This is a genomic window from Alkalibacterium thalassium, assembly GCF_900101165.1.
Classification (GTDB): Bacteria; Bacillota; Bacilli; order Lactobacillales; family Carnobacteriaceae_A; genus Alkalibacterium; species Alkalibacterium indicireducens.
In genome coordinates this window covers 1-57,671 of the sequence record NZ_FNFK01000001.1, presented here as the reverse complement: position 1 = coordinate 57,671, position 57,671 = coordinate 1, and the positions used below count along the sequence as shown (strand labels likewise).

49 protein-coding genes (1 of these 49 running past the window's edge) are annotated in these 57,671 nt (G+C 42.4%); 8 read left to right on the top strand and 41 right to left on the bottom strand.

Features of this window, described 5'->3' with window-relative positions; all coding sequences use genetic code 11:
- Positions 1-1,681 carry the 3' portion of an NFACT RNA binding domain-containing protein gene (locus BLR76_RS00245; RefSeq protein WP_091264022.1) on the top strand. The gene continues 11 nt to the left of window position 1, outside the view, so only the last 1,681 of its 1,692 coding nucleotides appear in the window; its start codon lies beyond the left edge, outside the window; the stop codon is at positions 1,679-1,681.
- 65 nt (positions 1,682-1,746) lie between these two features.
- Here the strand turns inward: BLR76_RS00245 and pyrR are convergent, their stop codons facing one another.
- From pyrR to lspA, 3 genes are read right to left on the bottom strand one after another with little or no spacing between them, the layout of a single operon-like run.
- Complete coding sequence (gene pyrR / locus BLR76_RS00240; RefSeq protein ID WP_091264020.1) at positions 1,747-2,292, bottom strand: bifunctional pyr operon transcriptional regulator/uracil phosphoribosyltransferase PyrR; 546 nt, start codon at positions 2,290-2,292, stop codon at positions 1,747-1,749.
- Positions 2,293-2,308: 16 nt separating this feature from the next.
- Positions 2,309-3,214, bottom strand: a complete 906-nt coding sequence (locus BLR76_RS00235) for an RluA family pseudouridine synthase (RefSeq protein ID WP_091264017.1) — start codon at positions 3,212-3,214, stop codon at positions 2,309-2,311.
- A 1-nt stretch (position 3,215) separates the two neighbouring features.
- Positions 3,216-3,686 (bottom strand): signal peptidase II, encoded by a 471-nt coding sequence (gene lspA / locus BLR76_RS00230; protein WP_091264015.1) that lies wholly within the window; start codon positions 3,684-3,686, stop codon positions 3,216-3,218.
- A gap of 208 nt (positions 3,687-3,894) precedes the next feature.
- On the opposite strand from lspA, the gene BLR76_RS00225 reads away from it, so the two are divergent.
- The 3 genes from BLR76_RS00225 to BLR76_RS00215 are packed head-to-tail and all read left to right on the top strand — an operon-like array spanning position 3,895 to position 6,684.
- Entirely contained in the window at positions 3,895-4,542 is a 648-nt protein-coding gene (locus tag BLR76_RS00225) for a YkyA family protein (protein WP_091264011.1), read from the top strand.
- A gap of 13 nt (positions 4,543-4,555) precedes the next feature.
- The gene (locus BLR76_RS00220; protein WP_091264008.1) at positions 4,556-5,443 is read left to right on the top strand and encodes a polysaccharide deacetylase family protein; all 888 of its coding nucleotides are present in this window, start codon (positions 4,556-4,558) and stop codon (positions 5,441-5,443) included.
- Positions 5,443-6,684: a putative glycoside hydrolase gene (locus BLR76_RS00215; protein WP_091264006.1), complete on the top strand. Its 1,242-nt coding sequence runs from the start codon at positions 5,443-5,445 to the stop codon at positions 6,682-6,684. The genes BLR76_RS00220 and BLR76_RS00215 overlap by 1 nt, the downstream gene beginning before the upstream one ends.
- 481 nt (positions 6,685-7,165) lie before the next feature.
- On the opposite strand, the gene addA is transcribed toward BLR76_RS00215, so the two are convergent.
- From addA to BLR76_RS00105, 22 genes are all read right to left on the bottom strand, one after another.
- On the bottom strand, positions 7,166-10,948 hold the full coding sequence (gene addA, locus BLR76_RS00210) for a helicase-exonuclease AddAB subunit AddA (protein WP_091264003.1): 3,783 nt from the start codon (positions 10,946-10,948) through the stop codon (positions 7,166-7,168).
- Positions 10,948-14,580: a PD-(D/E)XK nuclease family protein gene (locus tag BLR76_RS00205; protein WP_091264001.1), complete on the bottom strand. Its 3,633-nt coding sequence runs from the start codon at positions 14,578-14,580 to the stop codon at positions 10,948-10,950. The genes addA and BLR76_RS00205 overlap by 1 nt, the downstream gene beginning before the upstream one ends.
- Before the next feature lie 85 nt (positions 14,581-14,665).
- Positions 14,666-15,895, bottom strand: coding sequence for a peptidase T (gene pepT / locus BLR76_RS00200; protein ID WP_091264000.1), 1,230 nt, complete (start codon positions 15,893-15,895; stop codon positions 14,666-14,668).
- A 15-nt stretch (positions 15,896-15,910) separates the two neighbouring features.
- Positions 15,911-17,041: a Nif3-like dinuclear metal center hexameric protein gene (locus tag BLR76_RS00195; protein WP_091263998.1), complete on the bottom strand. Its 1,131-nt coding sequence runs from the start codon at positions 17,039-17,041 to the stop codon at positions 15,911-15,913.
- Entirely contained in the window at positions 17,038-17,739 is a 702-nt protein-coding gene (locus BLR76_RS00190; RefSeq protein WP_091263996.1) for a tRNA (adenine(22)-N(1))-methyltransferase, read from the bottom strand. Before BLR76_RS00190 ends, BLR76_RS00195 begins: the two co-directional genes overlap by 4 nt.
- A gap of 565 nt (positions 17,740-18,304) precedes the next feature.
- Positions 18,305-18,925 carry a 50S ribosomal protein L25 gene (locus tag BLR76_RS00185; RefSeq protein WP_091263994.1) on the bottom strand — a complete coding sequence of 207 codons (621 nt, stop codon included), beginning with the start codon at positions 18,923-18,925 and terminating at the stop codon, positions 18,305-18,307.
- Between the two features lie 166 nt (positions 18,926-19,091).
- On the bottom strand, positions 19,092-20,225 hold the full coding sequence (gene rpoD / locus BLR76_RS00180; protein WP_091263992.1) for an RNA polymerase sigma factor RpoD: 1,134 nt from the start codon (positions 20,223-20,225) through the stop codon (positions 19,092-19,094).
- Positions 20,226-20,251: 26 nt separating this feature from the next.
- A complete protein-coding gene (gene dnaG / locus BLR76_RS00175) occupies positions 20,252-22,117 on the bottom strand; it encodes a DNA primase (protein ID WP_091263988.1) in 1,866 nt (621 codons plus the stop codon).
- Between the two features lie 382 nt (positions 22,118-22,499).
- Positions 22,500-23,069 carry a hypothetical protein gene (locus BLR76_RS00170; RefSeq protein ID WP_091263985.1) on the bottom strand — a complete coding sequence of 190 codons (570 nt, stop codon included), beginning with the start codon at positions 23,067-23,069 and terminating at the stop codon, positions 22,500-22,502.
- A 75-nt stretch (positions 23,070-23,144) separates the two neighbouring features.
- Positions 23,145-23,657, bottom strand: a complete 513-nt coding sequence (locus tag BLR76_RS00165) for a transcription repressor NadR (RefSeq protein WP_091263983.1) — start codon at positions 23,655-23,657, stop codon at positions 23,145-23,147.
- A 25-nt stretch (positions 23,658-23,682) separates the two neighbouring features.
- On the bottom strand, positions 23,683-25,395 hold the full coding sequence (locus tag BLR76_RS00160) for an ABC transporter ATP-binding protein (RefSeq protein ID WP_091263982.1): 1,713 nt from the start codon (positions 25,393-25,395) through the stop codon (positions 23,683-23,685).
- A gap of 80 nt (positions 25,396-25,475) precedes the next feature.
- Positions 25,476-27,560 carry a glycine--tRNA ligase subunit beta gene (gene glyS / locus BLR76_RS00155; protein ID WP_091263980.1) on the bottom strand — a complete coding sequence of 695 codons (2,085 nt, stop codon included), beginning with the start codon at positions 27,558-27,560 and terminating at the stop codon, positions 25,476-25,478.
- Positions 27,561-28,490, bottom strand: a complete 930-nt coding sequence (gene glyQ / locus BLR76_RS00150) for a glycine--tRNA ligase subunit alpha (protein ID WP_091263977.1) — start codon at positions 28,488-28,490, stop codon at positions 27,561-27,563.
- Between the two features lie 456 nt (positions 28,491-28,946).
- On the bottom strand, positions 28,947-29,723 hold the full coding sequence (gene recO, locus BLR76_RS00145) for a DNA repair protein RecO (RefSeq protein ID WP_091263975.1): 777 nt from the start codon (positions 29,721-29,723) through the stop codon (positions 28,947-28,949).
- Between the two features lie 25 nt (positions 29,724-29,748).
- Entirely contained in the window at positions 29,749-30,663 is a 915-nt protein-coding gene (gene era / locus BLR76_RS00140) for a GTPase Era (protein WP_091263974.1), read from the bottom strand.
- Positions 30,660-31,064: a cytidine deaminase gene (locus BLR76_RS00135; protein ID WP_091263971.1), complete on the bottom strand. Its 405-nt coding sequence runs from the start codon at positions 31,062-31,064 to the stop codon at positions 30,660-30,662. The genes era and BLR76_RS00135 overlap by 4 nt, the downstream gene beginning before the upstream one ends.
- Positions 31,065-31,077: 13 nt before the next feature.
- The gene (locus tag BLR76_RS00130; RefSeq protein WP_091263969.1) at positions 31,078-31,476 is read right to left on the bottom strand and encodes a diacylglycerol kinase family protein; all 399 of its coding nucleotides are present in this window, start codon (positions 31,474-31,476) and stop codon (positions 31,078-31,080) included.
- Positions 31,460-31,942: an rRNA maturation RNase YbeY gene (gene ybeY / locus BLR76_RS00125; RefSeq protein WP_091263967.1), complete on the bottom strand. Its 483-nt coding sequence runs from the start codon at positions 31,940-31,942 to the stop codon at positions 31,460-31,462. Before ybeY ends, BLR76_RS00130 begins: the two co-directional genes overlap by 17 nt.
- The gene (locus BLR76_RS00120; RefSeq protein WP_091263965.1) at positions 31,920-32,912 is read right to left on the bottom strand and encodes a PhoH family protein; all 993 of its coding nucleotides are present in this window, start codon (positions 32,910-32,912) and stop codon (positions 31,920-31,922) included. Before BLR76_RS00120 ends, ybeY begins: the two co-directional genes overlap by 23 nt.
- A gap of 561 nt (positions 32,913-33,473) precedes the next feature.
- Positions 33,474-33,923 (bottom strand): GatB/YqeY domain-containing protein, encoded by a 450-nt coding sequence (locus BLR76_RS00115; RefSeq protein WP_091263962.1) that lies wholly within the window; start codon positions 33,921-33,923, stop codon positions 33,474-33,476.
- Positions 33,924-33,972: 49 nt separating this feature from the next.
- Complete coding sequence (gene rpsU, locus BLR76_RS00110) at positions 33,973-34,146, bottom strand: 30S ribosomal protein S21 (protein WP_091263960.1); 174 nt, start codon at positions 34,144-34,146, stop codon at positions 33,973-33,975.
- A gap of 227 nt (positions 34,147-34,373) precedes the next feature.
- Positions 34,374-34,796: a Fur family transcriptional regulator gene (locus tag BLR76_RS00105; RefSeq protein WP_091263958.1), complete on the bottom strand. Its 423-nt coding sequence runs from the start codon at positions 34,794-34,796 to the stop codon at positions 34,374-34,376.
- 136 nt (positions 34,797-34,932) lie between these two features.
- Between BLR76_RS00105 and BLR76_RS00100 the strand changes: the two genes are divergently transcribed.
- Positions 34,933-35,742 (top strand): pyruvate, water dikinase regulatory protein, encoded by an 810-nt coding sequence (locus tag BLR76_RS00100; protein ID WP_091264244.1) that lies wholly within the window; start codon positions 34,933-34,935, stop codon positions 35,740-35,742.
- 64 nt (positions 35,743-35,806) lie between these two features.
- Here BLR76_RS00100 and BLR76_RS00095 read toward each other — a convergent pair whose 3' ends face one another.
- From BLR76_RS00095 to BLR76_RS00055, 9 genes are all read right to left on the bottom strand, one after another.
- Complete coding sequence (locus BLR76_RS00095) at positions 35,807-37,324, bottom strand: MDR family MFS transporter (protein WP_176759556.1); 1,518 nt, start codon at positions 37,322-37,324, stop codon at positions 35,807-35,809.
- Positions 37,325-37,433: 109 nt separating this feature from the next.
- Positions 37,434-37,838 (bottom strand): rhodanese-like domain-containing protein, encoded by a 405-nt coding sequence (locus tag BLR76_RS00090; protein ID WP_091263954.1) that lies wholly within the window; start codon positions 37,836-37,838, stop codon positions 37,434-37,436.
- 73 nt (positions 37,839-37,911) lie between these two features.
- Complete coding sequence (locus BLR76_RS00085) at positions 37,912-39,018, bottom strand: YqgU-like beta propeller domain-containing protein (RefSeq protein ID WP_091263951.1); 1,107 nt, start codon at positions 39,016-39,018, stop codon at positions 37,912-37,914.
- A gap of 57 nt (positions 39,019-39,075) precedes the next feature.
- Positions 39,076-40,062 (bottom strand): ROK family glucokinase, encoded by a 987-nt coding sequence (locus tag BLR76_RS00080; RefSeq protein WP_091263948.1) that lies wholly within the window; start codon positions 40,060-40,062, stop codon positions 39,076-39,078.
- Between the two features lie 18 nt (positions 40,063-40,080).
- Positions 40,081-40,791, bottom strand: a complete 711-nt coding sequence (locus BLR76_RS00075; protein WP_245682982.1) for a rhomboid family intramembrane serine protease — start codon at positions 40,789-40,791, stop codon at positions 40,081-40,083.
- A gap of 132 nt (positions 40,792-40,923) precedes the next feature.
- Entirely contained in the window at positions 40,924-41,235 is a 312-nt protein-coding gene (locus BLR76_RS00070; protein WP_091263946.1) for a hypothetical protein, read from the bottom strand.
- Positions 41,236-41,296: 61 nt separating this feature from the next.
- On the bottom strand, positions 41,297-41,860 hold the full coding sequence (locus tag BLR76_RS00065; RefSeq protein ID WP_091263944.1) for an MltG/YceG/YrrL family protein: 564 nt from the start codon (positions 41,858-41,860) through the stop codon (positions 41,297-41,299).
- A gap of 18 nt (positions 41,861-41,878) precedes the next feature.
- Positions 41,879-42,238, bottom strand: coding sequence for a helix-turn-helix domain containing protein (locus BLR76_RS00060; protein WP_091263941.1), 360 nt, complete (start codon positions 42,236-42,238; stop codon positions 41,879-41,881).
- A gap of 156 nt (positions 42,239-42,394) precedes the next feature.
- A complete protein-coding gene (locus tag BLR76_RS00055; protein WP_245682981.1) occupies positions 42,395-44,335 on the bottom strand; it encodes a BCCT family transporter in 1,941 nt (646 codons plus the stop codon).
- A 413-nt stretch (positions 44,336-44,748) separates the two neighbouring features.
- On the opposite strand from BLR76_RS00055, the gene rpmG reads away from it, so the two are divergent.
- Positions 44,749-44,898, top strand: coding sequence for a 50S ribosomal protein L33 (gene rpmG / locus BLR76_RS00050; RefSeq protein ID WP_091263938.1), 150 nt, complete (start codon positions 44,749-44,751; stop codon positions 44,896-44,898).
- A gap of 561 nt (positions 44,899-45,459) precedes the next feature.
- On the opposite strand, the gene BLR76_RS00045 is transcribed toward rpmG, so the two are convergent.
- Together BLR76_RS00045 and BLR76_RS00040 are read right to left on the bottom strand one after the other, a co-directional pair.
- Positions 45,460-47,613, bottom strand: a complete 2,154-nt coding sequence (locus tag BLR76_RS00045) for a peptidoglycan D,D-transpeptidase FtsI family protein (RefSeq protein ID WP_091263935.1) — start codon at positions 47,611-47,613, stop codon at positions 45,460-45,462.
- A gap of 251 nt (positions 47,614-47,864) precedes the next feature.
- On the bottom strand, positions 47,865-48,473 hold the full coding sequence (locus BLR76_RS00040) for a superoxide dismutase (RefSeq protein WP_091263932.1): 609 nt from the start codon (positions 48,471-48,473) through the stop codon (positions 47,865-47,867).
- A 244-nt stretch (positions 48,474-48,717) separates the two neighbouring features.
- Here BLR76_RS00040 and BLR76_RS00035 point away from each other — a divergent pair, with 244 nt between their 5' ends.
- On the top strand, positions 48,718-49,509 hold the full coding sequence (locus BLR76_RS00035) for a DUF1189 domain-containing protein (RefSeq protein WP_091263930.1): 792 nt from the start codon (positions 48,718-48,720) through the stop codon (positions 49,507-49,509).
- A 617-nt stretch (positions 49,510-50,126) separates the two neighbouring features.
- Here the strand turns inward: BLR76_RS00035 and BLR76_RS00030 are convergent.
- Entirely contained in the window at positions 50,127-51,452 is a 1,326-nt protein-coding gene (locus tag BLR76_RS00030; RefSeq protein WP_091263928.1) for a DEAD/DEAH box helicase, read from the bottom strand.
- A gap of 253 nt (positions 51,453-51,705) precedes the next feature.
- Positions 51,706-52,050, bottom strand: a complete 345-nt coding sequence (locus BLR76_RS00025; RefSeq protein WP_281241325.1) for an aldehyde dehydrogenase family protein — start codon at positions 52,048-52,050, stop codon at positions 51,706-51,708.
- A 208-nt stretch (positions 52,051-52,258) separates the two neighbouring features.
- On the opposite strand from BLR76_RS00025, the gene zwf reads away from it, so the two are divergent.
- Positions 52,259-53,713 carry a glucose-6-phosphate dehydrogenase gene (gene zwf, locus BLR76_RS00020; protein ID WP_091263924.1) on the top strand — a complete coding sequence of 485 codons (1,455 nt, stop codon included), beginning with the start codon at positions 52,259-52,261 and terminating at the stop codon, positions 53,711-53,713.
- 59 nt (positions 53,714-53,772) lie between these two features.
- On the opposite strand, the gene BLR76_RS00015 is transcribed toward zwf, so the two are convergent.
- The 3 genes from BLR76_RS00015 to BLR76_RS00005 form a co-directional block, all read right to left on the bottom strand.
- Positions 53,773-55,290: a phosphohexomutase domain-containing protein gene (locus BLR76_RS00015; RefSeq protein ID WP_091263921.1), complete on the bottom strand. Its 1,518-nt coding sequence runs from the start codon at positions 55,288-55,290 to the stop codon at positions 53,773-53,775.
- A 184-nt stretch (positions 55,291-55,474) separates the two neighbouring features.
- Entirely contained in the window at positions 55,475-55,936 is a 462-nt protein-coding gene (gene argR / locus BLR76_RS00010; RefSeq protein WP_091263919.1) for an arginine repressor, read from the bottom strand.
- A 219-nt stretch (positions 55,937-56,155) separates the two neighbouring features.
- Entirely contained in the window at positions 56,156-57,565 is a 1,410-nt protein-coding gene (locus BLR76_RS00005) for an ISLre2 family transposase (RefSeq protein WP_091263916.1), read from the bottom strand.
- Between the last annotated feature and the right edge of the window lie 106 nt (positions 57,566-57,671).

The window sequence follows — 57,671 nt, the reverse complement described above, 5'->3', positions numbered from 1 at the left end:
CGGGTTATTTGTCCATGCCCTCACGGATGAACTGAAAGAAATATGTGAGGGAGGCCGTATTTCTAAAATACAGCAGCCATATGAAAATGAAGTTATTCTAAAAATTAGAGCAAACCGAAAAAACGTGTCCCTTCTATTGTCGGCCCATCCGCAGTATGCCCGTGTTCAGCTGACAACGATTCCTTTTGAGAATCCTGACAGCCCTCCTCACTATTGCATGATTTTAAGGAAATACCTAGATGGTGCAGTTATCGAATCAATTACTCAGAAAGAAAATGATCGTCAGCTAGTCTTCTCATTCAAGAGCAGAAATGAACTTGGGGATATGGAACACCTTTCTCTTATTGTTGAAATAATGGGGCGTCACAGTAACATCCTGCTGGTCAATACACCGGATAACAAGCTGATTGACGCAATCAGACATGTACCGGCCAGCCAGAATACTTACCGGACTCTGCTGCCTGGCGCTGAGTACCGACCGGCACCCGATCAGCAAAAGTATAACCCCTTTAATTATGATGGTCCCTTCCCTGTATCAGATTTGAATACTAAAGATAAGATCAAATGGGTCCAGTCAACCTTGCAAGGATTCGGTAAAGATTCGGCAGTAGAACTTGTCCACCGTATAGAAACTCAAACAGAAGATTCTCCTGAAACAGTTTATCAGCAGTTCATGCAGATGTTCAGTCCTGAACGTATTCAACCGACATTGATTAAGAATGGCAATAAGGAGACCTTCACCCCTTTTGACTACCATTCAATTGAAGGAGAGCGTATTAGTTATGATTCCCTGAGTAGCTTGATGGACCGTTATTTCCAGGATAAGAGTGAGCGGGACAGGGTCAATCAGCAGGCTAATGACCTGACTCAACTCGTCAGTACATTTTATCAAAAGAACGAGAAAAAACTGAAAAAACTTGAAAAAGAGTTAAAGGAAACTGAAAAAGCTGATCAACTACGTGTTAAAGGTGAAGTGCTGACTGCCTATCTTCACGAGGTGAAAAAGGGGCAGGAGAAGATCGATTTGCCTAATTTTTATGAAGAAAATCAGATGATCTCGATTCAGCTGGATCCTCAGAAGACACCAGCAGAAAACGCACAGAAATATTTCTCTAAATATCAGAAGTTAAAGAATGCCAAGGTTCACCTGGCTCAACAGATTGCTTCCACGAAAGCAGAAATGGCTTATTTTGATACACTGCTCACCCAGCTGTCTATTGCTTCTATTTCTGACTTGGATGACATCAGACAGGAACTGCGTGATGGTGGGTATTTGAAGAAACGCAGCAGTAAGAAGATGAAACCGAAGAAGTCAAAACCTGAAGCTTTCATGTCTTCCGATGGGACATCAATTCTTGTTGGAAAGAATAATACACAGAATGATGAACTGACACTGAAAAAAGCGAAAAAATCTTATTGGTGGGCTCATGCTAAAGACATCCCAGGTTCTCATGTCATTATTGAAGACAGTGAACCTAGTGAAAAGACCATTGAAGAAGCTTGTATGTTGGCCGCTTATTACAGTAAGTATCGTCTGTCTTCTTCTGTTCCAGTAGATGTCGTTCAGGTTCGCCAGATAAAAAAACCGAATGGTGCTAAACCAGGTTACGTCATTTATGAGGGTCAGAGCACGTATTTTGTCACACCAAGTGCAGAAGCTGTACGCTCACTAAAAGCATAGGAAAGACCGAGTGACTACTTGATGTGATCACTCGGTCTTTAATGTTTATTGTACAACCCTCTTTTTTAATTAGGTTTGATAATTTCTACGGCATCTTTGCCGTCGATCTCCTTCATTGATACTTTAACCTGCTCTGATTTAGATGTGGGAATATTCTTTCCAATATAATCAGCTTTGATCGGAATTTCTCTGTGTCCTCTGTCCGTCAGAGAAGCGACCATAATTTTTTCGGGACGGCCCAGGTCGATCACAGCATCCATTGCCGCTCGAATCGTTCGACCGGTATAAATGACATCGTCGACCAGGATCACTACTTTTCCTTTAACAGAAACGGGAAAAATCTGTCCTTTTACTTCAGGATCTTCCACTTCTTCTGGAAAATGTCGATCATCACGGTAAAGGGTGATATCCAGTTCGCCAACTGGAATATCCTGTCCTTCAATCTCGGAGATTTTAGAGGCGATTCTTTTTGCGATATATACTCCTCTTGTTTTTATACCTGCTAGAATAACGTTGTCTATCCCTTTGTTTCGCTCGATGATCTCGTAGGAAATTCGTGTAAGTGCCCTGTTCAAGGCCACTTCATCTAAAATTGATACGACTTTTGACATGAATAGTCTCCTTTCCCTACAGTCTTCTGATGTGATCTAGTGTTTTTTCAAATGATTCTGGCAGTGGAGCTGAAAACGATAGTCTTTCTCCTGTAGTCGGATGGACAAACTGCAAAGAGGCGGCGTGCAGGAACTGTCCTGGTCCTTCAAGCGTTTTTCTTGGTCCGTAAAGTGGATCGCCAGCCATGCGATAGCCGATATATTCCAGATGTACGCGAATCTGGTGCGTACGACCAGTTTCCAGGTTCAGTTTTAAAAGAGTAAAGTCGTTGAACCGTTCAATCACTTCGAAATGAGTTACAGATGGTTTTCCATTTTCGACAACTTTATATTTTTTACGATTTTTAGGGTCGCGTCCGATCGGAGCATCGATCGTTCCACGGTCATTTTGAATGACCCCGTGGACGAGCCCGATGTATTCACGTCCGGCAGTCTTCTCTTGAAGCTGTTCAGCCAGTTTTTCGTGAGCCACATCATTTTTAGCGACCATCAGAAGGCCAGATGTATCTTTGTCGATTCGGTGGACAATACCGGGTCTAATCTTTCCATTGATTCCTGATAAGTCTTTAATATGATAAAGCAATGCATTGACCAGAGTACCACCTTCATGCCCCAGAGATGGATGAACCACCATTCCCTGAGGTTTGTTGATAACAACGACATCTTTATCCTCATACACGATATCGATCGCTATGTCTTCTGGCTGTGCATCGATCTCTACAGGTTCAGGAATGGATAGTGCAATAACATCGTCCTGCTGCAATTTATAATTTGCTTTTGACGGTTCACTGTTCACGGTAACCTGTTCATCCTTGATCCATCCTTGGATTTGAGATCTTGAATGATCCGGCAGCTGATCAGCCAGAAACTTATCCAGTCGTCCTGATTCATTTTTAATAGTAAAGGTGTAGCTTTCTGTCATTCTATTGTCCAACTTTCTTCTTGTGATTTCTAATCTCGTCTATAACAAGGTAAACGATCATCAGTCCAACTCCTACTGATAAAGCAATATCTGCTATATTAAAGATCGGAAAATTGATGAAGTCAAGTTTGATCATATCAACAACATACTGTTGAATCAGTCGGTCGATGAAGTTTCCAATTGCGCCTCCAAGTATCATACTTAGCGATAAGCCGATAAGTATATCTTGCTTGCCTAACGTATGCAGATAATAAATGACGACACCTACAACGACAACCGTAACGATGTAAAAGAACAGCATCTGGCCCTCAAGTATACCCCAGGCTGCTCCCGTATTGCGATGATGAGTAAGCGACAGGACATTTGGTATCCATTCTACTGTTTCTCTAAATGGAATAGTTGAAACAGTCAAATACTTGGTCAGTTGGTCCAGTCCGATGATCAGAACTGCCAAAGTGTAATAAAGTATCATAAAAATCCTCTTTTCTTTAGTAGACTTTCTCATATTGTACAATATTTTTGCGATGAAACCTACCTTTACTGAAAGATTCTCTCAATCCCTTACTTCATCAAAGAAACAGTATAACTCGATTACACCCATTACAGTTTAATTAGATAAAGAAGTCTGATATACTCGAAAAGTAATCGTATATATTTAAAACAATAAAGGAGATCACTAAATGATTCGAAAGCGATGGACATACTTAGCAGTCAGCTCAACGGCCTTACTTTTAGCTGGGTGCGATGATGGAGAGAACTTAGAAGATATGCAGGAGGCCACACAGGAACTGGACCGATTAAGAACAGAGACTGCGGATGAACTGAATCATTTATATGATCTGGAAACTGATCTGCAGAATAGTTTCAGTGAAACACTTGAATCGGATGATGAGTTGACTACTTTAGGTGATGGCTCTTCCCCGGTATTCGAAAATATTGAATCCAGAGAAGCTGTGCTGGAAAACATAGCAGCACATGAAGAAGAAATGAGCGAACACCAGTCAACGCTCGATACTTATGAAGGCGAACTGCTGGATCAATCAGAAATCGATGCAGTTATGTCTGACGTCTATACTTTTACTGATCAGCTCAGCCAGTATAGAGAAAATTACCAGGCTGCCCTCTCTTCACAAGACAGCTATTTCGTCAGTTTATCTGAAAATGGCGCGACTTATGAAGACTTCGTCGACGGCATTCGATCAATTAATGACGAACATGACGAACTTAGAGAATACCTGCTCGTACTTGACGAGACACTGGTAGACTTTGGTGAAAGTTTAGACCAGCTGCATACATCTATTGATAACCAATTGACTGAGGATGAATAAGGAGAAGAAGACTATGAAACGAACATTAGCTACGCTATTTTTAGCCTCATCTCTTATATTGACTGCCTGTGATACCTCAGATGCAGAATACGATACGGATGAGCAGTCTGAACCTGTTGAAGACAGTTCTGGAGAAACCAGTGAAGGTCAAGCTGATATGAATGAACACTCTAATGAAGACTCAGATGATGAAGAAGACGTGTCAATAGATGAACCTGAAGAATCTTCATATCTTTACGAAGTCAACGAAAATGACATTGCTACAATTCAAGTGATTGAAGGCGAAGAAGCAAACGAACGTGTCGCCCTTCTTACTTATGATGATGCACCAGATAATTACGCCGTGGACATTGCTGAAGTGCTTGTCGAACATGACGCTCCTGCGATCTTCTTCGTTAACGGAATGTTTATTGAGAGTGAAGAAGGCCAGGAGATGCTTAGAGAAATTCACGAGATGGGATTTGCCATCGGGAACCATACACACACCCATCAGAGCCTCCCTTCATTGAGTGAAGATGAACAGACTGAGGAAATCATGAAGACTAGTGACCTTATTGAGGAAATCATCGGAGAGCGTCCTCGATTTTTCCGTGCACCATTTGGACAGAATACTGATCATGTCAAGGAACTTGTTAGAGAAGACGGGATGGTCCTTATGAACTGGACCTATGGCTATGACTGGGAATCCGGCTATATGGAAGCTGAGCCACTTGCTAATATTATGGTCAATACCGAACTGCTAAGACCAGGAGCCAATTTGCTAATGCATGACCGTCGCTGGACCCTTGAAGCCACGTCTCAAATTATTGAAGGCTTAAGAGAAAACGATTATGAGCTAGTGGATCCCGACTTGATTCGCTCCGCCACTCCTGAACAATCAGAAAGCGAGGAAACAGATTAATGAAACTTAATTTAAAGAAACATGTATTTTACTCTACAGCCTTATTAGCAGTTGCTTCTCTTTCCCCATCAGTCGTTTCAGCCGATGAAGATGATACTGTTGATCAGCCTGAAGATATCGAGACAGCTTACCTGAACTATACTCAAGACCCCCTTCTTTCTGTACCGGAAAGTTTCCCCCGTCAGTTCAAATTTGACAGCGGAGTAAATATCGACTATCCAGAAGACGGCGTGAAAGGTATTTTCGTCACTGCCCATTCTGCAGGTGGATCCAGACTGGAAACATTGACTGATTTAGTCAACTCAACAGAACTCAACAGTATGGTTATTGATGTCAAAGATGATCATGGCGACATCGTCATGCCGATAGAATCCGATCATGAATACGTCAATCAGTTCACTAATAACATTGTTGAAGCTGAACCTTTGATGGAACATCTAGAGGAAAACGATATTTACCCAATTGCACGTATTGTCGTATTTAAAGATTCCAGACTGGCTAATGAACGCCCTGATCTGTCATTTACTGAAGATGACGGATCCGTATGGGCTAACCGCCGCGGAGAAAGCTTCGTCAATCCATATGAACGTGAAGTCTGGGAGTATAATGTTGAAGTGGCCCGCCAGGCAGCTAAGCTTGGCTTTAAGGATATCCAGTTCGACTATGTTCGCTTCCCTGAAGGATTTGAATACCGTGATGAAGACCTGAACTATTCTCGAGGCGATTACGAAGAGAGCGATCTAGATAATGTCAAGCAGCGTGTCGATGCTGTAACTGAATTCGTAGCTTATGCTCGCCGTGAACTTCAGCCTTACGATGTCGATGTATCTGTAGATATCTTCGGTTATGCTGCAACGCGAGAAGAAACTCCTGGTATCGGTCAGAACTTTTCAAGAATTTCTGAGAATGTCGACGTGATTTCTTCGATGATTTACCCTAGTCACTGGGGTGCAGGATCATTAGGGATCGAACGTCCGGATCTGGAACCGTATGAAGTTATTTCCCGCTATATGGAATACGAAAATGATGTACTCGACAACTTAGGGGATCGCGCCCCTGTTTCCCGTCCATGGATCCAGGACTTTACAGCTTCTTATCTTGGTGCAGGATGGTATACGACCTATGGTGCTCATGAAGTTAGTGAACAGATTCGTGCATTGAACGAACATGGCGTAGATGAGTTCCTATTATGGAATGCCGGTAACCGTTACTCTGAAGGTGCTACCTACAGTTTTGATTAATAGATGAAAAAAAATGAAAAACCTCTCGTTGTTGTTCGCTTATGAACGACTTCGAGAGGTTTTTGTGTGAAATACGTCACTAAGATGGATTTCTGTTCTGAGTTCCGGTGCAATCGCTCAGGCTATGGCACTCAAACGGTTTATTACTCTGAGTTCCGGTCCAATCGTCCAAGCACAGGTACTCAAACGGTTTATTACTCTGAGTTCCGGCGCAATCGTGTAAGCACAGGTATTCAAACAGTTTATTACTCTGAGTTCCGGTGCAATCGCTCAGGCTATGGCACTCAAACGGTTTATTACTCTGAGTTCCGGTCCAATCGTCCAAGCACAGGCACTCAAACGAATTTTTACCTCTAGTTACGAAGCAACCACATTAATCTGTCTCTATCGTCTACGCGCTATAGATCAACATGCCGCATAAAGAAATTTAATAAGAAAAAGCAGCTGATTCAGCTGCTTTCCCTTTAATCATAACCCTTCACTAGTCCACCTGAATCGTCTGGCCATTATCCAGCAGAACCAAGTATGTCTCGAGTACTGGTTTTCTCAGTATCGATTCCAGTGCCTGCTTGTACAGCATGAGCTGACCTTTATATTTTTTAAGCATTTCTTCTTCAGCTCTATCCTGGAAGCGTTCAACATTGTCTGTCTTATAGTCAAAGAGAATGAGGCCTTCTTCCCCTTCAATATAGCCGTCGATAATCCCGTGAATCAGTACATTGTCATCCACTGCCTGCATATCCTGAAAAATATCTCTAGCTTCCAGGAGAAGTGAGAACGGCACTTCCCTCTTCATTGACGAAACATGGCCTAATATATAGCGCCCAAATGTTGTCTGGAAAAATCGGTCGATTTTTTCTACAGGTATTAGCTCAGCAATATCTTCAGTGATGACTTTTTCAGAAGCAAGTTTATTTACCTCAGCTTTTATATCATCAGCAGTTAGCGATTCATTCAAGTCAATAGCCTGCAGTACCAGATGGGTGGCTTTACCGATTTCTGCTCCGCTTGGTTTCAATACCTCCTGTAGAAACTTGGGCCGCTCCAGTTCATCTTCAACGTACCTGTTGGACTGTCTAGGATTCGTTACATCAATTTTCACCATCTGTCCGTCATCCGGTTCTTCAAACATGCGTTTAATCTCGGACACGGACTGGTAACTGGTGGTCTGAGTAGCCAGCTCATATGGGTACTCAAAAGCCATTAGACTAAGGGCCTGCGATACAGCTGCTTTCACTGTCTCGTTATCTGACTCCTTCATTTTCCCTTGTTTCAGGTCCTCAAACCAGTTACTGCTTTCTTCATTCTGATAGCTGATCAGATGCTCTTCGAGTTCAGTCGACTGGTAAAATGAGACAGTAAACGACGTGTCATAAGTGTGGACCCATCTATTCTGGGACTTGATTTCGCTTTCTGCTTCCATGTTCTGGTGCCTGATCAGGCATTGACCAATCCAGTCCATGAAATGCTGAGAATCAAGCCTTAATGCTGGTGGCAGAACAGTTTGAGCATGCCCACTCACCTTGTTCCATTTGCTGATAGCCGTTTCTTTATTTTTGTAGGATCCAACCAGGAACAGTTTCTGTTCAGCCCGTGTCAAAGCTACATATAAGACCCGCATCTGTTCAGATAAAATCCGGTTCTTCTTCTGCATTTTCAAAACTGTTTCCGGCAAAGTCGGCGTTTTGATCCGGTTCGTGACGTCGATATATTCTGATCCGACCCCGTATTCTTCATCAAGCACGGTAGAGCCTCTGATATCCATCAGGTTGAATCGCTTGGACATATCCATGACAAATACGATCGGAAATTCAAGCCCTTTACTGGCATGTATCGTCATGACTCTGACCGCATCCTCCCCATCGGTTACGGCTGATGGTTCAGCGAGATCTTTGTCTTTTTTCTGCATCTTTTCGATAAATCGGATAAACTGGAACAAGCCCTTAAATGACGTTTTTTCATATGAAGCCGCACGTTCGTATAGGGCATGTAGATTGGCTTTTCTCTGTCTGCCGGAACTCATGCCTCCGACATAATGCAGGAAACCAGTGTCTTCGTATATCATCCAGATCAGTTCGACCAACGATTTTCGCTTGGACTGAGTCCGCCAGTGTTCAAGCTTCTGATAAAACTGGATTAGTTTCTCCTGCAATTTGATATTTGCTTCATCTTGCCAGTTTGTCCGACTGACAAAAGCCTGCAGCGCTTCAAAATACGTGCCCTGCTTATCTTCGATGCGGATGCGAGCCATGTCGACTTCGTTAAGACCGACCATGGGTGAGCGAAGAACTGCAGCAAGCGGAATATCCTGTTTCGGATTATCTATGACCTTAAGCAGTGACATCATGATTGCTATCTCAGTGGTCTGGAAATAGTTCTGAGTATCATTCACAGCTGTCGGGATCTGAAGCTGTTTAAAGATATCCTGAATATCAATATTATTTTTCTTTGTTGGTGTGAGAAGCACAATATCCCTGAACTGCACAGGTCTGTTGGCTTTCAGCTCTTTATCATAAACCTCATATCCACTAGCGACCATTTCAAGAATTTTATCGGCAACCATGTATATTTCGCCTTTGGTCTTTGTGTTCATCTGAAACGAAACACTGTCGCTCTCCAGAGAATCGCTATCTTCTTCAGATTCCTCTTCTTCTGTTTCATATATCAGAACATCGGCAGAGAAGCGATCCGATTCCGGAAAGGCAGTAAACCTGTTGATCAGTTTAGCCGATTCATCATAGTCCAGTTCGCCCACTTTTTTGTCCATCAACTGTTCGAAAATGAAATTGGTAAACTGAAGCACTTCCGGACGTGAGCGGAAATTTTCAGCTAAAATGATCCGGTCCCCATCCTGACTTTTTTCGTATCGTTCGTATTTCTCAATGAAAAGACTAGGATCAGCTAGCCTGAAAGAGTATATGGACTGCTTGACGTCCCCCACCATGAACTGATTCCCGATATCGTCAGATGAACGAGTCAGCCATTTCAAAATCGTTTCCTGAATCAGGTTGATATCCTGATACTCATCGACCATCACTTCAGCAAACTGTCTGCGGTAATGCCTGGAGGCTTCGGAAGGTACTGACTGTCCGTCATCAGCATCAATAAGAATGGCCAGGGTCAGATGCTCCAGATCGTTAAAGTCCAGCACTTTTCTGTCTGCTTTATGCTGCTGGTAGCGGTCGTAAAACAGTACTGCCACACGAGATAGTTCTTCAACGAGTCCTTTTACTGCACTCATCGTTTCCGCTTGTTCATCGGGTGATAATAGGAAATAGTCGTCTCTTAAGGAAACGACAAAGGATTTGGCTTTATCTCGGAAGCTTTTCATTTCCTTAGCGGCTTCCTTGACTTCATCAGGTGAATGTTTGCCTGGATTTTTCCATCTTGGGAATATTGGGCCATTCAGTAAACTGTATACATCATTGAGACGGTCTTCATGGATAGCCTGTTCAGCCCGTTCGACCAGCTCCAGGTCATTCACAAGCAGCTCAACCGTCTTATCAAGTGACAAATCGCCATTACTCATCTGATGAGCATCGCTTAGAAGTTCCTTAGCAGTGTCCAACGTATCCAGAATTGCAGGCTTGGCCAGTTCCTGGAAAATGGTACTGCTGGACAAGTCGCCCCCTTCCATTTCATATCGGCTGGACAAGTCTGAGAGCCACGCTTTTGAATCAGTCTTGGACCGTGAAAAATCATAAAGTTTGAAGATAAGATCAGTCAGCCCGTCATCACTGCGGTCATTTGAGTACGCCTGAGCCAGTGCTTCAAACAAAGAATCTTCTTCGCCGTATAATTCCTCTCTCAGTTCCTCCCAGACATCTTCTTTCATGAGAGCAATTTCTGTATCGTCAGTCAGCAGTCGAAAGACGGGATCGAAGTCGATTAGATAATAGTAGCGTTTGATCACTTTCAGACAGAATGAATGCAAGGTCGAAATGTCTGCATGACCTAAAAGAGGAATCTGACGAATTAGATGCTGCTTTTTCTTAGGATCCGTTTCAGCGTTGAGTTCCTTCTGAATGGCTTTCTGGATCCGTTCTTTCATTTCTCTTGCTGCGGCATTAGTATATGTCACGACAAGCAGTTCATTAATGTCCGTAAAGTTTTTGATCTTTTCAATGACTCGCTGCACAAGGACGGTCGTTTTTCCGGACCCTGCAGAAGCAGAGACCAGGATATTCTTGCCTTCATCATAAATTGCCTGCCACTGATGATCCGTAAATTGGGCATCAGCCGGCTTTGATGGAATAGTTGCCATTAGTTGTCATCTGCTCCTCTCTCGCTCAAGTCCAGGTATTTAGATTTTAATTTATCGATCAGATCGGACTGATCACTGATGGGTTCAAGTTGCCGGTACTGATTCTGCCCGTTCGGTAGAAGAACATCAAACTGGGAAATCGACTGATAGATGCCTCGAACAGATGGTGTAAATTCTTTCTTGTCGTAAATAGGCGACAAGGAATTTTCACCTGCCAGGATCCGGTTACCTGCTTCTCTGATTTTCTCCCTGTTATGTCTGAAGAGCAGATCTAGATCCTCCATTGTGATCAGCTTGCCTTTGATCTGGTCTCTTGTTTTGACATACTCAAGAGGATAGACCAGGGAATATTTATTTTCAGGCAGAGTCAGGTCCAGTTTTTCAACCAGCTCGTCCTCATTCAGAATGATCCCGTCCATTTTAAATGACTTCAGCCAGACATCCAGCCAGTCTTTTTTCAACAGATCGCTGGCTTTAAGCATTGGGTTATTGACATGGGCATAAAATGCACCTGCGGGCTTGGCCTTTTTACCAAAAATATCTTCCGAGTAATGAACAGCTGTATCAAGATAAGTCAACATCTGCATCATCAGCCCGTGATAGATTTCATCGAACTTCAGTGCTTTTCTGCTGGATTTGTAATCCACGATACTTAAATACAACTCATTGTCCAGTTCCAGTGCATCAAGCCGGTCGATTTTTCCGCGTACATAGAGATTTCCTCCAGTATTAAGGGGGAAATTAAGCCCCGGTACCCCTTCTCGACTCCCCAGTCGTCCAAATAGGACCTCTGACTTTCTTGGTCTCATCTGTGTCCGTCTGGTCTGGTTAGACAAGGCCTTGACCATCTGCTGGATGGTACGGCTCAGTTGTTTTCGTATGAATTTCATCCGATTTGACATAGACAGCAGTTTGAACTTGTTGTTCTGATACAGTTCCTGAAGGACCTCTTCCGTCACAGATTCCAGTTCATCTTCGTTCAGCTGATCAAAGGACAAATCATTGGTAATAATTGCCCTAAAAATACTGTCCAGAGCGTCATGGAAAAATGTTCCTGTTTCTGCCGGAGTCAGCTCCTGGACAGCCCGCTCCCGCAGTTTCAATCCGTACTGAAGAAAGTGACTGTACGGATCCAGATAAAAACTTTCCAGCTGTGACACAGAAAGATACAGATCTTTCCCGTAAAGTTCTTCAGCCAGTTCAGGTGACAGGCGTCGAGGAATATTTCTATATTCCAGACTCTTTAAAATATTCTTCTCAACTTCGTTAGACTGTTTCTGAAGTTTCTGAAATAAAATAGTCCAGAAAATAGGCGGATTATTCTTATGATCCAGACGGTCTCTTAAAATAGTCACGAGCTGACCGATCGTCTGACGACTGGATCCGACAAAAGAAAGAGATAAATCAGTTGTCTCATCAGTCACGGCCCCAGCATCAGTGTATTTACGGTCAATCGGTATAGCGAGCTGGCGGTTAAGACGTTCGATGTAAGGGCTCAGTCGGTTGTCACCAGAGCCGTCATTCTTCATCGGATAACTGAGGATCAACTTATCCGACGCATTAAGAAAGGCAAGATAGGCAGTGAAAGGCTCGTTAGCCAGTCTTCCCGCTGTGGATGGCATGAGAAATTTATCGTCCGGGAGAAACACGCCAAGTTGTTCCCTGTCTTCGTCTGTCAATATAGAGTCATTTTCTGAATTCAAGGGCAGCTGTGTATCTGTCATTCCCATGATGACTACTAATTTCTTGCAGTTAAGCCGTGATTTGTCAAACTGAGTGAACATGACCTGATCGATGCTCGGAGGGACAATGCCGTATGTTGCCTGTTCAAATCCAGTTTCTAGAACTGACAGAAAGGTATCGACTTCCCAGGATTCATCACCAAGCACATCGACGAACTCGTCCAGTAGCTGGATGAAGGTCTGCCAGACTTGTTCGTGTTTTCTCGCATCTTCAAGCTCCCCATCCTCAAGTGCCTGATCACGCCAGTATAGGAGTTGACGATCAATTCCGTGCCGCTCAAGAAACTGATAGATAAGACGCACAGCTTCTCGGTTCGTTTTAACTCTATCCAGCTGTTTGAAAAACGGAAGAAACGCTGAGCGAATGATTGAACGCGCCTGATTTGCCTGTTCCTGCATCCGTTTGTCTGCATCCAGCTGGTCATCCATTTCTTCTAGATGAAAGCGTGCATAGATCCAGTCTTCATCTCTTACCCAGTCATTGCCTTCGTACCCATAAGCAAGCATGACGTTCTCAAGAGTATCTACGGATTGTCGCCAGTTTTCCGATTTAGAACTCCAGAAAGATAGGCGGTCTTTCTTTTCTTTAGGAACAGTCCGTTCATCTTCCACAGGAATGAACAGTTCAGTTTTAAGAAAGCGCATGACATCTTCATATCGGTAATGTCGTTTATAGATATTTACTAGACTTTGTATACATTCTACCAATGCATGATGGGACATCTTATCTGCTTCGTCAATAAATAGAGGGATGTCATTTTCCGCAAAAGTAGAACCCATTAGCATTTTGTAATCTTCAAGGGTTCTAGCACATACAAGAATGTCCTTATAGCGGTAATTGCCCTCAGCAACCAACTGTTTTATAGTAGTTGCCGTGTGCAACACTTCGGCTTGTCTTGATTCTGCTTCTCTTATTTCTATACAGCTGCTGTAATCAGCTGACGGGTGCGACCGTCGTTTAGGTGACAAATCGAAACTGCTGACCCAGTAATCTTCAAAGTTTTGCAGTGCATCACATCGCTCACGACTGTTGTCTTTTACAACAGTATCATTCAATACTTGTAGACGACGATTTCTGGCTTCCTGGTAAAGCCTGAAATAAGTCATTCCAGTCTGATAAAAAAAGTTAGTCATCTCTGGAGGTTCCACCGCATATTTTTTATCTAGAATCAAAGAAACTTTTACATCCTTTGCATGTTCGACCATCTGCAGGACCAGCTCCTGCTCCTGTGCCGAAAAGCGGTGAAAGTTATCAATGATGATGTGGGTACGGCTAAGATCCCTTATTTTAACTTCTTCAATCAGCGCTTCAAGTACATCCTCTTTTTCAATATACTTTCCTTCAAGATGAGAGAGAAAAGAGTCATACAGCAGGGTAATATCTTTGAGTTTAAGTAAGAAATCTCTAGTGCCTGGCTCACCTTCAAAGATCTGACCACTGATATTAGTCAGATCTTCTGGCATTACACGAGCATTTCTCAATTCCATAAACAGTTCAGTCGTTTTTTCTACAAAGCCCTGCTGCTGACTTTCTCCTCTGAATATGGTCAGGACTTCCTCATTTTCTCTTAAAAGTCGACGCATCAGCATGGTCAGTCCTGTTTCAGTAAGCTGGGAATGACTGTATAAGGCCGTGTCCTGAAGAAAGTACCATGCCAGACGACTGAAACTGAACACCTGCAGATTGATCATTCCTGCCAGATGACGATCATTATCTGGATGACTGTCTTTTATACGATCCAGAATAGCCATTTCCGATTCAAATTTCATATGATCCGGGACTAGATAGAAAACTTGTGCCTCTTCATCCTCCATCCAATTCATCATCTGGTCGAAAAGTATTTTCTTCTTATCCGTCTGCAGTCTGCTCAGAATAAATTGAAGACCCATTCATGTGCTCCTCTCTCTTAAGCTATTGATTTAATGTTAAGAAGAAAGGAAAGAAAGGCCGGTTAAGCATTCTTCCCTTTTCTTATTATTCAGCTGCAGCAAGCTTTGCGATTTCAATCAATACATCAGTAGCTTTAATCATGCTCTCTACAGCTACGAATTCATAACGTCCATGGAAATTTTCTCCTCCAGCAAAAATATTTGGAGTTGGTAGACCCATGAATGAAATCTTTGATCCGTCTGTTCCCCCACGAATAGGTTTGATGATAGGACTGATTCCCAAATTATTCATTGCTTTATCAGCAAGTTTAACCGGTCTCATGTCTTTTTCAATGACTTCGCGCATGTTATAGTACTGATCTTTCATTTCAACAGAAACGCGCTCTTCATCAAATGTTTCGTTCAGCTTAGATGCAACAGCCAACATCTGTTCTTTTTTAGTTTCAAAAGCTTCCCGGTCATGATCTCGTATAATATACTGCATCATGGCTTCATCCACGGTCCCCGTGATTTCAAGAAGATGGAAGAACCCTTCTCTACCGTCAGTTCGTTCAGGGACTTCATTTTCAGGTAATGCCTGATCAAAAGATACAGCTAGTTTAAGCGCGTTGATCATCTTATCTTTAGCAGTCCCCGGGTGGACGTTTTTCCCTTTGATTCTTATTTTCGCTCCTGCTGCGTTGAAACTTTCATACTCAAGTTCCCCGACAGGCCCGCCGTCAACTGTATACGCAAAATCCGCTCCAAAGTGGTCGACATCGAATCGGTCTGCTCCCACACCAATTTCTTCATCAGGTCCGAAAGCCACACGAATTTTTCCATGTTTGATCGTGGGATTGGCAATAAAGTACTCAACCATACTCATGATTTCAACAATACCAGACTTGTCGTCCGATCCAAGTAATGTCGTCCCGTCGGTTGTAATAAGAGTTTGACCAATATAATTTTTCAGATTAGGAAAATCGTCCGGAGATAATCGAATACCCTGCTCTTCATTAAGTACGATCGTTTCACCATCATATTTTTCAATGATCTGCGGATTGATATGTTCTGAATTGAAGTCAGCCGTGTCCATATGAGCTATGAAGCCGATGACCGGTCCTGTATCTTCAGCATTCGCAGGCAATGTAGCCGTTACGAATCCATTTGACTCATTGTATTCCACATCGCTCATCCCGATTTCTTTTAGGTCAGCCATCAGTACACGAGCAAAATCCGCTTGTTTCTGAGTAGAAGGTACTGATGTAGATTCAGCATCTGAACGTGTATCGATTTTTACATAAGTTAGAAAACGGTCCATTAAATTTTTATACATAGTCATTCCATCCTTTTAAATAGAGTAAGTAAAGACGTCGGTTTGTGTCGCTGTCTGTAAAATAGTCAGGTCCCAGTTATTAGTCAGTTTCAGCTGCTCGAAATATCTGGCCAGCTTCGGCACACAGATTGCTTCCATATAATGACCGGCATCAATGAAATCCAGCCCGTCTCTCAGCATATCCTGTGCTCCGTGGTAGGAAATGTCACCAGTAATGAAGAGAGTCGCTCCACTGGACAGAGCCTCTTTATAGTACTTTTCTCCGGATCCGCCGAATATAGCTACTTTCTCATGTTTACGTTCACGATCGTTTGAGCCGAAACGCACACCATCTACTGAAAAGAGTGTTTTAATCCTCGCAGCGAGTTCCTCGGTAGTTTCAGGTTTCTCCAGCTTACCGGCCCGACCGAATCCGAATGCATCGGTCTGATTGTCTAGGGTAAATAGGTCAAAGACTGGTTCTTCATAAGGATGATTAGCTCTCAGTGCCTCAATGACAGGATAGACAGAAGAATTCTTCAATAGCATTTCGATGCGCTGTTCATGGATCACTTCTTCTTTGCCGATTTCACCTTCAGCGGGATCTGCACCTTCCTGAGGCGTAAAACGGCCATGCCCTTTCAGAGTATAGGACACGTCTTTATAGTCGCCCACTTCTCCAGCTCCTGCTGAATGCAGAGCCTTTCTAACCATGTCCGCAGCATAATCGGGGACATACACGGCAAGTTTCTTATAGCCTTCTTTGGTACTCACTGAGACAATCTGTCGCTCCTCCTGACTGATACCTATACTGTCAGCCAGCCAGTCATTCATCCCGCCTTCTGCCGCATCAAGATTGGTATGGGCAGAGTATACTGCAATATCTGATCTGACCAGGTCAAGAAACTCCCGTGTTCTGGAGTCCTCATCAGTCAAGTTTTTTAAAGGTTTGAAGATCGCAGGGTGATGAGTGATGATCAGATCCGCCTGCTTATCTTTTGCTTCCTGGATAGTCTGCTTGTCAACATCGAGAGCTATCAGAACAGTCTTGACCGCTTTGTTTTTAGAACCAAAGGATAAACCGACTGGATCCCATCCTTCAGCAAGTGAAGGGGGTGCGAGCTGGTCAAGTGCAGTTGTCAGATCGTTCACTGTCACGTCTGTCATTCGATCATCTCCTTAATCAGTTTAATTTCTTCTTTGAGTGCCGATAGCTTTTCTTCATTAGGCTGGCTTGACCGTTCCATCTGACCAACGATGAACTCGTCCGTATGCATCTGCTGGGTCCACTTTTTCTGAAACGTATCAGATTGTTCCTTACTGAGATATGGACCAAACAGCAGCTCTTTTTTTGAATAAATCATTTGAACGTCAGAAGGTACGGCCTTGATGATTTCATAGATCTTGTCATTTTCCTCAAGGATCGTTTCATCTGTAATGCGGTACTGCTGTTCCATCAGGTATTCTCTTACTGTTTCTTCAAACACATTCGGCTGTAGGATCAATGTTTCCTGACCAGTCAGTCTATCATTTTCTTGTCCTTTTTCAAGAATCGATCGGATCAGTGCACCACCCATTCCAGCTATAGTAACCGTATCGATTTGATCTTCGGGTTTTAAAACCATTAATCCGTCGCCCAGTCGGACTTCAACTATTTTTTCTAGTCCCGTCCGCCTAACTTCCTTCACTGCATTGTTAAATGGCCCCTGGACCACCTCTCCTGCCACAGCAAAAGTGATTTTTCCCTGGTCTGCCAGATAACACGGCAGATAGGCATGGTCAGACCCGATGTCAGCCACTCTTGCCCCTTTTTCTACATAGTCGGCTACCTGCTTGAGCCGTTTTGATAATTGAACTGAATTCATAGGTCACCTCTTTAAAGTCTTCCAGTCTATTTTACCAGTTTTCAGCAAAGATTGAAAAGTTTTGAATAAATTTAACAGGAATTAATACAGAGAAAACCCCCGGATCACTTATAGTGGGTTTCCGGGGGTTCTCATAAAAGTAGTTGATCATGCATTAGGGTGATCTTTATTTACGGTTTCTTAATCAATACACTTCTTTCGCATCATGGTCTCCTACGCCAGTCGCATTATTTGAGTAAAGAATGATATCCTGTTTCTGATACCCTTCGTTCTGCAGCTGACTGATGATTTTCAACGCATCATCCGATTGTCATAGGTACCGATTACTGTCTGATTATTTTTATCCATGCTATCTCTCCTATAAAATTTCTAGCTTAGATTAACCATCTAATATTATCATAGGAATAATCGCATGAATTGAACAATAATAGCCCTTATGTCACTTTAGGATTTATTAAAATTTCACTAGACAAAGGACATCAAAAAACAGCCCATCCCACCCTTAAAGAGTGGAAATGGACTGTCACAGATTAAACAACTTACAACTTATTAACTCAGTCTATACTTATTCTGAGTCTTCGTCTTTTGATTCACCGATAACTTCTGGTTCAGGCATATCTTCAGTTGTTTCAGTCGTTTCTTCCTCAACTGCTTCTGGAGCTGATACAGATACAATTGTCAGGCTGTCGTCAGTAAGCAGTTCAGCTTCGTCTCCAACTTTAATGTCAGATACGTGAACTGTATCGCCGATTTCCAGTTCAGATACGTCTACAACGTATTCTGAAGGAGCTTCTGCTGGAGCAATGTTGACTTCCAGTTCAGAAATTGACTGAGATACGATACCTTCTTTGATTTCTTCTACGCCGGAAATGTGAACCGGAATAGACATCGTAACTTTCTGTCCTTTTGTGAATGCTAGAAGATCAACGTGGTATACTTCTGGTTTAAGAGCAGCTTTATCCTGATCTTTTACGAATACCTGGTATGTGTCACCTTCAACATCGATATCGAATACACCGTTGTATCCTACTTCGCGGATCGTGTTTTGGAATTCTTTACGGTTGATTAGTACTGAGATTGTCTCAACTTCTTTTCCGTAGATTGCTGCAGGGATCTTACCTTCGTTTCTCGCTTTTCTTGAAGCGGATGTTCCTGTTTCTGTACGTTTAACTGCTGATAATTTCATCTGATTTTCACCTTCCAGGATTATATTTTAAGTAACTAGCATACGTCATTACTGAACAAGCCAGAAATTAGTATAACAAAAATGTGACAGGAATGCAAAGAAAAGCGACAAGAACTTTACCTTTACAGTCTTTTTCGCTTCTCTCTGCCAGCACATCACATCGTTTCTACTCCAAAAAGTCTTTCAGCTGTTTTGAACGACTCGGGTGGCGCAGTTTTCTCAAAGCTTTAGCTTCGATCTGACGGATACGTTCTCTCGTTACGCCAAAGACTTTACCAACATCTTCCAAAGTACGCTGACGTCCGTCGTCTAGACCGAAACGCAGACGCAGCACGTTTTCTTCACGGTCAGTCAGTGTGTCGAGCACATCTTCCAGCTCACTCTTCAAGAGTTCATAAGCTGCATTGTCAGCCGGACTGGTTGCATCATTATCTTCAATGAAATCGCCCAGATGTGAATCATCTTCCTCACCGATCGGCGTTTCCAGAGAGACTGGCTCCTGTGAAATTTTTAGAATGTCGCGTACTTTTTCAGTAGGCAAGTCCATTTCAGCACCGATTTCTTCAGGTGTCGGTTCTCTTCCCAGGTCCTGCAGCAGCTGACGCTGGATACGAACTAGCTTATTGATGGTTTCGACCATATGAACCGGAATACGGATCGTACGAGCTTGGTCGGCAATTGCACGAGTGATAGCCTGACGAATCCACCATGTCGCGTACGTAGAGAATTTGAATCCTTTTTCATAGTCAAACTTCTCTACAGCCTTCATAAGTCCCATGTTCCCTTCCTGAATCAGGTCAAGGAAACTCATGCCTCTACCAACATAACGTTTAGCAATAGATACAACCAGTCTCAAGTTGGCCTCAGCCAGCTCTTGCTTGGCGATCGTGTCACCTTCTTCGATACGTTTGGCCAATGCAATCTCTTCTTCGGCACTAAGCAGGTCTACGCGCCCGATTTCTTTCAAGTACATGCGGACAGGGTCATTTATTTTAACTCCAGGAGGGGCAATCATTTCTTCTTTTTTAGCTTCTTCAGCCGCATCTTCTTCTTTGTTCAGCTGCTTAGCCAGTGGGTTCCCATCTTCATCGACGACGCCGATTCCTTCATCTTCACACTTCTGGATCAGATCTTCCATCTGTTCTTTTTCAAGTTCAAAAGGTTCCGCAAGCTTGTCCGTCAATTCGACGTAAGACACTGTCTGCTCCTTTTTCTTCTTGATTTCCTTGATAAACTGGACAACCGCAAGTTCATACTTTTCTTCAGGCTGTTGGGTAGATTTTTTATTAGATTTTGCCATATACTGACATGCCTCCTGATTAATCGTTAATTGCTTTTCATTTGTTTAATTATATTTATGATTTCAAAACTTAGTGCTTGCTGCTTCTGTTTATCTCCATTTCTTTCAGCCAGTTTCAGTTCTTCTTTTTTTGACTGAAGTCTGGTTTCAAGCGGCTGCCTGTCACAGATCACAGACAAGTAGTCCTCAATTTCACCAGGAGCTATTTCTTCACTCAGAGATATCCAGGCAATTTCTGATGCCTTGCTTTTCAGACGTTCATCTGGAAGGAAGTCAAGAAACGACTGCAGAGACGTGTCTTCATGAGAATGGTGAAACTCATCATACATCAGATAGAGCACCTGATGATCCTGATCTGAAAATGACAGCTCTTTATCCTGACTATTCAGTATCGTCCAAGTTTCATCCAGAGTAAACAGACGATGGAGAAGATTTTTTTCGGCCCGGATCAGCGCTGTTTCTTTCGGTTGGTTCCGGTGAAATACGATAGACTGGACCGGCTCCGGTGAAGTGTCCGCTCTTGCTTCTTTACGCTTTTCAGCCCGACGCTCGTTCTGCTGTTCGATCACAAAGGTATGCATCTGTTCCTTCAATGTCTCTAGAGACAGATCGAATTCGTCTTGAAGCTGTTTAAGATAGAGTTCCCGTTCAATTGCAGAGGTCACTCGAGCCAGTTCTTTCAGCACAATTTCAATATATTTCAGACGTTCACTTTCATTTTTCAAATTGAGACCTTTGCGGTGGTAAGCCATAAGGAAACTCATCAGAGTGTCTCGGCCATGTTTCAGAAAATCCTGAAAAGCTTCTATTCCTTTGGTCTGAATATAATCATCCGGATCAAGTTTCTCAGGAAAGGTCGCTATCTCCATGGTAAAATGTGTATCCTTGCTGATGAAATCTGTCGCCCGCTTAGTTGCTTCAAGTCCGGCATCATCCCCATCATAAGCAATGACCACATGATCGGTCACTTTATCAAGTACGGAGATCTGTTCTTCTGTTAGACTTGTTCCCATCGACGCGATCCCGTTTTTGACTCCCGCCTGCCAGGCTGATATGACATCCATAAACCCTTCAAAAAGAATGACTTCATTTTCGCGGCGGATCGATGCACGGGCTTTATCGTAATTGAACAGTACCCGTCGTTTATTGAACAGATCTGTTTCCGGGCTATTCATATATTTTGCAGTCCGGTAATTGCCGGACTGCTCCATAAAGGCACGACCAGAAAATGCGACCGTCTGCCCTTTTGCATTATTTATTGGGAACAGAATCCGGTTGGAAAAGCGGTCAAGAAAAACATCATCCTCCCGGTCAGAAAACAGACCGGATTTTTTCAACAGCTCCGGATCGTTCAATCCTTCATTATCGAGATATAGTTTCAGTGCTTCTCTTTTAGGAGGAGAAAACCCGATTTTAAAGGTCTCGATGCTCTCCTTAGTCATTCCTCTATCAAGAAGGTAACGGTAAGCTTCTTCACCCGTCTGCGTATTAACGAGTAGGTGATGATAAAAATACTCCGCTTTTTCGTAGACAGCCAGTAACTTTGCCTGCATCGAATCCGGATCTGGCGCTGACTCCCTTGCTCGGTCAATCAGAGTGAAATCGATCGGCACATCAGCCAGCTCAGCAGTTTTCCCTACCGCTTCAACAAAAGACAAGCCTTCCATTTCCTGGAGGAAGCTGAAGACATTCCCGCCTCTTCCACAGCTGAAGCAATGATAGATCTGCTTCTTCTCACTGACAGAAAATGAAGGCGTCTTGTCATCGTGGAACGGACAGGATGCAAAATAGTTCTGACCTGACTTCCTTAACTGCAGATACTGGGAAATAATCTGAACAATATCAGTCTTCTCCCGGATCGACTGAATGGTTTCTTCTGGAATCCTGCTCACTAGCCATCCCCCTTCGACAAAAAAGTCTTTTAATGGATAGACACACTACCCCTATAATAATCAAACATAAGTATACCAAAACAAAGTGAAATTGTAAATGTAAGCACGTTGTAAAAGGAAAACCTAATCATTTCCAATTCTAAATCGTCAAGTAGAGATACAAAATAAAAATTTCTATTGTTACAAACAAGATAGTATCTCCAGCATTGAAGGTTACGTCCATATATGGTATTAAAGTACATCCTTAGGCCTGATAATTCAGTTTACATACGATTACAGTGTGTGGACTGCACCCATTTCCATTAGAGACAAAAAATGATCGTCGAATAAAATCTGTAAACAGATCCTCCAACGATCATTAACTGTTATTCAATCATCTGTATCAGCTGACTTTTACAGCAATCTGATTCATTCGTTTGCCTAAACTCTTCCATACAACTTGGGTGATAAAGAAATCCACCATACTATGAATGACGGTACCTACACCGACAAGCATAAATACTGCATAGAAAAAGCCGTCCTGGTAGGTTCCGCCCGGCGCAAGACCAAAGAAGAATACGGAAACAACAAGGACTTCAGCCAGAGCATGTACTAGAGCGATCCAGAAAGAGAAGAACACGCTTTTGACCGGAGAACTTAAAAGCTCTTCTCTTTTCCCGCGAAGATACAGCGCTCCGACCAATGCGAATACAACATGACTCATGGCACGCATCGTAATAACTATTGGAAAACCTGCCAGTAAAAAGCCTACAGCCGAACCTAATGACACGGCTGCTGCAATTGCTGGTGACAAGAACATGGCAAAGAAAATCGGAACGTGACTGGCTAAGGTAAAGGAAGCCGGTTCGATTAGAACTTTAATAGGCATGACTATCGGAATCGCAATAGCTATCGCGGTCAGCAAGGCAGTTACGGTCATTCTTAATGTATTTGTCTTTCTAATGATAAACATCCCCTAAAATTAGTATGTATACAGGTGTCATGACACCTGTTAAGTATACCAATTCAAGAGATATTGTCAATACACTTACTGGTAAAGAAAGCCTTTACTTTCTAAAACTTTCTTTATTTTTTGTAATCGGTCCTCGTTTTTAGCTTTAATCGTGTGTATATGGAGGCCTTCTGTCAGATTGCTCAGCAGTGCTGATGGATTGTCCTGGACTTTTGATATGAATTCATCTGCCTCGAGTCTGCTGGAAATATTCAGATCCCCCTTCAGCAAGCCATATATCGGATGTTCCACAGTCACATCGATTACTTCTCCGCCAAGATCGACTATAGCATAGAGTTCCTCTTTCGTATCGTCAGGAGAATGCTGACATACCACTGCCTCACTGACCCCCTCATCGATCTGACTGCGCATAATATAACCTTTAGGGGTAGAAACGATTCCAGCACCGGCAGCTCTAAGAAGAGCAATATCACCAACTATGACCTGACGACTGACATTAAATTTCGAGGCGAGTGTGCGGGCTACGACAGCTTCCTCTGACTGTTCCAGATAGTCTCTGATTACTCGTCTTCTTTCATCGGCTTCCATAACATTCACTCCCAATCATGGCTTTTTAAGAAAATTGTGCATCATATAAGGCTTTGTATGCCCCTTCCTGAGCAATCAGCTCATCGTGGCTTCCTTGTTCTTCAATGCCTTTTGATGTAACTACTACTATTCTATCAGCATTCTTGATGGTAGCCAAACGGTGGGCGATGATCAGAGTCGTTCGACCTTTTGATAAGGAATCCAAAGCTTCCTGAATAGCCTGTTCCGTTTCGGTATCCAGTGCAGACGTTGCTTCGTCCAGGATCAGAATCGGAGGGTTCTTCAGAAACATACGGGCAATAGAAAGCCGCTGCTTCTGTCCCCCAGAAAGTTTAACTCCCCTCTCTCCGATGACTGTCTCCAGACCTCTAGGAAGCTGCTCCACTACATCAACCAGATTCGCCATTCTGACGGCATTATACACCTCTTCATCTGTAGCATCCAGTTTACCATATAGAATGTTCTCCTTGATTGTTCCAGGGAAAAGGAAGACATCCTGCTGAACGACGCCGATCTGTTCTCTCAGTGAATTCAAAGTAATATCTTTTATCGAATAACCGTCGATAGTTATCGTTCCACTGTCAATGTCATAAAAACGTGGAAGTAGATTACAGATAGTGGTTTTACCTGCACCACTCGGACCAACAAATGCAATGGTTTCCCCAGCTTTTATTGTCAGATTGATATCATTCAGAATTGACTGATTCTCTTCGTAGCTGAACGAGACGTCTGAATAGACAATATCTCCTTTTAGAGACTCCACTTCCACTGCATCTGGAGAATTTTGAACTTCCGGTCTGATCCCCATTTCCTCAAGCAGACGTTTGAAGCCAGCAAAGCCTTTCGGATAGCTTTCGATCATCGTGTTGACCTTTTCAATTGGTCTGACAAAGACATTAGCAAATAAAATAAACGCCACTAGATCGCCATAACTGATTTCACCTTGAATCGTAAAGTAAGCGCCGAAGAAAAGCGCAAACAGACTGATCAGACGCATGAGAAAATAATTGTAGGAGTGGCTAACTGCCATCATTTTATAGAATAAATATTTCGATTTTCGGTAAGCCTGGTTCAGCTCCTGGAACCGTCCTAGTTCATAACCTTCATTTGAAAAGGCCTGTACGACCCGGATTCCGCCGACCGACTCTTCGATTCCGGCACTAAAACCAGCCAGATCATCATAGATGCGTGTATTGACTTGTGTCATCCGCTTGTTGAAGTAAGCAACGGCTAGCGCAATGAAGGGTACTAAAACGAACGTCATCACTGCAAGAGGCACATGGACAGTCATCATCAGTATAAAAGCCCCGGTCAATGTGAAGAGAGTAATAAAAATGTCTTCCGGTCCATGATGGGCAACTTCCGCTATTTCAAACAAGTCCGATGTCAGACGTGTGATCAGCTTACCTGTTTCACGGTTATCGAAATAAGAAAATGACTGCTTCTGAAGGTGGTTATAAAGATCTCTACGCATGTCCGTTTCAATATTCGTACCCAGCTTATGTCCATAATAGGTCACCACATAATGCAGAATTGTATTGATCGCATAGACACCAAGCAGGCCAATGGAAACGATGATGATCAAAGACCAGTTTCCGGTTGGCAGAATGGAATCTACGACTTGCTGGACCATAATGGGAAAAGCCAGCTCAAGCATAGCTACGATGATGGCTGCAGAAAAGTCCAGTGTAAACAGCGCTTTGTAAGGTGCGTAGTAAGAAAAAAATCGTTTAAGCATAAGTTCGTCTCCTTCTTTGTTGAAACTGATAAACAGAAAGAAGGCAGCGTCATCACTTACTGCCTTCTGTGAAACATATATTATTTAATAACCAGTCTGTCAAAACGGGCAAAGCCACTTGAAAGATCATCGATTCTTTTCAACAGAGCCAGGCGATTGTTTCGAACAGATGTATCTTCTGCCATCACCATCGTATGATCAAAGAAGTCATCGATCACTGGATGGAGTTCAGCAAAAACCTGCCACTGCTGGTCCGCATTTAAATCTTCTGACATAAGCTCTTCAGCCTTCAGCAATGCTTCGTATAAGTTCTTCTCACTCTGTGTTTCAAAGAGGTCAGTTGATATGGAACATTCATCATCAGCTTTTTCAGCCAGGTTGGATACCCGTGTCAAAGATTCGACCACTGCTTTAAATCCAGGCTGTTTTTTCTGATAAGTCAGTACGCCAGCATGATCAATGAGAGCAAGGATATCTGTCTGATTAGATTCCAGTACCGCTTGACGGACATCATAATCCTCGCTCAGTCCTTCTTCACCTGACAGCAACTGGTCCACGCGGTCTTTGATGAAGTCGATCACGACAGGTGTATTCTGCATGTAAGAAGCCTTAGTTTCTACAGAGATAACCGTTTCTGCAATTGCATTGATCAGCTTATCCAGCTGAACAGACACATTGAACGCCTTGAAGATTCTCACAATTCCCATGGCCTGTCTTCTTAAAGCAAACGGGTCATTAGAACCGGACGGAATCATATCGACAGAAAAGAATGACAGCAGAGAGTCCAGTTTATCAGCTGCGGAAATGAGCGCGCCAAGTTTCGTTTCAGGCAGTCTCCCGTCTGTACTCTTAGGCAGATACTGCTCGGAAAGCGCATCAGCAATTTGCCTGTCTTCCCCTCTTTCAGCAGCAAATATACCTGCAATGTCTCCCTGAAGAGAAGTGAATTCGTTGACCGTCTGCGTGACGAGGTCAAACTTGGCCATCATACCGGTACGTTCTATTAGACCGATCTGTTCGTCAGTCATGTCGAAGTAAGGAGCCAGCAGATGAGCAATAGCTGTCAGACGTTCTTGCTTGTCGTACAGTGATCCGAGCTTTTCATGGAAAGATACAGTCGACAGTTTATTGACAAAGTCATCAATAGACAGCTTTCTGTCTTCATCGTAAAAGAAAGCAGCATCTGCCAGTCGTGCACTCAGCACTTTTTCATTTCCTTTTCTGACCTTCTCGATATATTCAGCATTCCCATTTCTAACCGCGATGAAATAAGGGAGAAATTTGGCCTGATCGTCATCCAGTCTGACTGGGAAATAACGCTGATGATCAGCCATTGCCGTTTCAAGAACTTTTTCAGGTACAACAAGATACTCGTCACTGAAAGAGCCGTAAAACGCTGTTGGATATTCAACAAGGTCTGTTACTTCTTCAAGCAGTTCTTTATTATCCAGAGGATCTTTCCAGTTGTTGTCGGTACATAAAGCCTGAATCTGACTGATGATCAGGGCCTGACGCTCATTACGGTCGACAAGCACATGCTCTTCCTTCAAGCGGGCCTGATAGTCATTCGCATGGTCCAAGGTAACAGCCTGTCCCAGGAAGCGGTGACCTCTAGTCTCTCTACCTGAAGGGACATCAAACAAGGTCATATCGACAACTTTTTCATCTAATAGAACTGTCAGCCAGTGGACTGGACGGATGTAACGGTAACTGTGCGTGCCCCACTTCATGGATACTGGGAACGACAGTGACGGGAGCACTCCTTCGAGTTTCTGTATGACTTCTTCTGCAGATAAGCCTTTTATATGTTTTTCTACGAAGACGTACTCTTCACCTTTGATCGTCTTAAAAGTAATGTCATCAATGGATGCCTGCTGGCCACGAGTGAAACCAATCGCGGCTTTAGTCCAGTTGCCTTCGTCATCCAGAGCGATGCGTTTAGCCGGACCTTTAACAGATTCTGTCTTATCTTTCTGTCCTTCAGCCAGACCTTCAATTTTAACTGCCAGACGTCTAGGTGTATTGAATACTTGTATAGAATCAAATGACATGTCATGGTCTTTAAAATGCACACTGACTTTGTCTTTAAGCTGTTCGGCAGCCGGAACAATGACTTTCGCCGGCATATCTTCCAGTCCGATTTCAAGTAATAATGAATGAGTCATTTACTTGTCCTCCTTTTCGCCATATTTTTCGATCCATTTTCCTGCCTCTGCTTCTCCAATTAGAGGGAATGACAGTTTTGCCCGTTCCTGCAAGAAAGACTTCGCAATGAGTCTAGCCATATGGCGGATTCTTTTTAAATAATCCGGGCGGTCAGTTGCAGAGACAGCCCCTCTGGCATCCAGCAAGTTAAATGCGTGACTGCATTTTAATACATAATCATAAGCCGGATGAGCCAAGTTATTTTCAATTTGCTTCAGTGCTTCCTTCTCGAAAGCTTGGAACTGAGAGAAGAGAAAGGCCGTATCACTGTGATCGAAGGAATAGGCAGAATGCTCGTATTCCGGTTGCTTGAAGATTTCCCCGTATTTCACTCCAGGTGCCCAGTCAATATCATAGACATTTTCAACATCCTGAATATATGAGGCCAGTCGTTCAAGCCCGTATGTCAACTCACTTGTGACTGCATCGACTTCAAGGCCGCCGACTTGTTGGAAGTAGGTAAACTGTGTCACTTCCATGCCATCCAGCCAGACTTCCCAACCAAGACCGGCACAGCCTAGAGACGGGTTTTCCCAGTTGTCTTCAACGAAACGGATGTCATGTTTCAGTGGATCGATCCCTAGGGCTCTGAGACTGTCCAGATACAGCTCCTGAATGTTTTCAGGCGAAGGCTTCATGACCACCTGAAACTGATGATGCTGATACAGACGGTTTGGATTCTCACCATAACGGCCATCCGCCGGGCGACGTGAAGGTTCAACATAAGCCGCATTCCAAGGCTCTGGCCCAATTGCTCTGAGAAAGGTATAAGGACTCATCGTTCCTGCTCCTTTTTCAGTATCGTATGCCTGCATGAGCATACAGCCCTCATCTGACCAGAACTGCTGCAGGGTCAGGATAATATCCTGAAAGGTTCTTGCTTTTTCCATAATATGACTCTCCTTTTTAATGATGCATATAAAAAAACTCGGCTCTATACTGACAGACAGCCATCAGTATAGGGACGAGTCTTCTCGCGGTTCCACCCTATTTCTGACCCGAAAAAACGAGTCAGCACTTTATATCATCGCACTCCAGATGCCCTTCACCAGACCGTCTTCCATGGCTTACACCGTCCCATGGTCGCTAATAAAGACTAGACTCGTTACTCCTTCTATCAATGTGCTTCACTTATTACTCTATCTTACAATAACTTTTAAAATTGTCAAACCAAATCTTGTTCGATAATGCATGCTAATTCTCTCTTGCTATATTAACTTTCAGTTTATGTTCCGCAAGCAGATTGGCCAGTCGATGGGGTAAAGTAATACGTCTAATCTGGACCAGCAGATAAAGAATCCCGACCCAGGCCAGAATAACAATAGCTGTCCGTCCGATCCATTCATTTAATCTTCCTCACGTTTAAGCAGATTCTCCCACTGATGCATTTTTTTGATAAATCGTTTGCTTTTAAGATTCAATCCGACCAGTTCGTCATAGAGAATGTCGATCACTCTCTGAATCTCAGTTTTAGTCTCTTGCTTTAAAGATATAGTATTAATCTTGTCAAACGATACAACAGAAAATAGACGGATGAAATGGATCGCCTTGGGAGATGCATGCAGCCGCCGTTCATCTTCATGAAAATGCTTTGGACACAGCAGCCCATGGTGTCTGCTTGAGTAGTCAAACGGCCCATCCGTCAATCCACAGAAGACACATCCTCTAAACTCAGGCATGACCCCGAAATACCTGAAAAAACGGATCTCGAAAATATTCATAATGATCTCAGGATCAAAATCCTCTTCGAACCTATCCATTCCAGTCAGAAGCTGTTCAAACAAAAGAGGGTCTGCCTTACGGTCTTCAAGCGCTGCATCTGCGAGTTGAGCGATATAGGTCGCATAAGCCGTCTTGAAAATATCTGTCTGAACAGAGGTGTAAGACTGCACATTTTTTGCATCCCGAATAAAGCTCAGCCCTTCGCTTCTGATATCTGCAATAAAACTTGCTCTTGCAAAAGGCTGAATGGCAGACCGCAGTTTAAAGTTAGGATTCTTTGTCCCTCGTACAAAAAACATGAGCTTTCCGTATCGGTCAGTAAACAGCTTGACCAGGTAATCCCGTTCTCTGTGCTTCCTAACAGACAGGACCAGGCCTTCAACTTCTTCTAACTGAGACACTCGGTCACCTTCTTAATCAACTTAATTAGTACTGGTCTCTATTATAGCCGTAATCGTTCAGATGCTGCTGCTTGTCACGCCAGTCATTCTGAACTTTGACCCACAGATCAAGATAAATCTTATCCCCCAACAGACGTTCGATGTCTTTTCGGGCATTCATTCCAATATCTTTAAGCATTTTCCCCTGCTTGCCGATGATGATCCCTTTCTGGGATTTTCTTTCTACAATGATCGTAGCGTTCACGACAACTTTTTCATTATCTTCACGCTGCATACTGTCAACGACAACAGCAATCGAATGGGGAATTTCTTCTCTTGTTCTTTCGAGAACTTTTTCACGAATCAGTTCGGATACAATAAAGTATTCCGGGTGATCACTGACCTGGTCTTCAGGATAGAACTGTGGCCCTTCAGGTAAATAGCTTCTTACTGTCTCCAGCAGGCGATCAACATTGTTTCCTTCAGTAGCTGATATGGGCACGATTTCCGCAAAAGTCATCTGACTGTTATAGTCTTCAATGATCGGCAGCAGTTCATCCGGATGGATCTGATCGATTTTATTCAGCACAAGAAATACTGGGCTTTCGACAGTTTTCAGCTTGTCGATGATAAAGTCGTCTCCCGGTCCTCTTTTTTCGGTTACATTCACTAAAAACATGACCACGTCCACTTCATTGAAGGTACTCATTGCAGTTTTTACCATAAAGTCACCCAGACGGTGCTTCGGCTTGTGAATACCCGGCGTGTCAATAAATACGATCTGATAAGATTTTGTTGTCAGGATGCCCTGCACCTTGTTTCGTGTAGTCTGAGCTTTGTCACTCATAATGGCAATTTTCTGTCCGACCATCCGATTCAAGAGCGTTGATTTTCCTACATTTGGTCGTCCCACTAGAGAGACAAAACCAGATTTGAACTGTTCTTCGTTTGTATTAGTCACACCATATCCCCCGATTGAAAAGCTCCGGGCAGCAGTTCCGACACTGTTGTCTCCTTCACTTTTCCTTTTTTATTCGTCAGTAGAACCGGCATATCCGGCTCACAGAATTCAACGAGCACCTGCCTACATGCGCCGCATGGTGAGATAGGTCCTTCAGTGTTACCTGTCACGACTAAGTAGTCAAATGACCTCTGTCCCTCAGATACTGCTTTAAAAATGGCCGTACGCTCCGCACAGTTCGTAAGAGGGTAAGACGCATTTTCAATATTACAGCCGGTAAAAATTTGTCCGTCATTAGTAGATAATGCGGCCCCTACCGGAAATTTTGAATATGGGACATATGCTTTATCGAGCATATCCGTTGCTTCTTTAATTAAAGTCTGTCTTCTTTGTTCATCCATTTTATTCGCCTCTTCACATCAGTATTTGTAAGATTTTTGGCAGCAGTATGATTGCACCGACCAGTGCTGCAAAGGAGGCAGTCAACAGTACGACGGCTGCTGCCATGTCCTTAACTTTTTTTGCTATAGGATGGTACTCTTCTGTAACCAGGTCTACAACATTTTCAACTACTGTATTGATAAGTTCCATTACAAAAACAAGGTAAGACACTAGAATAAGCCAAAGCCATTCAGCTCTGGTCATGGGCAGCACAAGACCAATCATCAGCACGGCTACACCGGTCAGAGCATGCACACGCATGTTTCGTTCCTCGTGAAAGGCTGTCCGGATACCCATGAAAGCAAACTTGAACGAATCACGATAGGTCCTATTTTTCTGTGGGATTTGTTCTTCCTTATCTTTTAAGACCATATTCTTTCAATATCTCCTCTTGTAGTGCAAACATTCTCTTTTCATCTTCGTCTGTCATATGATCGTACCCGTTAAGGTGAAGAAAACCATGGACCATCAGGAAACCAAGCTCTCTTTCTACAGAATGACCGTATTCTTCAGCCTGTTCTACCGCTTTGTCATATGATATGAATATATCTCCCAGATCTCTAGGAATGGTGATGCCTTCCATATCGAACTCTTTCAGTAGATCATCTTCATCATCTTCATCATCTTCAATTGCAAAACTGATGACATCAGTCACTTTATCTTTATCCCGATATTCTCTGTTGATCTCTCTGATCTTTTCATTAGATACCACTGTAATCGACACTTCTGCATTATTCTCTACAGATAATTTCTTTGCAGCAACGTTCAGCAGATCCTCGATCCAGTCTGCCATATCTTCAGTGATTTTATCTGTTTCATCGTAAATTATCGTTTCCATAATCTTCCCTATCCGTTTCATTGTCGTAAGCTCTGATCACTTTTGCGACCAGTGGATGTCTGATAACATCTTCAGCTTCAAATTTGATATGACCAATTCCTTTAACTCCAGTCAGTACACGTTCAGCATGGATCAGACCGCTTGTCGTCCGTCTCGGCAGATCGACTTGGGTGATGTCTCCATTGATGACCATCTTGGAATTGAACCCCAGACGAGTCAGGAACATTTTCATCTGCTGCACAGTCGTATTCTGAGCCTCATCAAGAATAATGAAGGCATCATCCAGCGTACGGCCTCTCATGTATGCCAGAGGTGCGACCTCGATCGTTTCTCTTTCGATCAGACGATTCGTATGTTCGGTGCCAAAGACGGTATACAAGGCATCATACAGTGGTCTCAGATACGGATCGACTTTTTCCTTAAGATCTCCAGGTAGAAATCCAAGATTCTCTCCAGCTTCAACCGCCGGGCGGGTAATGACAATACGTTTCACATCCCCTTTTCTCATGGCGGCCACTGCCATTGCAACAGCAATGAACGTTTTTCCTGTTCCGGCCGGACCAATGCCGAAGACGATATCGTTCTTCTTGATCGACTCGACATAATCGCGCTGGCCGACGTTTTTCACTCGAATCGCTTTACCATCTTTATCTCTAGTGATCTCTTCTTCGTACATTCTGACAAACTGAGAAAGTTTTCCCTGTTTAGCCATCCTGATAGCTGAAATAATATCTGCTTTTTTTACTTTGATCCCTTTGTCATCAAGAGTCAGCAGCTGTTCAAACAGCGCTTCTACCTGACTGATTGCTTCAGGGGTGCCTTGAACGTCCATTTGAGTGCCTCGACTATTGATCGATACGTCCAGTTCTTCTTCTATCAAATTCAAATGACTATTCTGAGGACCAAAAAGTGTAAATAATCTCTCAGAATCTTCAAGTTCTATACGTCTTTTTTCGATTGATTCAGTCAACCAGGTGACATCTCCTTCTTATTAACGGTATTCCATTAAATCATAGCATAAAAACATTAAAATCTCTATAAAGTTGGTGAAAAGTGTTTCAATATGAGGGGGATTTTGATGACATGGTTGGTCTGTTTTTTTGGAAGTTATGTGCTGAGCCACTACTTGGATTGCACTGTAACTCGGACAGAATTTCCATTTGAGTTAAGGCGCTATGGCGATTGCACCGGAACTCGAACAGGATTTCCATTTGAGTTAAGGCGCTCTGGCGATTGCACCGGAACTCAGCTAGGATTATCATTTGAGTTAAGGCGCTATCGCGATTGCACTGGAACTCGGACAGGATTTCCATTTGAGTTAAGGGGCTATGGCGATTGCACCGGAGCTCGGACAGGAGTCCAGCTGGAGTTGAAGAGCTATTGATTTTGCGCAAAAAATTTCACTGATAAAATCACATAAGTACACTTATATCATCAAGATAAGGTGTGACCACAACTATGTGTATATATTTCAGCTAGAAAAAGACCGCAGATGACTGGAGACGAGATGTCCCCACAGCTGCGGTACTTTCTATTGTTTATTCAGTTCTTCTTTGACGATGGAGCTGACCAGATTGCCGTCAGCTTTACCTTTTACTTTAGGCATCAAAGCACCCATGACTTTTCCCATATCCTTCATTGAGGATGCGCCAGTCTGTTTCACCGTGTCCTGCACGATTTCACGAACTTCTTCTTCGCTTAACTGAGCCGGCAAATAGTCATCGACGATTTCAATTTCTCTTTCGAGTTTAAGAACCAGGTCATCACGACCGGCCGCTTTGAACTCATTTAAAGATTCGACACGCTGTTTTTTCTCACGAGAAAGAACGGTCAATTCGTCTTCTTCTGTCAGTTCTTCTCCCTTATTGATCTGTTCGGTCTGTAAGGCAGATTTCAACATACGAATAGTAGATAACTTTTCTTTATCTTTTGCTTTCATCGCGATTTTCATCTCTTGATTCAATTCATCAAGACGAGCCATCTAATCACCTTCTATATGAGATATAAACTTTAATAGTATAGGTGCTCTATTAGAATTTACGCTTGCGTGCTTCCTCAGATTTCTTTTTACGTTTAACACTAGGCTTTTCATAGTACTCACGTTTACGGGCTTCTTTCAATGTACCCGTTTTAGATACGGAACGTTTGAAACGACGAAGAGCATCATCAAGACTTTCACCTTTTTTGATATCTGTTTTAGTCAACGTTGTTCCCCTCCCCTCGTACGTTCAGGGCGTTCCTATTGCTTTGTAAAATCATATTAGTCACAATTGGTCTTCCCTATCAATAAATGATGTAACTGTTGATTATGCACTTGCACATAATAACAATTCATTAATCATTATATACAAATAAAGAGAGAGCGTCAACACCATGCCCAAAATTAAATATGGACAAAAAGTAAACACTCTCACTCACTATACTCTGATGATCAGACGGCGAGACTGCAGTCTGCACATTTTCCAAACAATTCAAATCGATGAGATGTGACTTCACAACCTGGTAGCTGCCCCTGGAACATATCCATCGGGCACATCTCAAGTTCACGCGTCTGCCCGCATTCGGTACAGATAAAATGATGGTGATGTCCGTGTACATCACAGCTGGAACGAAATAGTTTTTCCCCGTTCAGTTCTGTCTCTTCAACAACGGACAGTTCTACAAATGTGTGAAGATTGCGGTAAATAGTGTCAGGACTTATGCCCGGGAACATTTCTTTCAAGTGATCCTGGACTTCTTTAGCAGACATATACTTTTTTCTGTTATATAGAATTTCCAGTATTCGCTGTCTTTTCCCTGTCGTCTTGTAACCATTCCGTTTCAGTGTTCTAACGGCTTGTTCAAAAGCTGTCAACAGAATCGCTTCCTTTTCTAATTTCTATCTTTCAGTATATCGGAAATGTCTAATTTTTCAAGGAACATTTTTGGTACAATTTTATGATCGAATGCTTTATACTGAATATATAAACTTCTCGGAAGGACTGATTATTATGAATGGAAGACCCGCTGCAACAGTTTTTGTTTTATCCGATTCTGTAGGAGGTACAGCAAGCAATATATATTATGCGGCAAGAGCCCAGTTTCCTGAAGTAGCATTCGATCTGAAGAACTTCCCTTTTATCAGACAGGAAGATCAGCTGAAAACTATCCTGGAAAGTGCAAAAGAAATTGATGGTATCGTTCTGCATACCTTGGTTAACCCCGAACTGGTCGATAGTATAGAAGACTTTTGTCTTGAAAATGATCTGACCTGTTTCGACGTGATCAATCCTCTGATCAATGAATTGACTTTGCGGTCTAATACTCTGCCAACGCATAAGCCAGGCGCCAAGCATAAACTTGATGACAAATATTTTGACCGGATCGGTGCACTGGAATTTGCAGTCAAGTATGATGACGGGAAAGATCCCAAAGGTTTTCTTGAGGCTGATATTGTCATTTTGGGTATTTCTAGAACATCAAAAACTCCGCTCAGCATTTTTCTGGCAAATCAGAATTATAAAGTGGCCAACTTACCCTTACTTCCTGAGTCTACTTTACCTGAAGAAATATGGCAGGTCGATTCAAATAAAATCGTCGGCCTGACTAATGATGAAGAGATGCTGTCCAATATCCGAAGAGAACGCATGATTTCATATGGCATGCAGCCAGACACGCCGTATTCAGATAAAAATCGTATTCGAAAAGAAATTAAATATGCTGAAGAATTATATAAGAAGCTTAATTGCCAGGTCATCAATGTGGCCACCAAGTCAATTGAAGAAACTGCTGCTATTATTATCAATTCACTTCAGAAATAAAACAAAGAACGTCAACACTTATTGGTTATCTCTTCCGGATAGTCACATGTGTCGACGTTCTTTTTTATTTTTGTCTGACTGTTTTTTCTCTCAGGAAGAATGTAAGAATAAAGGCTGCCAGAGCCAGTACGGTAACCATACCAAATCCGCCCCTAATTCCTTCAATTGTCAAGTCGGGCTTAGCTCCTCCTGCTTCAGCTGCTTCGAGAGTTGGTGTGTTTGCAAAGGCTGAGACGATGGACATTGAAGCAAAGACGAGTGTAATGGCAAAACTCGAGCCGATCTGTCTCACTGTCTGCCGGGCAGAAGTCCCGTGCCCCATCTGATCATCGGGCAGAGCGTTCATCCCAGCCGTTGTAACCGGAATATTGAAAACGCCAAAGCCTATGGACAGCAGCAAATATACAGCCACAATATACCAGATCGATGTATCTTGTCCGACAAATACTAAAAGAGCTGTTCCAGCAAATAAGGCCAGTCCCCCTAGAGGCGCAACCTTAGCTACCCCGTACCTGTCGTAAATTCGTCCGGTTACTGGCGAGATAAAAGCTTTGAACATTCCTCCAGGAAGAAGAATAAGGCCTGACAGAGTAGCCGAACGTCCAAGAACAGTCTGGATGTACATCGGCATGACGTTTGATATACCTGTAATAACCATGAGTCCCAGCATAGTAATAATCACTGCAAGGCTAAAGGTCCTGTTTTTAAACAAGGAAACATTCAGCATCGGTTCGGGGCTGTGAAGATTGCGTCTGATAAACAGATAAATAAAGAGACTTCCGATAACCACCGACACCCAGGCTACGATCGAATCGAATCCTTGTGAACCCATGATCGACAGTCCAAAGAGAAGGACTCCGAATCCGATCAGAGAATGTCTAATTGATACCCAGTCTATCCTCGGGTCACTCATAGGCAGAACATCTGTCAGAGTCAGGATAGCTATAGGGATGACTACTGCCGAGCCAATAAAGAGACCGTAAAAGATAAAGTGCCATGACAAGGTATCAACAATCCATCCACCTAAAGCTGGACCTAGTGTGGGACCCAGTCCTAAAACTACTCCCATCAGTCCCAAGGCGCTCCCCCGTTTTTCAGGCGGTGATACAGTAAGAATGATTGTCTGCATAAGAGGAATGACCATTCCTGCACCGACTCCCTGCAGGATCGCGCCAAAGAGCACAACGGCAAAGTTGATGCCAAGTCCGGCTATAAATGACCCAGCACCGAAGACGATCATCATTAATACGAAAAGGTTCCTCGATCTGAACTTGTTCATGGCGAACGCTGTGATCGGCACCATTATTCCTTTGACAAGCGTGTAACCGGAAACGGTCCATTGACCAATCGAAGGAGACACATTCAAATCATTTATCATAGTCGGAAGAGCAGTCTTTATTGCCGTCTGATTCATTATGACCATCAGAGATCCGGCAAACAGTGCTGTATACACCATCCAGTAAGGTACTTCATTATTATCGCGCCTGTCCAGCTGTTTTGTAATGAGAAAGACAGCTTTTCTCCCCCATTTTGTTCGTCTAATATCCACTGTCTGCTCCTTTGTTTTATGACACGCTGTCATCTGTAATTCTGCTATTAAAAAAAAGGAAACCCCTAAGTGATTTCCTTTTTTTGTCATATTAAAATGTATCACTTTGAACAAGTGAGTGCAAGTCCAATCTACTGCTGGATCAGTGAATCGGCTTTTTGCGTTTAATTTTACCGTCCCATTTCTCGTAGCCGTCTTTCAGAACATATAGGTTATCGTACCCATTTTTCTTAAGCAGCAGAGCAGCTCGGTAACTCATTGTCTTTTTATCATCATAAAGATAGATCGGCTGATCCTTACGCAGTTCACCAGCACGCTGCTTCATCTGCATATACGGAATGTTGCGCGCGCCAAGAATATGGCCAGCATCAAAGTCGTCTTTACCACGAACGTCAACAATCTGGGCTTTACGCATGTCCTGCTTGAATTCATCATTTTCCAACGCCGTCGCTGCATTCTTTCTTCTGAAATACTGAACTAGTTCCCAGATCCCCCAGGCAATGATTCCGATCCATAAAATGATTGTTACGATTGTCCAATTATCCAAAAATAACTCCCTCTCTGTACGCTTATCACCTTCTATTTTACCGTAATATCAAGCAAAATTCCAGTCTGTATTTTCAGGAAGAAATGTCCACCAGTGAATGCATATCCCCTGTGTCCAGTTCGATAAGGTACTCGTACCGCCAGCCGTACAACACGTAATTCTCATCTGGTGAAAGACAAATCGGTGCATCATACGGTAACGGAATGATCTCCTCAACAGTTTCGTTTTCAAAATCCAGCTGAGAGAGCGTGTACGTGCCTAATTCTTCTTCTAGAATTACTGGTTCATCAGGTAGAACAGCCAGAATCTTTCCATTTCGATTTGACTGCGTTAAGTGTGGTTTGACGGGGTAATCATTCATAGATACTTTGGGCACTTCAATCACAGTGTCCCCGACGAGAAAGGGGTATTCATGAAAAAGATAGACTTGATGGTTGTTAATGTCGGAAGGAACGATACCTATGAAGGTATCCTGATGCAGGAAAAAGTCACGGGCATCTCTGCTGATTACCATGTCTCCATTTTCCTCTCTGAGGTCTCCAATATAAAGATCCCTATCTTCCAGTTCATCCACATAGACATAGACATTGGAGGAGTACCATCTAGGATATAGTGAAGCGATCGGTTTTGGAGTAAGCGTCTCTTCTTCTGTATTCCACACTTGAACCAGTATGGTTTCCATTTCTTCTTCACTGTCATAATCATAGTGTGAAATGAAGACTAGATCCGGATCAACAGTATTCCAGTCAAGAGTCACATAGCCGCTGTAATGGAGCGGAGTCGAATGAAGAATATTACCGGAAAGATCCATGACATTCAGAGAAATGGCTTCGTCGGACACTTCCTGAAATAGGATCTGGTCTCTTGTGTGACTTATTTCTACACTTAGAATATATGCATGTTCTTCATATATCTCTTCAAACTCTCCAGTAAAGATATTATAGGACATGAACTGGTGGCTTGCATTGGAGCCTTTGTGGATAAGAAGCGTTTCGTCATCCAGCCAGCCTATGTTCTTCTGAAACTGTTCCGGGTCAAGGTCCATGGGATGAGCAATTTCTTCTGTTTCGCTGCTGCTGTTGACACTTCCATCTGTAGAAGACCCGCAGGCAAATAAAAAGAGTGAACAGCATGTTAAAAAGACCCTCAAGGTTATTAAATATACCTTTTTGTCTGACATGCTGCTCACCTCATTGTGTGGTTTATGTTACAACCATTTTACCACATTACGTGAACATTATTCACTTATATGCTTATATACAGATTCATTTAAGACCAGCGAGCTCGCTCCTATGACACCTGCATCGTTTCCTAATTCTGCAATTCTGATATGAGTGTCTTCTCGAATAGTCGGGAATGCATAAAGCTTGAAACGTTCTCTGATCTTATCTGCAAGAAATTCGCCTGCCTTAGATACACCGCCTCCGATAACAATGGTTGAAGGATTCAATAGATTTGCAATGTTTCCGCATGCTAATCCTAAGTAATCGCTGATTTCATCTACTACAGAAACTGCGAATGCATCGCCTTCCTTGGCGGCATCCATAATGCGTTTAGTATCTACTAAGTCACCAGCTTTGATCTGATCCTTCAATGGTGACGCATCAGGATAGGTATCTGCTCTGTCTCTGGCCACTCTGACCACACCGGTCGCACTGGCTACTGTTTCAAGACAGCCAAGCTTCCCGCACGTGCAGGCGTATCCTTTGCGGTCAACAGTCATATGTCCTATTTCACCGGCTGCCCCTTTAGCTCCATGAAGAAGCTGGTTGTTCATGATTACGCCTCCACCTACTCCAGTTCCTAGAGTGACAAAGACGACGTTTGGTTCATTATGGCCTGCTCCGATCCACTGCTCGCCAAGAGCTGCGACATTGGCGTCGTTATCAATGAAAAACGGAATACCTGTAGCGTTCTCGATCTGTTCTCTGACTGGCTGTAACTGATCCCAGTTCAGATTGTAGGCCCCGATAACTGTTCCTGCGTGACGATCCACTGTTCCTGGGGACCCCATACCGATACCGATAAAATCCTTTGAAGTATAACCATGATCATTCATGAATGACAGTACTGACCCAATGATCGAAGGGGTGATGTGACTGCCATGGTCTGAGATATCTGTAGGAATGGACCACTGATTCAGAAGTGATCCTTCCGTAGACACTACGGCAAATTTAACTGAAGTCCCTCCAAGATCGATCCCTATGATTTTCTTATCTTCCAAACTGCTTCCTCCTTAGTGTTAATTGAATAATCGTGTGATGGGAACCAAACGGGAATAGCCTATAAAGATAAGCACTGCCACTACCCCAACGTAAATCAGCGCGTAAACAAACTGCCTCTGTTTATTTATCTCCCAGGCCCTTGGGGCGGTCAACGCATAAGCTAGAAGGTATCCACCCAGGAGCCCACCGACATGACCGGCCATATCAATATTGGGACTGAATATGCCGAAGAGCAGATTCAAAGCAATCAGCAGAGAAAAATTCTTTGCCATCGCTCCGATCTGCGGATTTGATGGAAAAAGCTTACCTAATACCAGCGTTGAGCCGAAGAGACCGAACAATGCTGTACTGGCACCTGCGGAAATATTCTGATTAAAGGCGAAACTTGCCGCATTTCCTGCGATTGCACTGAATAAATACAAGAGAAAGAACCGCCAGTGTCCAAATATGCTTTCGAGCTGGATTCCAAGAAAATATAAAATCAGGACATTAAACAAGAGATGAGTAATCCCAATATGAAGAAACATTGGTGTTATGAGACGGTACCAGTCACCCAGTATGATCAGTTCATTTACTTTAGCACCGAGTAACACAAGAACTCTAGGGTTGGTACTCCCACCCATGACTTCCTGAACAATATACATAAAGCCGGTTATACCTAATAGAGCGTAAGTAATGAATGGTTTTCTGTTCCATCTCATAAGTTTCATTTTAGTCTGGTAATTCACATTTTTAGCTCCCTTAAATCTTTAAGTTTAGTATAGCATATTCCATTGTGTGTACCAATTTGAATCATACAAAAAAAGTTAAGAGTCACACCCGGCAACATCTGCACCAGCTGTTCCTCTTAACTTATGAATTTATTCCATATTTCCGTCGATATCATCTTTGAACTCTTTAACTGCTTTCAAGTTCGCATCCTTACGGTCCTGATCCTGTTCATCAGTTAATTCATCCTGACTGGAGGTGTCCATATTACTTAGTTCGCTTGTTTCCACAGCGACCACGTGGTCAGGATTGATAAAGACTTTTTTTCCATTTACCAGTTCAAAACTTCTGAGCAGATCAGATTCGGAGGCACTATTGTCCAGTTGACTGGCTATAGTCCCTGGAGAATTGCTTATTGTATACGTTTTTCCGTTGGACATATAAATAACTGCTGTTTCAGACATGTAACTCTCTCCTTTATCTTTGATAGGTTAATTTTACCTCAAAGATAATAAGATACAAAATCTAACGAATGACTGCTTCCACCAGCTGGTCTCTATTCATATCTGAATGGACAGTGTACTGACCTGGGCGGATACGTCTGAACAGATTATTGTCCTCCAGATGTTTGTTGAACGCATGAACGTCTTCAATCAGCCCATGAGCATGAAGCTGTGAGGCAATGACGCTACTCGGTTCTCCTTCGCGAATGACGACTGTGTATTCTGTGACATCTTGTGGCTCTTCATCGTTTTCTTTCTCTTCGTCCGCTTCATTTTCCTGATCAGACTCGTCTGATTCGGCTTCCTCTGATTCTTCAGTATCTGCTTCTTCATTTTCAATATCCGCTGATTCTTCACTTTGATCATCCATTGAGCTGTTCATCTCTTCAAGCTCAGCTGCAAGCTGTTCATTTTCAAGTTCCAGCGCGGTCGCTACTTCTTCAAGATACTGTATTTCATCCTGAAGTTCTTCGACATCTTCACTGCTGCTTACTGCCTGACCTTGACCGGCAAACTGAAATACGAGCAGAAGTACCGCAGAAAAGAGAAAACCTGTCGCAAGCATTCTTATATTCTTCTTTGACATGGTGTCCCTCCTGATACATCAGGCGTTGATGCCTTCAGTAATATAGTCGTTAATGACTTCCTGAACTGAATTTTGAGACAGATCAAGTTGTCGGGCGATTTCTCTAGTCGCCACTCCTTTTGTAAACAATGTAATGGTGTTGTCTTTCATCAGACGAGTCATCTGTGAAGACTTTTCCTCTTCTTCTAAATTGATATTCAACTGGGACTCTAATGTATGTATTCTCTGATTCAAGTCGTAAACGGTTTTAGTAACTGCCAGTGAAAAAGTCTCAAGTTCTCTGTATGCTGCATCTTTTTCTTCTTTTTTTATAAGTGAATAGATGAATAACGCAGCAGAAAGAATTAGAAGCAAGACGGCTATCATCCACATTTCCATGTTTTTCCCTCCCTTGCATTTATAGTTGACCTATAAAATAGTATCATATTTATTCATTATAAGAAAGACAGTAAAATTTTCATTTTCTTAACAAAGAAATGAGAGCTGAAAAAAGGACAGGTATCATATTGATACGTGTCCTTTTCATATTATCTCTTATTGATCAGTCACATCTTCGTTATCTTCTTCAGATATCTCTTCTATAATTCTTGGCTCATCATCTATTCTATTTCTTTCCTCGACCAGTTTTTCAGTAACCGCGTCAACTAGTGCCTCATCGTGAACCCTAGACTGAATGACTTCAGTAATGATATGGTCATCTGTCACTTTCTTCAGCTTCTGATTAACCGCACGTTCGATCAGGAACTCCTGTCTCAGACCGAGATAAAGTGAATAAATCATTACCAGGAGAACGAGGGTAAACGGAAGACCGGTAATGACTGATGCCGTTTGAAGCGCATCGAGTCCACCACCTACGAGCAGAGTTGCTGCCACAACACCTTCCATTGCTGCCCAGAAGATCCGCTGCGGGACAGGTGAGTCAAGTTTTCCACCTGAAGTCAAGTGGTCCACAACCAGAGACCCTGAATCGGATGAAGTAACGAAGAACACTACTACAAGTATAATTCCAACAAATGAAAGGATAGCTGAGAACGGTAAATTTTCTAAAAGAGCGAACAGCGCCAGCGATTCGTCAATATTGACTACACTGGTTAGATCACTGATGCCATTCAGCTGCTGAAATATTGCTGTCCCGCCAAAAACACTCATCCATATGAAACTGATAGCTGTTGGAATAATAATAACACCAACGACAAATTCTTTGACTGTTCTTCCTTTAGATACCCGGGCAATGAACATTCCAACAAATGGCGACCATGAGATCCACCAGGCCCAGTAAAAGACAGTCCAGGCTCCCTGCCAATTCGTATCCCTGAATGTTTCAGTCCATAAACTCATTTCAACGAAGTTAGCCATATAGAATCCAACATTTTGAGTGAACCCACTCATTATATAGACAGTTGGTCCGGCTATTAGAACGAACAACAGGAAAATACCGGCCAGGACCATGTTGATCTCACTCAACCGTTTAACACCACCATCCAGACCCATCACAACGGAAATGGTGGCAAATCCGGTTATGACAGCGATCAGTATGACCTGCATGGTTGTGCTGATACTGATGCCGAACAGATGATTCAATCCAGCATTCACTTGAGCGACTCCAAGACCGAGAGACGTTGCCAGTCCCATGAGTGTTGCCAGAACAGATAGGATATCAATGATATTCCCCCAAAGGCCGTATATCTTATTCCCAATCAATGGATAAAACAGCGATCGGATCGTCAGTGGCAGTCCTTTATTGTATGAAAAGAATGCCAGTCCTAAACCTACTATCGCATAGATAGCCCAAGGATGAATGCCCCAGTGGAAAAACGTGGATGCCATAGCTGACTGAGCTGCTTCAGGAGAGTTTGGATTGATTCCCCCAAACATCGGTGATGGTACACCAAGGTGTGTGATCGGTTCAGCTACACTCCAGAATAAAAGACCGATTCCCATGCCGGCACTCAAGAGCATGGCGTACCAGGCAAAGCGTGAAAACTCCGGCTTGGCTTTCTTCCCTCCGATGACTATTGAACCATAGCGGCCGAATGCGAAATAAAGAGCAGCTATAATAAAAATATTTGCCGAAAAAATCATCAACCAGCCAGTTGTGTTGGAAATTATATCCAGTGTATTTTCAAAAAAAAATTGAGCTTGCGCAGGAAAAAGTAAAGTGACTGCAATAAATATAACTAATATAATAGAAGAAGTAATTGTCACTTCTGGATGGATATCAAAACCGAATCCTTCCCAGTTTCTTTCACCCACCTCTTCTCTGCCTTCTTCATCAAAAAGGGAAACTGTTGGCTTGATCTGAAGCCCTTTAAATTTTTCTCTGTTCTTAATAGCTTCTTTTCTGGCCCTGACTTCTTCCTTTCTCAGCTTTTTGGCAAGCTGACGCTCGGATTCCAGTCGCCGGTCGAACTCAGTGTCATGTCTTTTCTCTTTCTTCTTTTTTTCCTTTTTTTCGTGCCTGTCTTTTTTATTCACTACTTAACACTCCTCTATATTGTCAATTGCCACTCTGTTTTTTTATCACCCAGATACCTGTGACCCACCTCTTATTAGTCCACCTCTGTTTCTCAAGCCCATATTATTTTCTATTATGAAAGATTTCATTATGTCATTTATACTACCATGTCACAGAAAATCTTTCATCTTATCTCAAATGATTCTAATTGATTAACCATGTAAGCCTTTCTAGTCAAATTGAACTTTAAATCAGCACATTGAAACACTCTGCAGTTTTTTTAAAGGTATTGACGTATTTTAGGGTCTGAAAAGGGAATATAACAAAAAAGAGTGGCATTTTTTTTTGAATCATGGTATTCTAGTCAAGGCGAATGGCTAGACACCTATCATGTTTGATAGCCTTCAAAACAGTAATATTGGGAGGGACAATCATGCGAGTAAACGTTACATTAGAATGTACAGACTGCAAAGAACGCAACTACCTAACATCTAAAAATAAACGTAATAACACAGAACGTTTGGAAGTTAAAAAATATTGCCCACGCGAACGCAAAGTTACTTTGCACCGCGAAACTAAATAAGTTTTAACTTTTTAACGTAATTCCGAAAGAAGTCTCCCACTTCTAAGCGTATGGGTGCGAAGCACCAGTGAAAGTGGGAGATGAATTTCGGTCAAGCGATAGCTTGAAGTGGTTAATGTCATTCTCATTTGGTATACTTTATATATAGACGATAACCAAGTCTATATAGGCGACAACCAAGCCTACTGAGTATTCCTTGGCGTTAGCCAAGTAAAAGAAAACCTATGAGGCAGGGACTGCCTTTTGCGCCTACCCATATCCGATTCCTCTGTCTGCATGAAACCTGTGCAGACAAGAATGGAGTTCGTAGGAAGCCTCCACTTCAAAATCCGGAGGATTTAAGTGGTGGGTAGTTCACAAGGAAGTCTGATTAATCAGGCTTTCTTTTTTTGCACCATCACGCTTCACATATTTCTAGTCTGCTTCCAAGAGGTAACTGAACCCCTTGAAATGATATAATAAAATATACGCCAGCTGCTTTCCTTTACGAATTCTTAAGAAAAGAAGCTGGCGTATTCAATTTATTTGTATAATCTCGGTGGAAGATCATCTGCAAAGAATTTACTCCTCTTCACCTTGTATCTCTTCTGCACTCTCTTCCAGATCGCTGATATCTTCTGCCTCATTATATGAAGCTGAGCCTTCAAATTCACCAGCACCGAAGTAAGCATCAAATACTCTTCTTGCCGCACGCTGGTTTTCCTGATTCGTCCGATTCTCGTTCGGTAAATTCGGTACAACGACTGCTACAGCTATTTCCGGATTGTCGTACGGTGCATAGCCGACAAAAGTCAGATTTGTCACAGAGACAGTGTTTCTTCCTAGGTCATCGTCCCAGTAGAAAGTCTCGGCTGTACCCGTTTTACCAGCAACCACATAAGGTGTACCCGAGAAGATCGTTCGGGCTGTTCCCTGGCTGCCGTTTACGGCCTGATAGAACCCCTGCTGGACCCTGCTCATTGCTTCTTCACTTGCATTAACATGGTTTAATATTTTCGGTTCTATTTCAGTCTTCAACGCACCTACTTGTCCATTTGAGGAATCAGTGTCTCTTATTTCTGAAACTAGTCGAGGAGCAAGACGTGTCCCACCATTTGCTATGGTTGAAACGTACTGAGCCAACTGCATAGTAGTGTATGTGTCGTACTGACCAAATGAAAAGAATAATGCTTCCCCTGCACCTGTTCCCGGACCTTGATAGCCTGTTGACTCCGATGGTAGGTCAATCCCTGTTGGCACGCCTAGTCCGAACTGGTTAAAGTACTTACGCTGAGTGGCAAGGACTTCTCCACCGTTAATCGGCAGCGCTTCACCTGGTGTGTAGTCATAGACTCCGCCCATACGCATGGCCAGTTTCGCCATATAGACGTTAGAAGAACGCTCGAGTGCAGTAATGTCATTCATTGGAATCCGTCCGCTACCCCGGTTGAATACAGAACGGATAGGGCTACTGCCTCTTATACGAATCGGCGTATCAACGATCGTATTGTTGCTACTGTTAAGAACGTCCTCCATGTAGCTAGCTATTATGGTTGCTCCTTTAACTGAAGATCCCATAGTAAAGTTTTGGTTGATGGTTCCCAATGCATTGTCTCTTACTTCACCGTCACGAATTTCTTTACCTGTTAGAGCCAGAACATCACCATTTCTTGGATCCATCGCCACGATATAAATGCTGTTGTTAAGACCTTGTCGTTGAGCTAAAGAGTCGATCGCAATCTGTTCGACCTGTTCCTGAAAACCGATGTCGATAGTCAGAATCAGATTGTCTCCCTTCTCACCCGAATACAGTTCGATCTGATTTATAATATCACCACGGCTGTTCGTCTCCGTATCCAGACGGGATTTTGATCCTCTAAGAACGGATTCGTATTGCCGTTCGATCTGACTTAAACCGACGCGGTCATTTCGAGAGTAGCCTTGAGCCAGGTATGTTCTCAAGCGATCAGCGGGCACACCTCGATCTTCAGTCGATACTGTACCTAATATACTGCTCAGCATATCTCCTTCAGGATACATTCTGACCCAGTCAGTTCCGGTTCCCACACCCGGCAAGTTATCTAGATTTTCACTGATACGAGCAATTTCTTCATGCGTGACATCTTCGTTTTTTACATTGACGGTACTCAATGCATAAGCGGCATTCATTTTCTTGAATATCGCAGCCGCTTCAAGCTCACGTTCCGTCAGTTCTTCAAGTTCTTCATCAGAGACATAATCGAGCATAGACTGATAGGCATCCGATCCATCCATCGTCATTTCTTCATCGGACATTCTTCCACGAATAACGTCCTGATTAGTTGCGATAAAGTAATCCTGGAGATCACGTCTACTTAAATCAGAACCGGAATCAACAGCAAAAAATGGAACGGAAGGCATCGAAATATAGTCTGCCAGATCATAAGCGACTTCTGCCATCTGGCTAGCCGGAACATTACGCCCTCTCGTGTAGGTAATGGTGTGTCTTGCTTCATTCCCCACCAGACGCCTCAAGTTTGCATCAAATATTTCACCACGTGGCACACTGCCAGTGATCGTGGTTCTCTCTGTCCGATCAACTTCTGCCTGAAATTCATCTCCTCTAATAATCTGCAAGTAACCTAATCTAAGTATCAAACTAGAGAAAAGTAAAAATACAATAAAAAAGAGTAAATTCAATCGGAAAGGGATATGGGACTTTTTCTTATCTCTTCTTTTTTGAGCTGGTGTCTTCACTCAATTCCCTCCTGTGATGTGTATTATATTGTTGAATTTAGGATTGGTTTAATAGACCTGTTTCTATAAACGTTTAAAATCACGTAGTAGAGACTATTAACCTCGTACTAGTTTACCAAAACAGCCATTTAAAAGCCACACACCACGAAGAAATTTAAGGAAGAAAATGTAAATTTTCATTTTAAATTCAAACTTTTTTCTCTAAAAACTGGCCACCTTCATAGAAGGAGACCAGTTCGATTGGGTGACACTTATTTAGCTTCGTTAAAGCGTTTAGCCACTTCATCCCAGTTGACAACATTCCAGAATGCCTGGATGTAGTCAGGACGTCTGTTCTGATAGTTCAGGTAATACGCGTGTTCCCAGACGTCTAGTCCAAGAATAGGCGTTTTCCCTTCAGAATAAGGAGAATCCTGGTTCAAAGTATCCATGACTTCCAATTTTCCGTCAGCAACAACTAACCATGCCCAGCCTGAACCGAAACGGCCAGCAGCTGTCTGATTAAATTTCTCTTTGAATTCACCGAAACCACCAAATGCATCGTTGATTGCGTCAGCTAGTTCGCCTTCTGGTTCTCCTCCACCATTTGGAGATAAGATTTCCCAGAAAAGAGAGTGGTTGGCATGTCCGCCACCATTATTTCTTACTGCAGTTCTGATATCTTCTGGAACAGAATCCAGTTTTTTCATTAAGTCCACAATACTTAATTCAGCAAGCTCAGGGTGATTTTCCAGTGCTGCGTTCGTTTTGGTTACATATGCCGCATGGTGTTTATCATGATGGAGATGCATGGTATCTTTATCGATGTGTGGCTCCAATGCATCATAATCATAAGGTAGATCTGGTAAAGTGTACGTCATAGTTAACATTCCTCCCAATACAAATTATCGTACATCTTTATTTTATCACTTATGATTATTTTAGCAAATAAAATTGCTTTATTTTAGTAAGTCTCCCTTTTCTCCCTTTTAGACCTTATCAGACCAATGACACTTATGGAAAAAATCAGTTTAGCACTGCTAGTCAGTCAAAAGTCTGATTGCTTTTTTTCAGCCGGCAACGTACACTGTTTCTATGAGAAATTGACGATAAGGAAGGTGAAATGTGAAAGAATATATACGTATTGGATTCTTAAATCCTAAAAAGCTTGTACAAGCGAAAAATATGACCAGAAAACAGGTGTTGGCTTACTTCGCATTCCTGACGCTCATCCTAACCCTGTCCCTGGCCTCCCTGTTATCTAATGTAATGGGCAATCTTCAAAATGACGGAACAGAAATAGCAGAGACCTTACCCACCTTCACCATTGAAGACGGTCAACTGCAGACAGAAGCTGATCAGGAAACATACGTGCATCAGACTAATTCATTCCTGTTCTTCTTCGATCCAAACGGTGCCATAGAGACGAACGAAATTGATTCCAACCTGGAACACTTAAATGTCCCAATCGGTATCGGTATGATGCAGGACGAGTTCTACATGAATGTGACCGGGCGCTCACTCCCAGTCAGTTATGAACAGCTGGATGGACTGGACGATACTTATCTAAGAAGAACCTTCCAGCAAATCGGCAGACTGTCTCCACTTGTCCTGGTGCTTATTTTCTTAATTGCCTATTTTGCCAGTGCCTTTGTATTACTGTATGAGTGGTTGATCGTATCACTATTTGCCAACATCCTAGTTACCCTGTTCCGCCTACGTTTCAAATTCAGAAAGAACGCTCGTATGGCACTCGTCAGTTTAAGTGTACCGACCCTCTTGCTTTCTATATTGGAAGGAATTGGCCTGGCCGTTCCTTTTGCTTTCGAACTGAAGCTCGGATTCGCCTTGTATTTCCTGTTCACCTCTTTAAAAGCGGTCGCTCCTAAACGAAAAGATCCTCACAACAAAGGATAATATAGGTTTTTTTAGAGCAAGTAGCCTGTTATGGGAGCTTGTTCTATTTTTTTGTCCTGTGACGGTCCTTTTGACTGAGGTTGATGATGGAGGTTGATTTTCATCTCTAATCGAGTCGATGAACTACTGCTGCGCCTAATCTCAGTTTATTAGTGGTTACCATCTTGCCTACGAACTACAGGTAGAGTAAGTTTAGTTGTAGTTTATTTCCCATAGTCAGAAATAAGATATAGCTAGGACAGCTCTAGTTATATTTTAGAGCTACAAAAAGATCATAATCACCGTTAGGAGGCTTCTAGCTGCAGTTTTTCTGCCGAAAAAGCTTTAAACTATCATTAGAATGCTTTTAGCGGGACCTTTTTAAGGGCATAGGTAGCGGAACTGTAGTTAGAGGCAATTCTACTTATATCTTAACAATACGTGGTAAGATTAAACTGTAACTAGGCAGCTTGATTAGGACTATTTTGTATCGCTTGCTTTGATAATGAGCCGATCACGACTAACTCACTCAATAATTTATAGAAAAAAACCGTGAGCACCTTATAAAATACCAATCCTCTCCACATATAAAAAAGCAGCGTTCCCTTGATATAATGGGTTCGCTGCTTCTAAGTTAGTTAGTCTCTGTCGTTTCGACGTTCAAGTCGTCTTGCGCGCTGTCTTTTCGCCTGTTTCTTACGTTCAATCTTCCGCTTGTATCCCGGTTTGATGTTCTTCTTAGCCTTCTTTCTCATCCCGTGAATTTCAGGGTCAAAGGATACCTCTTTACTGACAGGCTTACGCTTGTCACGACGGTTACGGTCATATGAATCGACGATTTCACCGTTCTTGATTTCCTTAGGTTTGAATTCAATGCCTTTTTTCTCAATGATCTGAATATCCTGCTCATCATCTGGGCCGTAAAGAGTAATCGCAGTACCTGGAAGCTGATTACGTCCTGTTCTACCAACTCGGTGAACGAAGAAATCCAGATCCTGAGGGACTTCAGCATTGATGACATGTGAGATACCTTCTATGTCGATGCCCCGTGCAGCCAGATCGGTCGCTACAACATACTGATAGTCCAGGTTCTGAACCTGTCTCATGACACGACGACGTTCTCTTGAAGAAATGCCTCCGTGAATGACTGCTACATCCAGGCCTTTTTTCTTAAGGGAACGGGCTATGTCATCAACATGTTCTTTTGTATTTGCAAATACCAGTGCGAGATAAGGCTGTCCGATCGTCAGCAAGTTGTAGATTAGATCGATCTTGTTCTTGCCTTTAGTAGAAATCAGCCAGTTATCAACAGTATCCGCAATAACCTGCTCGTTTTCCACTTCGATGATCAGTGGACTCTTCATATATTTCTTCAAGAAAGGCTGAAGCTTCTGAGGTATGGTTGCGGAAAAGACCAGCATCTGCCCATTTTCAGGCAGACGAGAGGCAATCTGGTCAACATCTTCCAGGAATCCCATGTCCAAGGTCATATCCGCTTCGTCAACGACCATAAATGGAGCTGTGTGTGTCAGAAGTGCGTTGGCATTGATCAAGTCCAGAAGACGACCCGGTGTACCAATCGCTACATGCGGCTGCTTATTGCTGAGTTTTTGAACCTGACGGTTTTTATCTGTTCCGCCGATAAATGACTGCACAATGATTTCCTGCTCAGAATGTTCTGCCAGCTGAGAGGCTGCATTGTATAACTGTTCAGCCAGTTCACGACTTGGTGCAGTAATAACGACTTGAACAGTGTTTCTCTCTGGGTTCAGTTTATTAAATAAAGGCAGTAAGAACGCATGCGTTTTACCGGATCCAGTCTGAGACTGTCCGATAATATCTCTTCCTTTTTTAACCTCTGGAATCACTTTATTTTGAATGTCTGTGGGTTCGTTAAAGCCGATTTCTGAAATGGCTTCAATCAGGTAAGGCGATAAATTAAATTTATCAAATGGGTGTGTCATATTATATTCCTCTTTTCTGTTCTCTATGTATTGTACCAAAGCTTGAGGCTTCAAGCCACAGTAAAATCGCACAATCGCTGTCATAAGATATATAGAATAAAGGGTTTCCTGAAAACAGCTCTTGAAAAGTCAGTTACCAGACCACCTTTTTCTTTATAACAGTACAGCAAAAATAAAAATGACCGGACTCGATCAAGCATCTAGTTAGGCTCAATCAAGTCCGGATCAGATATTCATTAATTTTACTTATACTTTAAAGTACGTTAATCAAACGGATACTGTCTTGGCTCTTCCTGTACAGAAATCCATTTCCATGTGGTGAATTCATCCAGTGAATGTTCACGACAGAAGCGTCCCAGTCCGGAAGCTTTGACTCCTCTTTTCTGTCTTCGATGATTTTAATTGCTTTGCGGATAATGGCTGCTTTTTCAAATGGACTGACTTTTTCCCATTCTTTCTGGTGACGCTTGGCACTTTCATATGCCTTATCTAAATCTTCTGCAGAAGCTGCGCGAACCGTCGCATACAAATCTTCAGTGTAAGGATCGATTGATTCAATGACTTCTTTACTGCTGCCTTCTACCCATTCCCCATCAATGTAGTTCAGATCAAGATTGTCTTAATTATACAATGATCTCATCCTTTCGGTTTTATCTATTAATAAGGTTTTGGAATCTTCAACTCAAACGATTTAAAGCCTAATGATTCGTTATCTTTCATAATAAAGTTGAATGATAGTAAAATTAAAAGTAAAATAGAAAACAGAATGAATCAGACATGATCATCATGTAGAAAAGAGGAACGATATGTCTCAAGGAACGAAAGCATTATTCATCATTTTTGGAGCGACCGGCGATCTGGCTCATCGCAAGTTGTATCCTGCTATATATAAACTATATAAAAAAGGATTTCTCGGTGAATCATTTGCTGTCATAGGAACCGCCAGACGTGAATGGTCGGATGACTATTATCAGGACGTCGTTATGGATTCCATTTCTGATTTGACTGAATCAGAAGATCATGCCAGAACGTTTGCAAGTCATTTCAGATATCAGTCTCACAACGTTAATGACACTAAGCATTACCACACACTGAAAGATCTTGCTGATAAGCTGGACGAAGAGTATGACATCGACGGCAACAGAATTTTCTATCTGTCCATGTCTCCAAGCTTCTTCGGTACCATTACGAGTCATCTTAAAGAGCAGAATCTTGTGACAGAAAATGGTTTCAACCGAGTCATCATTGAAAAGCCGTTCGGTTCAGACTTCAATAGTTCAAAAGAACTGAACGATGAAATCAATGCATCCTTTGATGAAGACCAGCTTTACCGAATCGATCACTATCTCGGTAAGGAAATGGTTCAGAATATACTGGCCCTTCGTTTTTCAAATCGACTGATTGAGAACAGCTGGAATAAAGCGTCCATTTCTAATATTCAGATTACGTTAAGTGAGGATCTTGGTGTAGAAGAGCGGGGAGAATATTACGATAAAAGCGGTGCTTTAAGAGATATGGTCCAGAATCATGTCCTACAGATGGTGAGCTTGCTGACTATGAACAGCCCTAAAGCCTTCACGACTGAAGAAGTTCGTAAAGAAAAAATGGCGATCCTGAATGCATTGAAAGACCCTGTTGTCACTCAAGACGAAGACACTGAATTTGTCAGAGGACAATATGATACGTCTATTGACGGAGAAACTAAAGGCTACCGTGATGAAGATAAAGTCGACCCAGAGTCCCTGACGGAAACCTTTGTTGCTGGAAAAATTATAATCGACACAGATAAATGGCGCGACACGCCGATTTACATCCGAACAGGTAAACGCCTGGCAGAGAAAACGTCTCGTGTCGATGTAGTATTCAAGCCTTCTCAGACAGCTCTTTTCGATGATAAACCGACAGTCCTTTCTATTCTAGTCAGCCCGAATGAAGGTTTCAAGCTTCTCCTAAACAACAAAAAGATCGGTCCTGGAATGGAACTGGAATCTGTCAGACTGTCAGCAGTCCGATCAGAAGAAACAGTTGAAGAAAGTCCAGAAGCTTACGAAAAGCTTATTCTTGATGTCCTGAACGGGGATGAAACACATTTTGCTCACTGGCAGGAAGTGGCGACTTCATGGAAATATGTCGATCAGATCAGAAAAAAATGGGACAGCTTTACTGATTCTATTCCATTTTACCCTGCTCTCACTATGGGTCCTGATGAAGCTGATACGTTGCTTCAAAATGATGGAAACAACTGGATTTATAAAGCATAAGCATATAATTAGAAAAACCGAGTCATCTGTCAGAACTGACAGGAGACTCGGTTTTTAATTTAGACCAAACGACTGGTATCGAGGTCTTCTATACTATAAAAGAATGTCTTCAGCTTTTCCTTAATATCGGGAATTCTGTCATTATCATCATTTTCGATTTGAAGAACCAGTTTCGGTTCATGCAGACTCATTCTTAGAAGGAGCCAGCCTTTACCATAAGGAGCACTGATCTGACTTCTCTTTCCTTCCAGATTATCTTCAACCAGACTGAAGCCCTCTGTTTCTTTAATCCATAAAGCAAATCGCTCAAGTATAGCCGGTCCGACTTCCTTGTAGGCTGGTGTTTCTATGACAAAACGAATTTCTTCTGTTTCTGCCGGCTGATCAAGATTTTGAATCAGTTCAGCTACACTACTGCCAGAAAGAGACATTTCCGCTTCTTTAGCAATGATCTTAGCTGCGAGATATGCCCCATCATCAAGGAAATAATTTTCTCTGATTGCCGCGTGTCCACTGGTTTCGATAGCCAGCGCACAGTCGATGCCCTGATCGTTCAGTTCAATTCCCCGATTAATGACATTACGGTATCCGGAAATGTAACGGTCGATTTTCCCACCTTTTGATTCTATAAACTGGATGAGGTGATCGGAAACTGGAGAGTTCGTCACGATAGTAGTTCCCGGATTCTCTTCAAGTATGATGGCTCCAATTAGACCAATAAGGTTATTTCTGTTAATACTATGACCTTTTTTATCTACGATCGCAGACCGGTCGACATCTGTATCAAAAATAATTCCTAAGTCTGCTTCATTAGCCAGTACAGCTTCAGAAATACTTTTCATCGCGGCTTTATTATCAGGATTTGGTTCATGGTTAGGAAATGTTCCGTCCGGCTCAAGGAACTGGCTACCTGTTGTATCTGCTCCTAATGGTTTTAGTACTTTATCAGCAAAAAATCCACCCGCGCCATTTCCTGCATCGACGATTATGCGACGTCCTTCCAAAGGGCAAGCGTTTTTTTCAACGTCAAGTGCTTCACGTATTTTACCGATAAGGTCATCAGCATAGACAGATAAAAGGTCTTTAGCCACGACATCCCCTTTATCGACCTGACCAAGCTGATTAACAGGTGTAACAGCAAGGTTAAGAATAGATGTTATATCATCATGTTCAAGTCCGCCGTCTTTAGTGAAGAATTTCAGTCCGTTATATTCCATAGGCAAATGACTGGCAGTAATCATGATACCCAAGTCTGACTTGAAGTCATCATACTGTGTAGACATAAACAAAGCGGGGGTCGTCGACATTCCCGCATCGATCACAGACATGCCCAGATCAGTAAATACGTGAGTCAGCCACTCTTTAATCGACGGTCCGGAAAGTCGGCTGTCGTGTCCAATCGTTACTACCGTTTTATCCAATCGTTTATTTGATTTTTCAGTCCACCACTTAGCTGTTCCTCGGGCAATGAGTCTAATCGTTTCCTCAGTCAGATTCTTCTTATGTACATCCGTATCCAGTGCGAATCCTCTAATATCCGATCCGTTCTGTAAAGAATTTAATTCAATTTTATCCATCATCCGTCTCCTCAATCAGTTGTATTATTTTTAACCATATGTTTTCTCTATTACTATAGTTTGTTTTAACATCCTTTGCAAACGCATTCTAATTTTTCGAAAAAAAAAAGACATGACAAAAAAATCACCGACACACTGTAAAATTCAGCGGGTGTATGGTTTATTCTCTGCCGTCTCTTTTCTTTCAGGAATGGTCTGCTAATAGATTATCATAATAATTATAAATTTTTTCAGCGTCTTCATTCGTTCTGGAAATAAGTATGATGGTATCATTTCCGGCTACAGTTCCTGCAATTTCAGGGAATTCTATATCATCAATCAATGCGCCGATGACGTGAGCATTCCCAGGTATTGTCACTATAATGTTCATGAACTGAACCCGTTCGTAACTGGTGACCACACTTTTTATAGTAGAATTCAGCTTGTCTTCCATAGTCAGCTGATTGTTCTGATAAATCGTGTATTTTGTTCCATTTGCGGTACTGTTAGTCTTAACCAGATTGAGTTCCTTAATGTCTCTGGAGATGGTCGCCTGTGTTGCTTTGACGCCTTTTTCCTGGAGCTGATGAAGGAGCTCTTCCTGTGTAGCAATATCATTATTTAAAATGATCTGCTTGATCAGCATCTGTCTTTCAGATTTCTTCACTTGACATCCCTCATTTCCCGAATATTAGTAAATATTAGTTGGTATTATAAATATTAGTATAACCTATTTTAAAAAAAAATTCATTAGATATACTAACTATGTATGTGTAAAGTTATTCTCGGAAATTTATTCTAGAAATCTGAAACGTAGTTTATTGTTTTTGTCTTTCTCAAGCCTTTTTTGCTCTTCGAGCTTTTAAAAGGCTTGAGAAAGTCAGTTCTAATTAAATAATTTCTGTAATTGCCCCATTGGACTTGATGGAGAGCCATTATTAGCTATTCTTCCAATTTTTACACCTATTGAAGGTCTATGTTGGCTTTTCTTCAAAGCTGCTCTCACTGCACCCTTAAACTCCGGCTGGAGTTTCGTTGTAAGTTCCGGTATTTTATCTGTTAGCGCTTTGAGAAACGTTCCGTTCTTACGTGCAGATATGATCGCTGCTACATTCCCAGCACCTTGAGCTGAAAACCCTCGTCCTTGTCGTTTCATACGATAACTATAAGGACGATGATTACTTTCGCAAACACCAATCCCTTTATTTACGGGTAAATCCCTCATTTTAAATGGTTTAAGACTTTCCCAATTTCTATATAGATAAGCTTTTAACATGGTAAGTTCTTCCTGAAATTCAGTTGCTTTTTCATTGTTAATTTCAATGCGACTCTCCGTTGTAGCGATTATGGTTTCAATACGATCCCAATCGTATGTACGCACAGCTTCTTTCATTTTCTTTTCCATCTTTTTATCAAAATACATTCGTTGTTTGATTTTCTCGTTTACATGATAAGCATCTCTAAAATGTTCGTGTCGCTGGCATTTGCCAATGATTTGATGGAATTTATCTTTGTCGTAACCACTGCCTCCATCACTGTTTGAAATGACGATCGTCTCGCGTATATCATACAGCGACTCTAACCAAAGGCTTGCACGTTTAAAAGCTTCTTTACTTGATACAGTACTCTCAAACATTTTAGAATTAATTAAGACAGGTCTTTTCTGTTTTCCTTTATACTCTACCCCTTCATGAAACTGAACACGATGAATCTCAGGACGTTTTTTCTCCTTGCCTTTTGTAAGCATTAACCCGTCACCTTCAATAAATAAGACAGGCGTTTTTTTCTTATCTTTCTGAGACGTCTCGTCTTGAAGAGGTGCTGTTTCTGTCCATTCTTGAATGGTTTCACCGACTTTTTGAGTGATAGTATGAATGGTCGTATGACTCAGCGAAAAAGATGTAAGAAGATTAATAGCTTCTTCTGCTTTGCGGTACGTTCCATCTGAAGCTATTTGAGCTGCTTTCATCTCTACAAGAGGAGAATTACGGATTCTAGGCTTTAAGCCGACGGCTTTATCAAAAGGAATCACACTTTTTTCGCCTTCTTTTCGCATACGGTGGCGTTCAAATTCAACGGTTCCGAATGTAAATTGAAGCGTACGGTCAGGCACACTGTCAATCTCATATCCTTGTTCTTTGTAATCATGAAGTAATTCTAAATCAATCTGTTTAATAGCGGCACTGAGTAACTGTTGAGTGATACGTTGAAAAACCGTTTCTAAGGCTAATTCTGCTTCTAAAAGGGAAGAAGAATCCTTTAAAGTTGTGATGATTTCTGATATAATTTGATTCATAAGAAGACCTCTTTCTCTAGCGTTGTCGTTATCTCTAGATTAAGGGTCTTCTTTCTTTTTGTCTAGGTCGAATTTCCCCTCTTCCGACATTAATTTTACACATAGA

Bases quoted from the DNA above. Each gene is read 5' to 3' on its own strand.
- pyrR (WP_091264020.1), bottom strand. From the start codon at position 2,292: ATGTCAAAAGTCGTATCAATTTTAGATGAAGTGGCCTTGAACAGGGCA.
- BLR76_RS00235 (WP_091264017.1), bottom strand. From the start codon at position 3,214: ATGACAGAAAGCTACACCTTTACTATTAAAAATGAATCAGGACGACTG.
- lspA (WP_091264015.1), bottom strand. From the start codon at position 3,686: ATGATACTTTATTACACTTTGGCAGTTCTGATCATCGGACTGGACCAA.
- BLR76_RS00225 (WP_091264011.1), top strand. From the start codon at position 3,895: ATGATTCGAAAGCGATGGACATACTTAGCAGTCAGCTCAACGGCCTTA.
- BLR76_RS00220 (WP_091264008.1), top strand. From the start codon at position 4,556: ATGAAACGAACATTAGCTACGCTATTTTTAGCCTCATCTCTTATATTG.
- BLR76_RS00215 (WP_091264006.1), top strand. From the start codon at position 5,443: ATGAAACTTAATTTAAAGAAACATGTATTTTACTCTACAGCCTTATTA.
- addA (WP_091264003.1), bottom strand. From the start codon at position 10,948: ATGGCAACTATTCCATCAAAGCCGGCTGATGCCCAATTTACGGATCAT.
- BLR76_RS00205 (WP_091264001.1), bottom strand. From the start codon at position 14,580: ATGGGTCTTCAATTTATTCTGAGCAGACTGCAGACGGATAAGAAGAAA.
- pepT (WP_091264000.1), bottom strand. From the start codon at position 15,895: ATGTATAAAAATTTAATGGACCGTTTTCTAACTTATGTAAAAATCGAT.
- BLR76_RS00195 (WP_091263998.1), bottom strand. From the start codon at position 17,041: ATGACAGACGTGACAGTGAACGATCTGACAACTGCACTTGACCAGCTC.
- BLR76_RS00190 (WP_091263996.1), bottom strand. From the start codon at position 17,739: ATGAATTCAGTTCAATTATCAAAACGGCTCAAGCAGGTAGCCGACTAT.
- BLR76_RS00185 (WP_091263994.1), bottom strand. From the start codon at position 18,925: ATGAAATTATCAGCAGTTAAACGTACAGAAACAGGAACATCCGCTTCA.
- rpoD (WP_091263992.1), bottom strand. From the start codon at position 20,225: ATGGCAAAATCTAATAAAAAATCTACCCAACAGCCTGAAGAAAAGTAT.
- BLR76_RS00170 (WP_091263985.1), bottom strand. From the start codon at position 23,069: ATGTTTATCATTAGAAAGACAAATACATTAAGAATGACCGTAACTGCC.
- BLR76_RS00165 (WP_091263983.1), bottom strand. From the start codon at position 23,657: ATGGAAGCCGATGAAAGAAGACGAGTAATCAGAGACTATCTGGAACAG.
- BLR76_RS00160 (WP_091263982.1), bottom strand. From the start codon at position 25,395: ATGCTTAAACGATTTTTTTCTTACTACGCACCTTACAAAGCGCTGTTT.
- glyS (WP_091263980.1), bottom strand. From the start codon at position 27,560: ATGACTCATTCATTATTACTTGAAATCGGACTGGAAGATATGCCGGCG.
- glyQ (WP_091263977.1), bottom strand. From the start codon at position 28,490: ATGGAAAAAGCAAGAACCTTTCAGGATATTATCCTGACCCTGCAGCAG.
- BLR76_RS00135 (WP_091263971.1), bottom strand. From the start codon at position 31,064: ATGGATGAACAAAGAAGACAGACTTTAATTAAAGAAGCAACGGATATG.
- BLR76_RS00130 (WP_091263969.1), bottom strand. From the start codon at position 31,476: ATGGTCTTAAAAGATAAGGAAGAACAAATCCCACAGAAAAATAGGACC.
- ybeY (WP_091263967.1), bottom strand. From the start codon at position 31,942: ATGGAAACGATAATTTACGATGAAACAGATAAAATCACTGAAGATATG.
- BLR76_RS00115 (WP_091263962.1), bottom strand. From the start codon at position 33,923: ATGGCTCGTCTTGATGAATTGAATCAAGAGATGAAAATCGCGATGAAA.
- BLR76_RS00100 (WP_091264244.1), top strand. From the start codon at position 34,933: ATGAATGGAAGACCCGCTGCAACAGTTTTTGTTTTATCCGATTCTGTA.
- BLR76_RS00095 (WP_176759556.1), bottom strand. From the start codon at position 37,324: ATGACAGCGTGTCATAAAACAAAGGAGCAGACAGTGGATATTAGACGA.
- BLR76_RS00085 (WP_091263951.1), bottom strand. From the start codon at position 39,018: ATGTCAGACAAAAAGGTATATTTAATAACCTTGAGGGTCTTTTTAACA.
- BLR76_RS00070 (WP_091263946.1), bottom strand. From the start codon at position 41,235: ATGTCTGAAACAGCAGTTATTTATATGTCCAACGGAAAAACGTATACA.
- BLR76_RS00065 (WP_091263944.1), bottom strand. From the start codon at position 41,860: ATGTCAAAGAAGAATATAAGAATGCTTGCGACAGGTTTTCTCTTTTCT.
- BLR76_RS00060 (WP_091263941.1), bottom strand. From the start codon at position 42,238: ATGGAAATGTGGATGATAGCCGTCTTGCTTCTAATTCTTTCTGCTGCG.
- rpmG (WP_091263938.1), top strand. From the start codon at position 44,749: ATGCGAGTAAACGTTACATTAGAATGTACAGACTGCAAAGAACGCAAC.
- BLR76_RS00040 (WP_091263932.1), bottom strand. From the start codon at position 48,473: ATGACGTACACTTTACCAGATCTACCTTATGATTATGATGCATTGGAG.
- BLR76_RS00030 (WP_091263928.1), bottom strand. From the start codon at position 51,452: ATGACACACCCATTTGATAAATTTAATTTATCGCCTTACCTGATTGAA.
- zwf (WP_091263924.1), top strand. From the start codon at position 52,259: ATGTCTCAAGGAACGAAAGCATTATTCATCATTTTTGGAGCGACCGGC.
- BLR76_RS00015 (WP_091263921.1), bottom strand. From the start codon at position 55,290: ATGGATAAAATTGAATTAAATTCTTTACAGAACGGATCGGATATTAGA.
- BLR76_RS00005 (WP_091263916.1), bottom strand. From the start codon at position 57,565: ATGAATCAAATTATATCAGAAATCATCACAACTTTAAAGGATTCTTCT.